This window comes from Kitasatospora sp. NPDC048545, from assembly GCF_040651155.1.
In the GTDB taxonomy this organism is placed as follows: domain Bacteria; phylum Actinomycetota; class Actinomycetes; order Streptomycetales; family Streptomycetaceae; genus Kitasatospora.
The window spans coordinates 1-57671 of sequence record NZ_JBEZIQ010000031.1; the positions used below are offsets into that span (position 1 = coordinate 1).

General features: G+C 72.6%; 41 protein-coding genes and 1 pseudogene (1 of these 42 running past the window's edge). 12 read left to right on the forward strand and 30 right to left on the reverse strand.

The genetic code is table 11. The annotated features are described in order from the left end of the window. The 3 genes and pseudogenes from AB0D10_RS26825 to AB0D10_RS26835 form a co-directional block, all read left to right on the forward strand. Positions 1 to 84, forward strand: a pseudogene (locus tag AB0D10_RS26825) (transposase); the annotation flags it as partial. Between the two features lie 77 nt (positions 85 to 161). Then, positions 162 to 785, forward strand: coding sequence for a DUF6000 family protein (locus tag AB0D10_RS26830; protein WP_360261070.1), 624 nt, complete (start codon positions 162 to 164; stop codon positions 783 to 785). Positions 786 to 844: 59 nt separating this feature from the next. Further along, positions 845 to 1120 carry a hypothetical protein gene (locus tag AB0D10_RS26835; RefSeq protein ID WP_030216444.1) on the forward strand — a complete coding sequence of 92 codons (276 nt, stop codon included), beginning with the start codon at positions 845 to 847 and terminating at the stop codon, positions 1118 to 1120. Positions 1121 to 1149: 29 nt separating this feature from the next. On the opposite strand, the gene AB0D10_RS26840 is transcribed toward AB0D10_RS26835, so the two are convergent. From AB0D10_RS26840 to AB0D10_RS26895, 12 genes are all read right to left on the reverse strand, one after another. Next, positions 1150 to 1371 (reverse strand): hypothetical protein, encoded by a 222-nt coding sequence (locus tag AB0D10_RS26840; protein ID WP_360261073.1) that lies wholly within the window; start codon positions 1369 to 1371, stop codon positions 1150 to 1152. Between the two features lie 215 nt (positions 1372 to 1586). After that, complete coding sequence (locus tag AB0D10_RS26845; protein WP_360261075.1) at positions 1587 to 2399, reverse strand: barstar family protein; 813 nt, start codon at positions 2397 to 2399, stop codon at positions 1587 to 1589. Positions 2400 to 2641: 242 nt separating this feature from the next. Then, positions 2642 to 4786: a site-specific integrase gene (locus tag AB0D10_RS26850; RefSeq protein ID WP_360261077.1), complete on the reverse strand. Its 2145-nt coding sequence runs from the start codon at positions 4784 to 4786 to the stop codon at positions 2642 to 2644. Positions 4787 to 5051: 265 nt separating this feature from the next. After that, a complete protein-coding gene (locus AB0D10_RS26855; protein WP_360261079.1) occupies positions 5052 to 6299 on the reverse strand; it encodes a tyrosine-type recombinase/integrase in 1248 nt (415 codons plus the stop codon). 149 nt (positions 6300 to 6448) lie between these two features. Next, positions 6449 to 8329, reverse strand: a complete 1881-nt coding sequence (locus AB0D10_RS26860) for a site-specific integrase (RefSeq protein WP_360261081.1) — start codon at positions 8327 to 8329, stop codon at positions 6449 to 6451. Positions 8330 to 8672: 343 nt separating this feature from the next. Beyond that, the gene (locus AB0D10_RS26865; protein WP_360261083.1) at positions 8673 to 9707 is read right to left on the reverse strand and encodes a site-specific integrase; all 1035 of its coding nucleotides are present in this window, start codon (positions 9705 to 9707) and stop codon (positions 8673 to 8675) included. Continuing rightward, positions 9605 to 12193: a site-specific integrase gene (locus AB0D10_RS26870; RefSeq protein WP_360261085.1), complete on the reverse strand. Its 2589-nt coding sequence runs from the start codon at positions 12191 to 12193 to the stop codon at positions 9605 to 9607. The genes AB0D10_RS26865 and AB0D10_RS26870 overlap by 103 nt, the downstream gene beginning before the upstream one ends. After that, positions 12180 to 12650, reverse strand: a complete 471-nt coding sequence (locus AB0D10_RS26875) for a site-specific integrase (RefSeq protein WP_360261087.1) — start codon at positions 12648 to 12650, stop codon at positions 12180 to 12182. The genes AB0D10_RS26870 and AB0D10_RS26875 overlap by 14 nt, the downstream gene beginning before the upstream one ends. Positions 12651 to 13462: 812 nt before the next feature. Next, on the reverse strand, positions 13463 to 14482 hold the full coding sequence (locus AB0D10_RS26880) for a S66 peptidase family protein (RefSeq protein ID WP_360261089.1): 1020 nt from the start codon (positions 14480 to 14482) through the stop codon (positions 13463 to 13465). A 385-nt stretch (positions 14483 to 14867) separates the two neighbouring features. Continuing rightward, positions 14868 to 16346, reverse strand: coding sequence for a SulP family inorganic anion transporter (locus AB0D10_RS26885; protein ID WP_360261259.1), 1479 nt, complete (start codon positions 16344 to 16346; stop codon positions 14868 to 14870). A gap of 62 nt (positions 16347 to 16408) precedes the next feature. Continuing rightward, positions 16409 to 17011, reverse strand: coding sequence for a carbonic anhydrase (locus tag AB0D10_RS26890; RefSeq protein ID WP_360261091.1), 603 nt, complete (start codon positions 17009 to 17011; stop codon positions 16409 to 16411). A 224-nt stretch (positions 17012 to 17235) separates the two neighbouring features. Further along, a complete protein-coding gene (locus tag AB0D10_RS26895; RefSeq protein ID WP_360261094.1) occupies positions 17236 to 17607 on the reverse strand; it encodes a hypothetical protein in 372 nt (123 codons plus the stop codon). Between the two features lie 422 nt (positions 17608 to 18029). Between AB0D10_RS26895 and AB0D10_RS26900 the strand changes: the two genes are divergently transcribed. After that, complete coding sequence (locus AB0D10_RS26900; protein WP_360261096.1) at positions 18030 to 19040, forward strand: beta-ketoacyl-ACP synthase 3; 1011 nt, start codon at positions 18030 to 18032, stop codon at positions 19038 to 19040. 19 nt (positions 19041 to 19059) lie between these two features. After that, positions 19060 to 19308: an acyl carrier protein gene (locus AB0D10_RS26905; RefSeq protein ID WP_360261098.1), complete on the forward strand. Its 249-nt coding sequence runs from the start codon at positions 19060 to 19062 to the stop codon at positions 19306 to 19308. A 7-nt stretch (positions 19309 to 19315) separates the two neighbouring features. Here the strand turns inward: AB0D10_RS26905 and AB0D10_RS26910 are convergent, their stop codons facing one another. From AB0D10_RS26910 to AB0D10_RS26935, 6 genes are all read right to left on the reverse strand, one after another. Next, the gene (locus tag AB0D10_RS26910) at positions 19316 to 20149 is read right to left on the reverse strand and encodes a methyltransferase (RefSeq protein WP_360261100.1); all 834 of its coding nucleotides are present in this window, start codon (positions 20147 to 20149) and stop codon (positions 19316 to 19318) included. Positions 20150 to 20202: 53 nt separating this feature from the next. Then, positions 20203 to 22746, reverse strand: coding sequence for an FAD-dependent monooxygenase (locus tag AB0D10_RS26915; RefSeq protein WP_360261102.1), 2544 nt, complete (start codon positions 22744 to 22746; stop codon positions 20203 to 20205). Position 22747: 1 nt separating this feature from the next. Next, positions 22748 to 29938: an amino acid adenylation domain-containing protein gene (locus AB0D10_RS26920; RefSeq protein WP_360261261.1), complete on the reverse strand. Its 7191-nt coding sequence runs from the start codon at positions 29936 to 29938 to the stop codon at positions 22748 to 22750. Between the two features lie 2 nt (positions 29939 to 29940). After that, complete coding sequence (locus AB0D10_RS26925; protein ID WP_360261104.1) at positions 29941 to 31221, reverse strand: cytochrome P450; 1281 nt, start codon at positions 31219 to 31221, stop codon at positions 29941 to 29943. Positions 31222 to 31252: 31 nt separating this feature from the next. Then, positions 31253 to 32077, reverse strand: coding sequence for a methyltransferase domain-containing protein (locus tag AB0D10_RS26930; RefSeq protein ID WP_360261107.1), 825 nt, complete (start codon positions 32075 to 32077; stop codon positions 31253 to 31255). Between the two features lie 404 nt (positions 32078 to 32481). Continuing rightward, positions 32482 to 33033: an EF-hand domain-containing protein gene (locus AB0D10_RS26935; protein ID WP_360261110.1), complete on the reverse strand. Its 552-nt coding sequence runs from the start codon at positions 33031 to 33033 to the stop codon at positions 32482 to 32484. 289 nt (positions 33034 to 33322) lie between these two features. Here AB0D10_RS26935 and AB0D10_RS26940 point away from each other — a divergent pair, with 289 nt between their 5' ends. Further along, positions 33323 to 34207, forward strand: a complete 885-nt coding sequence (locus AB0D10_RS26940) for an SDR family oxidoreductase (protein WP_360261113.1) — start codon at positions 33323 to 33325, stop codon at positions 34205 to 34207. Between the two features lie 46 nt (positions 34208 to 34253). Beyond that, positions 34254 to 34700 (forward strand): nuclear transport factor 2 family protein, encoded by a 447-nt coding sequence (locus AB0D10_RS26945; RefSeq protein ID WP_360261116.1) that lies wholly within the window; start codon positions 34254 to 34256, stop codon positions 34698 to 34700. A 7-nt stretch (positions 34701 to 34707) separates the two neighbouring features. Here AB0D10_RS26945 and aspA read toward each other — a convergent pair whose 3' ends face one another. After that, positions 34708 to 36135, reverse strand: a complete 1428-nt coding sequence (gene aspA, locus AB0D10_RS26950) for an aspartate ammonia-lyase (protein WP_360261119.1) — start codon at positions 36133 to 36135, stop codon at positions 34708 to 34710. Between the two features lie 138 nt (positions 36136 to 36273). On the opposite strand from aspA, the gene AB0D10_RS26955 reads away from it, so the two are divergent. Then, on the forward strand, positions 36274 to 36723 hold the full coding sequence (locus tag AB0D10_RS26955; protein ID WP_360261122.1) for an Lrp/AsnC family transcriptional regulator: 450 nt from the start codon (positions 36274 to 36276) through the stop codon (positions 36721 to 36723). 24 nt (positions 36724 to 36747) lie between these two features. Here the strand turns inward: AB0D10_RS26955 and AB0D10_RS26960 are convergent, their stop codons facing one another. From AB0D10_RS26960 to AB0D10_RS26970, 3 genes are all read right to left on the reverse strand, one after another. After that, on the reverse strand, positions 36748 to 39513 hold the full coding sequence (locus tag AB0D10_RS26960) for a SpoIIE family protein phosphatase (RefSeq protein WP_360261125.1): 2766 nt from the start codon (positions 39511 to 39513) through the stop codon (positions 36748 to 36750). A gap of 452 nt (positions 39514 to 39965) precedes the next feature. Next, positions 39966 to 40442 (reverse strand): hypothetical protein, encoded by a 477-nt coding sequence (locus AB0D10_RS26965; protein WP_360261128.1) that lies wholly within the window; start codon positions 40440 to 40442, stop codon positions 39966 to 39968. An 87-nt stretch (positions 40443 to 40529) separates the two neighbouring features. After that, on the reverse strand, positions 40530 to 41534 hold the full coding sequence (locus AB0D10_RS26970) for a LuxR C-terminal-related transcriptional regulator (protein WP_360261130.1): 1005 nt from the start codon (positions 41532 to 41534) through the stop codon (positions 40530 to 40532). Between the two features lie 162 nt (positions 41535 to 41696). On the opposite strand from AB0D10_RS26970, the gene AB0D10_RS26975 reads away from it, so the two are divergent. The 4 genes from AB0D10_RS26975 (at position 41697) to AB0D10_RS26990 (ending at position 43658) form a co-directional block, all read left to right on the forward strand. Continuing rightward, positions 41697 to 41864: a hypothetical protein gene (locus AB0D10_RS26975; RefSeq protein WP_360261133.1), complete on the forward strand. Its 168-nt coding sequence runs from the start codon at positions 41697 to 41699 to the stop codon at positions 41862 to 41864. 4 nt (positions 41865 to 41868) lie between these two features. Further along, on the forward strand, positions 41869 to 42081 hold the full coding sequence (locus AB0D10_RS26980; RefSeq protein ID WP_360261137.1) for a helix-turn-helix transcriptional regulator: 213 nt from the start codon (positions 41869 to 41871) through the stop codon (positions 42079 to 42081). Positions 42082 to 42222: 141 nt separating this feature from the next. After that, complete coding sequence (locus tag AB0D10_RS26985) at positions 42223 to 42867, forward strand: response regulator transcription factor (RefSeq protein ID WP_360261140.1); 645 nt, start codon at positions 42223 to 42225, stop codon at positions 42865 to 42867. Then, complete coding sequence (locus AB0D10_RS26990) at positions 42867 to 43658, forward strand: alpha/beta fold hydrolase (protein WP_360261142.1); 792 nt, start codon at positions 42867 to 42869, stop codon at positions 43656 to 43658. Before AB0D10_RS26985 ends, AB0D10_RS26990 begins: the two co-directional genes overlap by 1 nt. A gap of 74 nt (positions 43659 to 43732) precedes the next feature. Here the strand turns inward: AB0D10_RS26990 and AB0D10_RS26995 are convergent, their stop codons facing one another. The 8 genes in view from AB0D10_RS26995 to AB0D10_RS27030 are tightly spaced (at most 34 nt apart) and all read right to left on the reverse strand, a layout consistent with a single transcriptional unit that may run on beyond the window. Continuing rightward, positions 43733 to 45985 carry a pyridoxal-phosphate dependent enzyme gene (locus AB0D10_RS26995; protein WP_360261144.1) on the reverse strand — a complete coding sequence of 751 codons (2253 nt, stop codon included), beginning with the start codon at positions 45983 to 45985 and terminating at the stop codon, positions 43733 to 43735. 34 nt (positions 45986 to 46019) lie between these two features. Beyond that, complete coding sequence (locus AB0D10_RS27000) at positions 46020 to 46928, reverse strand: kinase (protein ID WP_360261147.1); 909 nt, start codon at positions 46926 to 46928, stop codon at positions 46020 to 46022. Further along, on the reverse strand, positions 46925 to 48496 hold the full coding sequence (locus AB0D10_RS27005; protein ID WP_360261150.1) for a lyase family protein: 1572 nt from the start codon (positions 48494 to 48496) through the stop codon (positions 46925 to 46927). Before AB0D10_RS27005 ends, AB0D10_RS27000 begins: the two co-directional genes overlap by 4 nt. Continuing rightward, positions 48487 to 50103: a condensation domain-containing protein gene (locus tag AB0D10_RS27010; RefSeq protein WP_360261153.1), complete on the reverse strand. Its 1617-nt coding sequence runs from the start codon at positions 50101 to 50103 to the stop codon at positions 48487 to 48489. The genes AB0D10_RS27005 and AB0D10_RS27010 overlap by 10 nt, the downstream gene beginning before the upstream one ends. Then, positions 50100 to 51092 (reverse strand): TauD/TfdA family dioxygenase, encoded by a 993-nt coding sequence (locus AB0D10_RS27015; protein WP_360261156.1) that lies wholly within the window; start codon positions 51090 to 51092, stop codon positions 50100 to 50102. The genes AB0D10_RS27010 and AB0D10_RS27015 overlap by 4 nt, the downstream gene beginning before the upstream one ends. Continuing rightward, positions 51089 to 53326 carry a non-ribosomal peptide synthetase gene (locus AB0D10_RS27020; protein ID WP_360261158.1) on the reverse strand — a complete coding sequence of 746 codons (2238 nt, stop codon included), beginning with the start codon at positions 53324 to 53326 and terminating at the stop codon, positions 51089 to 51091. Before AB0D10_RS27020 ends, AB0D10_RS27015 begins: the two co-directional genes overlap by 4 nt. Further along, complete coding sequence (locus AB0D10_RS27025; RefSeq protein WP_360261160.1) at positions 53323 to 55989, reverse strand: amino acid adenylation domain-containing protein; 2667 nt, start codon at positions 55987 to 55989, stop codon at positions 53323 to 53325. The genes AB0D10_RS27020 and AB0D10_RS27025 overlap by 4 nt, the downstream gene beginning before the upstream one ends. Further along, a protein-coding gene (locus tag AB0D10_RS27030) for a non-ribosomal peptide synthetase (protein WP_360261163.1) crosses the window boundary here: on the reverse strand, positions 55986 to 57671 show its 3' portion. The gene runs 51 nt beyond the window's last position; the window shows 1686 of its 1737 coding nt (coding positions 52–1737); its start codon lies beyond the right edge, outside the window; the stop codon is at positions 55986 to 55988. The genes AB0D10_RS27025 and AB0D10_RS27030 overlap by 4 nt, the downstream gene beginning before the upstream one ends.

The window sequence follows — 57671 nt, forward strand, 5'->3', positions numbered from 1 at the left end:
ATCCGCCGCTACATCATCTGGCGGAACAAGCACGCCGCCAACGAACGGCTACGCGAGGTCGTCACCAGGGCGAACGTTGCCTGATGCGGCACTAGCGATCGCTACTCGAGGCTCTGTGTAAATTGCTGGCAGCTGGGTCCTCGCCGGGCGAGGATGCAGCCATGCGCTATGCCAGCACCGACCCCGAGCTCATGGACCTGGTCCGACGATTCGTCACGCCCGGCCGGCGGTACCTGCGGCTGGGTGGAAGCTCGCTGCGGTTGAGCGGGCCTGAGCGCGACCTTTTCATGAGGGAGCTGGTCCAGGCTGCCGGGGAGATCACTCCCGCTGAGCTCGGCATCCTTTTCGAAGGCGGTTGGCGAGAGCGTAGGACTGCCTCCTGGCTGGTTGTTGTAGCTGGCAGGACCGAGTTCCGCAGCCGCATCGGTGAGCTCCTGCTGGCGAGCGGAGGCCCCTACGACGGGTCCTACTGCATCACTCTTGCCACTTTCGGCACCAGCGCGGACGCTGATCTGGTCTGCAGATACCTTGATCGCTACTTGCCTCAACCCGACCTCGTCTACGACCAGACCTTTGCTCTCAGCACACTGCTTCACCTCGATGCCGTCCTTGGGACCGAGCGAGCATCCCGATACCTTGCCGCCGGTGGCCTGTGGCAGCAGTGGACCGATGCCACGTCGAACATGGTGCGGGATCCGCAGGAGTACCGGCAGGTCGTGGACCAGCTCTGTTCCTTCGCCAGCGAGTGCGCTGAACTCTTCGCCAGAATGGAAACCAGGCGCTGATCCTCCCGGCCTGACCGCTGGATGCCGACTGCTTCGGACTCCTCGGTAGAGTCTGGGCAATGACAGGAAACCAGGGCCGCTGGCCAAAGTTCGACCAGGATGGTGGCATCGAGGACGTGACACTCCTCATCCTGGAATGGCTGGGTGGGCAGGGCGTGAATGCCATGATCAGGATTGATGCCGAGAGGGTGGCTGATAGCGCGCCAGCGTGGACGTTCGCAGCCAGCGGCGGTCCCTTGGAGCATGGCATGCGTGCTGATGGGAGGACTGTGCAGCAGTGCATGTCCACAGCCCTCTCCCAGCTGCGCGAGGCCGGGCTGTCGGTTCCGTTTTGATCCTCGTCTTCGCTCGCCTCTGGCTTCGATCATGACGTTGGTCGCGGCGTCCCAGCGGTTCCTCCGGCCCGGCTGAAGCCCGGCATGCCGAGCGGGACGGCAGCCGACTGTCTCTCGGCTAGTGCGTCGACCTGGGCGAGCTTGTCTTTGGCGCCGGTCAAGCTGACACGAAGCCCCTCAACCTCACCGAGCCAGCCTTCGCGCTCGGCCTCGGCGATGCGGGCAACGAGGTTGTCGCGGATCTCCTCCAACCGGCTGCGCTGGGCCGGGTCCGGCCGGAGGAGCGAGCAACGAACACAAGCTTATCCGAACTAGCCCAGGTGGCAGCCTGGCGGGGCGGATCGCAGTCGAGTTGCTCAAAGTAGTGGTTGGACATCTTGGCGCGAGGGAGTATTCGGGCGTGTCGCGCCGCCAACTGCTGGCCGGCCGACCGCCAGCGCGCGGAGCGCCACGGGCGGTCGCCGCCTCACTGCAGGACGACCTTGACCCCGTGGTCGGCGAAGATCTCAAGGAGAACCTCGAACAAGGTCTCAGTGCCCTGGTGCAGCGCACGCTGTCTCACGAGCCGTGTCCTGGCTACCTCCGAGTGCTGCCATTCCAACGTGAACGGAGGAGAAGCACCCCAGCCTCCTCCGAGACAGTCGTCCAAAGCGTCGAGGTTCCATCCGAAGTACCCGCCGGGCCCGTCGACCGCTTCGCCCAGCGCACAATAGAAGCTGTCGACGTCGACAACCTGACGGCCGTCCATCCTGAACACGTGCCCCGGTGCCCGGTCGCCGTTGTCGATCCGGTGCCGGTATCCCCGGGACAACATGGCCACGGACAACCATGCAAGGCGGCCCGCCGGGCCCATGGATCTCCACAGTCCATTTCGGTTCAACTGCCCGGTACGGATCAGTTCCCACACCCCGGCGGAGCCAGGAAGCGCATTTTGGCACCAGAGTCGGACCGTGACATCGAAGAGGTCCTTACTGAGAGCTGACGGCTTGACGGCGGTCACGGTGACGCCGCCGACGAAGTAAGACCCCATCGTGGCACCAGCGGCATCGAGCAGGGTCAGGTAGGCGTTCCCGGCGCAGGCGTCACGTCCACCGACACGGTCGAGAGCGGCTAGCAGCCCACCCTCCGGTGCGCATCCGCGCAAGTCGACCAACCGGTGGTCATCCTTGAGCGGCGTGAACAAGCCTGTGCAATCGTGAGCGAACCCCCAAGGGGTGTCCTCGTCGTCGTCGCCGGTCAGGGAGTACTTGAACTCTTCCCGTGCGCCTGTCGCTTCCATCTCACCCTCGTCATCTGCCGTTCCTGCAGGAGCTCAGGTGGGCCCTTCGAACGAGCTCGCCGTGCGTCCTGTCGGCATGGAGTATCGCCGAGTAGCGTGATCACGGCACAACTGATTACGGTTGCGCCGCCCGCGCCCAAGCCTGCGATTTCCTCCAAGATCTCTATCCGGGCATCCTGCCAGGCCCGGTTCTCCGTGAGAGCTCGGCATTTCGCGGGCGAAGATTGGGAACGCGCTGGCGCTCAGTCCTCGGACTCGGCGCTGCTTCGTCCGGCATCGCGGCGGAAGTCGGGCATGCCGAGGTGGACGGTGGACGGTTGCGCTGCCCGGTCGCGCATGGCCTCCAGCTTCTGCGCGGCGGCAGCCATGGTGGTCTCGATGGCGGCCACCTCGCCGAGCCATCCCTGCTCCCTGGCCTCTTGGAGCCGGTCGACGAGGTTGGCGTGGATCTCCTGGAGGCGTGGCATCTGGGCTGGGTCCACGAGCAGTAGGGGACATCTGACACAGGCGTTTTCATGCTGGCACGGGGTCGCGTAGTCACGGCCGCAGGTCCCCAGGGCGACCTTGCGGAGCTCGAAGTGGGAGAGGAACTCGTCCCGCTCGGTGGCGGTGAGCTCGCGGTACTCCTCGCTGGGCCGCTCGTTTCTGCGGCGGGCGATGAAGGCCCGGTGATGGGAGATCACATCTTCCGGGTAGATCGCGGCATAGCCCATGGTCGTGTCCAAAGCGGTGTGGCCGCAGATCTTCGCGGCGATGTGCGGGGGCAGTCCGGAGCGGATGGCGTCGGTCACGAAGATCCTTCTGAAGTCGTGGGGGCGCCATTCGAGCGGATCGCCGGCCACAGTGATCTGGGCGGACTGCGAGGTAGCGACCAGGCACTCGCGGATGTAACTGCGGGTCAGCGGCCGGTCCTCGGTGCCGTACCGGCGTTGGAACAGGAACGGCATGGGCGGGCTCCAGGTCTGCTCGAACACGTCGTAGGCCGACACCAGCGGCAGGGCGGCGTTCCCCGCCCGGACCCGGAAGATCACTGCGGTCAACACCTCCGCCAGCTCCGGGGAGACCAGCAACAGACGCTCCGCATCGGTCTTGGACGGGGCGACCTGCAGCATCGGGACCACCTCGCCGGTGGTGGGCAGCGTGTAGGCGATGAAGCTGTGGTGGGTGAGTTCCAGCATCTCCTCGATCCGGATGCCGGTGTGCCGCAGCACCTCCACCGTCGCCCAGGACCAGAACGCCGCCTCCTCCTCGTGGGTCAGGTTCCGCCGCCTGCCGGTGGCCACCTCGGTGACGTAGACGCGGCGGGCCTGCCCGGACCCGCAGCGCTCGAACTCCTCCCCGGAAACGAGGAACCGTCCACCCGTCGGCGTCGCGCGAGCCGCGGTGATGCGGGCCTCGGCGTCCTTGCGCTGCCGGTCGACGGCGCGAAGCAGGGCGGGCAGCAGCGGCAGCTGGGTCCGGGTCCGCTGGTCCATCCGGGACTTCACCCCGGACCTGGACTTCTTCGTCGCGCACTCGTTCGCCTTGATCGGACACGGCGCCACCCAGGGCGCCCACCGCGCCGGATCGTCGGCGGCCCAGCGGGCGATGTCCTGATAGAACGCCCGGACGAACACCAGCTCGCTGCGGAAGTTCACCCGCGGCCGCACCGGGTGGCCCTGGGCGTCACGGATGTAGGCCAGGCGTTCCTTCCACGCCTGCGCGACCTCGGGCGCCAGTCGCAGCGACTCGATGCCCGGATGGTGGATCTCCAGGTCGCGCCAGAACAACCGGCACAGGTTGCGGGCGATAGAACGCAGCGAGACGTGGTCGAGCTCGGGAGCCCGCTCGGTGAAGTACTCGACCAGCAGGTCACGGACGGCCCGGCACTCGATGCCGTACGCGTCGACGATCTGCTCGACGCTGCGGCGGCCCTCGATGCGAAGCGCCCGCAGCCGCAGCGGTGCGCTGGCCGGGAGCACGCCGGTCTCCTTGAGCAAGGCATAGAACAGTGGCCTGCCCGCGCTGCCACGGAAGTGGTGTTCCTCCAGTGCGGCGGTCAGCTCGATGCAGTCGCCGACGGTGATGTCGCTGACCAGGCCGCCCTTGCGGATCACGATCCAGGTGAGCTTGTTCAGGGCGTCGGACCTCGCTGTGGCTGTCGCGTGCTGGGCCAGTTGTTCGAGCCGCTGGAAGGCGTCGGGGTCGCTGGCGGCCCGGGACTCGGTGAGCATCACCGTCACGCGTTGCCGTAGCAGCCACGGGTAGCTGGGGCGGATGGCCTGCCCGGCGACCAGGAGGACCAGTCCCGTGGCCAGTTCATCGCGCCAGTGGCTCTTGGGTGTGCCGCGTCCCTGCAGGGGCAGATCGGTCCACTCGAAGCCGGCGTCGTCAGCCCCGCTGGCCATCCAGCGATCCTGCCAGGTCTCTCGACCTGGCCTTCGAGCCAGTCCAGCAGCTTGTCCAGGCCCCGCCGCCGGGTCTTGTCTCGGGTCAGGCCCGCACCGGGGTCGGTGAACAGTCCAAGCAGCCGCTCGACCAGGCTCTCCCGGCTCTGACGGGTCTGCCACCAGCTCGCTTCGCCGGCTCGCGGTTCCCACTCCAGCGCTCTGCCCGCCTCATGCGGTTCGACGGGCCTGGCGACGTCGGCGTTCACGGTCGGGTTCACCGGCTCTACCCGCCCACGGTCGATGTGCCGAACAGCGCTGCCAGGACCTCGGGGCGGTAGCCCGGCGCTGGCGGGGCTGGCGGTTTGGCCTGCTCGGTGCGCTGCCGCTCGTGGTGGGCCAGGACGTGGGCGACGACCTCGTCGGGAGTGGGAGCGATATAGATCTCCGTAGTGGTGATGTGGGCATGTCCCATGACCCACTGCACGTCGGCGAGGGTCAGGTTCGGATCGCGGACCATCCTCTTGGCCGCGCTGTGCCGCAGGTCGTGCAGGGTCCAGTTCGCGCCGAGCAGTTGGTTGGCACGGGTGAATACCATCCGGGCCGCGTCGTACTCCAGCGGGCGGAAGGGCCGTCGCAGCGTCCACCACAGCGGCTCTGACGGGTGCTTGGGGACCATGCCGCGCAGCTCTTGCTGGTAGAGCCGCAGCCACACGAACGCGTCGGCGGAGGCGGGAAGGTGCTGCAGGACCTGGCTGCCCTTGCGGACCACGCCGATCGTCTGGTCCCCGGGCGCGACCAGGCCCTGCAGGACGCCGAGCAGTTCAGAGGCGCGGGCGCCGGTGGAGATGTAGAACGCGATCAGGGCCCTGTCCCGGTTGTACTTCAACCCGGCGAACAGGTCGTTGAACGCCTGGTCAGGAATGATCCTCGGGGTTGGCTTGGGCTCCTTGGGCTGATAGGTGCCCCGGCGCGAGGGCCGCCGGAACGGCTGCATCGGGTTGTGATGCGCATTCGGACTCCCCTCGTCGGCAGCCCCGCCCTGCGGGAACGGGTTGATCAGCGGCCGGCCGTGGGTCTCTCGGTGGTACTCGTAGAACGAGCGGATCACCGCGCGAGCGTGCCGCCTGGTCCGCGTGGCATAGTTCTCGCCGGGCGCGGCCTTCCCCGTGACCGGGTTCACCGAGCCCGGGGCGGGTGCGTCGGGACGGCGCCGTCGGGGCGGCTTCTTCGTGGTCTTCAGCCACAGTGCGAAGTCACGGGCCTCGACGCGGCTCGCCAGATTCCAGGGAACGTCCACGGCGCGTAAGAACCGGACCCACGCCAACAGCTCATAGGCGTAGGACCGCAGCGACGTCGGACTCGCGTCGTCGGCGAGCATGTGGTGCAGGAATTCACTGACCGCCGCCACCTCGGTGCCATCGGCGTCTACGAGCCGGAACGGCTGCAGCGGGTCATCGCTCTTCTCGACGCGGCCGACCCGCGCCACCTTCAGTGCCGCCACGTCCCGGACCGTCGTGCTGCGCTCTGGCATCCGTACCTCCACGGGCCGACCTACTCGACGACACGCGATGAAACCAGATCCACCACCACACGCGCAGTCACGACGACCCGCCAGCGGTAGCCATAACCCCCATTGTCGTCACTATGAGTTGACCTGGAAGGGAGCCCAAACTAGTTCGGTCAACGGGACGTGTTCATGAATACATGGGCTGGAAAAGGCGCGAGCACAAGTGCCGATGGAGACCTTGCGCTTCTCAAAGTGTGCGAGGAATGCGTCCCATTCCTCCTCCGTGGGGTCCGATACTCATCGCCGGGTCGGGTGGCCCTGCGGCGGGCGATGAAGGCGCGATGGGCCTCGATGGTCTCGGCCGGGTAGATCGCCTTGTAGCCCATCGTCGTGTCCAGGCTCTTATGCCCGCAGATCACTTGGGCGATGTGCGGTGGCAGACCGTTAATGATGGCGTCGGTCACGAAGATCCTGCGGAAGTCGTGCGGGGAGAAGACGAGCGGTTCGCCGGCAGCGTCGGTCAGCCCGGTGGCGGACAGCGCATTGATCAGAAGCTTGCGGACCGCGGTCGGGGTGAAAGCGCGGTGTTCGGTGCCGATATCGCGCTGGAACAGCAGCGGCATCGGCGGGTTCCAGACCCGCTCGTGGACGTCGTAGGAGGTCACCAGCGGGATCGCGCCGCTGCCTCCTCGCAGACGACGGACGATGGTGGAAAGGACGTCCGCCAGTTCCGGGCTGACCAGCAGGAGTCGTTCGTTGTCGGTCTTGGATGGTGCGACCTGCAGCAGAGGCACGACTTCGCCGGTGCTGGGGAGCCGGTATTCGGTGATGCTGTGGTGGGTCAGCTCCAGGAGCTCCTCGTTGCGGATGCCGGTCAGACGCAGGACCTCGATCGCGGCGAAGGCCCAGAAGGCTTCGCTCTCCTCGTAGGTGAGGTTCCGCCGCCGCCCGGTCGAGGTCTCCTCGGCCCAGGTCAGGTGCCCGGCGGCCTTGGGCGCGACGGCTCTGGGCAAGGCTCCGGCGGTGTCGGGGATCAGATCCCCGGGTCGGGTGTGCTCGGCGGCAGTCAGTAGTTCGGCTGCGGCGCGTCGCCCGCGGTCGACGGTGTTGGTCAGCACCGGCAGGACGGGAAGCCGTTCGCGGGTGCGCTGATCCATCCGGACCTTGCGGTGTTTGCGGTCCTTGGCCTTGCTGATCTCTTCGTCGCTGATCGGGCAGGGCACCACCCACGGAGCCCAGCGGGCCGGCTCCTCCGCAGCCCAATGGGCGATGTCCAGATAGAAGGCGCGGACGCGGATGAGCTCGTCCTTGGCGTTCAGCCTGGGGCTGGCGACCTCGACGGCGGTGCCGTCCGGACCGATCGTGGTGCGCTTCTTGGTGGCGATGTCTGTCTTCCAGGCCCGGGCCAGTGCGGGTGGCAGCCGCAGGGAGTCGATGCCCGGTGAGAGCGCTTCGATCCGGGTCCAGAACAGCCCGGCCAGCGTCCGCGACACCGCGTCCACACTGGTGTAGTCCAACGACGGCTGCCGTTCGCGCAGGTAGTCCACGATCAGGTCGCGGACCGGGCGGCACCGGATCGGATAGCGATCCACGAGTTCTTCGATGCTCAGCTGGCCGGCGGCAAGCCCGAACGCCCGGATCGTGGCCGGGGCGTCCTCAGGGAAGACACCCAAGGCCCGCAGCCGAAGGTAGAAATCGACCTTGCGCTGACCTCCGCGGACATGAACACGGCGCAGAGTGTCGACCAGCTCCACGCAGTCGCCGACGGTGATATTCGCGATCGACCCGCCCTTGCAGGCCAGGAGCATCGCGATCCGGGTCGCCGCGATGGTGGCCTCGCCTCGGGCGCTGGCTGGCCCAGACTCGGCCAGCTGTGCCAGCCGTGCGAACCCCTCGGGGTCGCGGACCTCGGCCATGACCGGAGCCAGATGCTTGTGGGTGCGGGTGAGCATCCAGGCGAGGTCGGGACGGATGACGTCGCCGCAGACCAGCATCAGCAGCCCTGAGGTCAGGTCAACGCGCTCATACGACGGCGACAGCCCGCTCTGGCGCAAGAAACGCAGCGGGAGATCCGTCCAGTCCGCGCCGGGGATCTCCTCGGCGCAGCTGGCCTTCCACCGCTGCTGCCAGGTATCCCCAGGGAAGCTGGACAGCCAGCGCAGAAGCTTGGCGACCCCGCGCCTCCGCCCGGCTGGGTGGCGTTGGCCGCTGGCAAGTACGGTGGCGCCGTCAGCCGACGCAGTACCTCATCCGCCGACTGCGCTGTCGCCGGCCACCACGCCTCCGCGGTGCGGGGCGGGAAGCGTTCCCGCAGTACGTTGTTCCGCGCCCGGGCCTGTTCGGCTGTCGCATTCGTGGTCTGCAGTTGTCGGCGCGTCGAGTGTTTCGTGGTGATGGTCATGAAGACCGCCCGAACAGCACGTCCAAGGCATCCGGGTCGTAGCCGGGTGCCGGAGGCGGCGGCACCGGCTCGGCGCGCCGGGCGTGGTGGGCCAGCACCTCGGCCACGACCTCGTCCTCGCGCGGCGCGAGGTAGATCTCGGTCGTGGTCAGATGCGCGTGCCCGAGGACCCACTGGACGTCGGTCAGCGTCAGCGCCGGGTCGCGCACCATGCGGGCGGCGGCGCTGTGACGAAGGTCGTGAAGGGTCCAGTCGGCGCCGAAGGTGGCGTTTACCCGCTCGAACATGCGGTGGGCGCCGTGGTAGGTCAGCGGCTGAAACGGACGCCGCAGCGTCCACCACACCGGCTGCGTCCGGCCCCGCGGCACCAGCCCGTGCAGCTCCTGCTGGTAGAGCCGCAGCCACACGAACGCGTCCGCCGAGGCCGGCACCTGCTGCCGTGCTCGGGAGCCCTTCCGTACAACGCTGATCAGCTGCTGTCCCGGGTCGATGTCGCAATGCCGGACGCCGATCAGCTCCGAGGCCCGGACTCCGCTGGAGATCCAGAACGCGATCAGGGCCCGGTCCCGGTTCGACGGCAGCGCCGCGAACAGCGTGTTGAACCACTCGTCGGGGATCGAGCGCGGAATCCGGTGCGGGACCGTGGGTCGGTAGCGGCCTGTCCGCTTCGGCGCCCAGGCGTCCATCGGGTTGTGGTGTGCGTGCGCGCGGCCGGAGCGACGCGCCAGGTCGAGCGGGAACGGGTTGAGTAGCGGTCCGGATCCGGCATCACGGTGCAGGTCGTAGAACCTGCGCAGCACCGTCTCGCTGTGGGCGACGGTCGACGGGGCATAGCCGGGCCCTGGGGTGGTTTTCCCGGTCACCGGGTTCGGGGCGCCGACGGTGCGGGCTGGCCGCCGCTTGCCCGCGGTCGCTCGCGGCTTGACTGTCAGCTGGATCCAGCAGCTGAAATCCCGAGCGTCCACGAGTGTCGCTCGATCCCACGGCACTTCGACCGCGTGCAGGAACCGCCACCATCGCAGCAGGTCCATCCCGTAGGAGCGGACCGGTCGCCGCCGCCTTCCCGGCAGCGAGCAGTTCCTGGAAGAACACCGCGACCGGCGCCACGGCCGCGCCGTTGCCGTCGACGAGCCGGTAGGGCTCGTACCGGTCGCCGGTCTCCATCAGCCGACCCCACCGAGGAACGGCCAACCTCGACAGATCCCGCTCGGGCACACGATCGTCCATCACGACCGCAGACCGTACTGGGCCGCAACGTCACCTGTGCCCTGAACTGCACAATCAACCTGGTTCGTTCAGTCAACGGGGCGTGCTCGTGCGCGCAGGGCGTTCCGTAGGGTCGGCCGCAGGATCCGAGTTCGACCCGCCGCTTGTCGAAGTGCTCCTCGAATTCGGTCCATTCCTCGGGGCTGGGCCGGCGGTATTCCTCCTCGGGTCGCTCGGCGCGGCACCGGGCCAGGAACTGTTGGTAGTGGCTGATGACGTCCTCGTCGAAGACCGCGACGTAGCCGCGGGTGGTGCGGATATCGAGGTGGCCGAGCAGGGCCGCGCCGATGTGGATGGGCAGGCCGTTGTTGATCAGCTCGGTGGCAAACAACCTGCGGAAATCGTGCGGGGCGAACTTCACGCCGACGAACTCCGGGTGGGTGGCCTCCAGCTCCTGGCAGGCGCGGCGGATCATGCGCCAGGCCGTGGTGCTGGACATGCACCGCTGGGTGCCGCCGTGCAGGGTCTGGAACAGGTAGGGCAGTTCGTCGCTCCAGACCTTCTCGTGCAGGTCATAGCGCGCGCAGACCTGGACCGTGCCGTGCAGCTTGCGGTGGCGCCGGATGATCTGGGCGATGACGTGGAACAGCTCGGCGGACATCGGGATCACCCGTTCCCGGTCGCTCTTGGACGGGGTGATGACCAGGAGGGCGACGACCTCTCCGTTGGGTCGCTGGTATTGCCGGACGCTCAGGTGGCTCAGTTCCACCAGTTCCTCAGCCCGCAGGCCCGCCAGGCGCAGGGTCTCGACGACTGCCCACTGCCAGAACGCCTGGTTCTCCTCGAACGACAGTCGCACCAGCTCGCCGCTCCCGCGGTTGATCACGCGGACCGGCGGGCGGTTGTGGTTGATGTCGTCCCGGCTCAACGTTCGCAGCCATGTGGCGCCGTCGAACTGGAACTCCTCGCCCGGGGCGACGCTCTCGGCGGCATCCAGCAGCGCGCGCAGCCGGCTCCACGTGTCGTTGACGTGCTTGGACAGGATCGGCAGCAGGGGCTGGCGTTCGCGTGTCCGGTTGGCCATCCGCTCTTGCAGCCTGTGTCTGCGCCGGTGGAACCAGCGCAGATCGGCGTCGCTCACCGGGCAGGGTGCGACCCATGTTGCCCAGTGCTCCGGCTCGGCGACCGCCCAGGTGTGCAGGTCGAGGTAGAGGGCGCGGACCGCCATCAGCGGTCCGTCAACGTCCAGCCTCGGCTTCCCGCTCGGGAGCGTGACCAGGCGTTCCTTCCACTTGGTGGAGACCTCTTCGGACAGGCGAAGGTCCTTCTGTTCCGGGTTGATCTCCTCGATGGTCTTCCAGAACACCTTGGCCAGCAGGTGCGTGAGCTGGCGCTGGGTGGAGTAGTCCAGGCTGGCCGAGCGCCGGGTGATGTAGTCGACCAGCAGGTCGCGGACGGCGGGGTTGTCCAGCTTGTGGCGGTCGACGGCTTCTTCGACGGGCAGCTGGCCGCGGGTCACAGCGGCCCGCAGGGTGCGCGGGGCCGAGGCCGGGAACTGCCCCATGTCGTGGAGAACGGGCCAGGCCAGCGTGCCAGCGAAGGTGCCCGAACGCAGGGTCTCTCCGGACAGCCCGTGCTTGCGGCATTCGACGGCGTAGTGCAGCAGGGCCTCCGGCGTCAGACCGTCCAAATCGATACCGAACACCGTCAACGCGCAGCAGATGTCCCGCATCGTCCGTGTCCGACGCGGCTCCGAGACGGGCAACTGCCCGACGCGCAGGCAGAAGTCCTCAAGCAGCGGATCGCTCGCGACGCTTCGAAACCAGCGGGTGTAGACGGAGAACCGGTTAGCGTGGAAGGAGTGCAGGGTAGGGCGGATGAGCCTGATGGCGAAGGCATGGCCTGCCCCGCTGAACAGCCGGTAGCGCAGCTTCGTGTCGTCGCCCGCGAGGTCACCGACCGGCCTGTTCAGTTCGTTCAGGCCAGACGCCTCCCAACGCTCCTGCCAAGTCGCGCCCGGGAACGGCGCGATGCGCTGAAGGAACTCCCGGACATCGCGGCCCCGTCGCCACTCCTCGTTCGGGGAGGTCGCAAAGTGGCGCCCGACGGCCGCAGCCACTTCCTCAAGAGGGGCACGGCTGAAATCGCCGAGAGAACGGGGCGGCCGCGTCGGGGCCGGCGGCGGCGCCGGGACGATGGCGGTCGGCGCAAAGTTGCCGACGGGCGCTTCGGCGCCGGCCTCATGACGTCGGACCCGGTTGGTCGTGGGGCCCTTCACGCGCGCGCTGTCGCCGACCTTACTGCCCGGCACCGAACACCGCCTCGATGTCATCCGCCGCGTACTGCGTCGGCCAGGACGTCGGCTGCGCCGGCCGGGCGTAGTGCTCGGCGAGCTTGTCCACCAGGTCGTCCAGCCCGACCACGGTGTAGAGGGCGGTGGTGGTGATATGTGCGTGCCGCAAGATGGTCTGCACCTCCACCAGCGTCAGCTCCGGGTCCCGGGCCAGGCGGGTCGCGGCAGTGTGCCGCAGGTCGTGCAGGGTCCAGTTCGCGCCGATCGCCTCGTCCGCGCGCTGGATGATGCGGCGGGCCGCCCAGTAGGTGAGCGGCCGGCTCTCGCCCCGGCGAGTGCGCCAGACCGGCATCCCGTCCGGCGGCAGTCCGGCTTCTTCCAGGTAGGCCGCAAGGTAGGCCAGAGCCTGCGGGGAGGCCGGAACCGGCTGCCGGGGCCCGGGTGCCGGGCCCGCGTGCCCTTGGAGATCACCCACAACTGGCCCTTGGTCCAGTCGACGTCGCCCAGGCCAATGCCCAGCAGTTCCGAGGCACGGGCCCCGGAGGAGACGTAGCAGGACAGCAGGGCCTGATCCCTTGCGCAGCCCATCTGCGCGAAGAGCGCGTCCCACTGCTGGTCCGGCATCGCCCGCGGCTGCCGTACCGACGCCTTCGGCCGGAGCCGGCCCCGCCTGTGCTGGACGCGGGCCTCGATCGGGGAGCGGTGGGCCAGAGCTGTGCGGCGGGCCCGGTTCTCCGGGACCGGGTTGAGCAGCGGGCCGCGGCCGAAGTGCATGTGGAAGGCATAGAAGCCGTGCACGGCCGAGAGGTTGTGGGCGATGGTCGCCGGCGCGTACCCAGCCCGAAGCAGCGGCTTGCCGGTCGTCGGATTCACCGAACCCGGTTGGAAGCCGCCCTGCTTGCGTTGCCGCTGCGGGTTGCGGGCCGAGCGGAGCCAACCCACCAGCGCGGCGGCCTCCGCTTCTGTCGCCTGTTCCCAGCCCACGTCCAGGGCCCACAGCACCCGGTACCACCGCAGCAGGTCGAAGCCGTAGCTGCGGCAGGTCAGCGGGCTGACACCGCCCAGCATCCGGTCTCGCAGGTAGCTGCTGACAGGGGCGACCTCCCGATCGGCCGCATCCACCACCAGCCACGGAAGCGACGGCGCGGGGCCCGCAACCACAGCCCCCACCCGAGGCAGCCGTGCTCGTCCGTCAATCAGATCTCGATGAAGTGAAGGAGTGTCATGCACGTCCGCATGCTCTTGGACCACCGCCGCCCCGTCGAGCTGGGGCCCGAGTCAGTGCAGTCAACTGACCGGCCCCGTCGACGCGTGCGGCCCTACCGCCGGTTCGAGCAGCGACAACGTCCGCTGCTGCGCATCGAGGCCGACGCGGATGCCGACCGGCATCGGCAGATTCGGGCCGGCATGCCCGAACTCGACGTTGCCCAGGACCGGGATGTCACGGTCGCCGAGGACGTCGAGGACGATCTCGGGCAGGGTCGGGGACGCGCCGGGTTCCAGCCCACTGATCTCGCGCGGAACGCCCACGACCATGCCGGAGATCCGATCGAGGATGCCGCAGTGCCGCATCACCTGCAGATAGCTCCAGACGTACGATGCGTGGCCGCCCATCTCCTCCCAGAACAGCACCGCGCCGTCGAACCGTTCGAGCGGAAGGGCGAAGGGCGTCGCCTGCGCCAGCACGATTCGGTTGATCACCCCGCCGATCAGCCGGCCTTCGGCACGACCGGGACGCCAGCATTCCCACGACGGGCTCGCAGGCAGCGCACCGATCGCCTCGGTGCCGGTCAGCAACCTGGCGTAGAGCTCTTCGAGTTCCGCCCGGCGCGCCACGGGCGCGGACTGCCAGTGCCCGCCGAAGCCGGGGACGGCCATGTCGGCGTGGAAGCCGACCAGGCCCGTGCGCGCATGGAGCACGAGGTGCAGCAGTGAGATGTCGCTGTAGCCGAGGATCGGCTTGGGATCGGCCCTGATCGCCTCGATGTCGATCAGGTCGAGGTAGCCGAGCGCCGTCTGGCCTCCGTCGCTCGCGATGATCGCGCGCACCTCGGGATCACGCAGAAGGCCGTTGAACTCCCCGGCGATCTCCGCCGGGGTGGCGGCGCTCCACCAGTGGCGGCGTCCTGCTTCGAGCAGCGGGGCCCGACGCACGCGGAATCCCATCCGTTCCAGCACCACCACCGTCCGTTCGACGTTGGGCTCGTGAGCGGCCGGCAGCGCACCGGACAGCGAGGCGATGACGACGAGGTCTCCGGGCCTCAGGGCGCGCGGTCGAAGCAGTTGGGGCAGTGCAGGACCAGTCATGGCGTCAGTGTGCCGGTGCCACTCGGCAGGATCACACGAATTTCGGCGGCCGTCCGCCCCTGCGCAAGCCCTTCTCGCCGTGGATGCCGGCTCGTTCGCGGCGCCGGGCCGCGAGGACGTCCGGATGGCGGGCGTTGGTGCTGCGCCGGCGCAGGTGGGCGGGCGGGGCGCGAGTCCGGACGGTGTGGTCGGCGTTGGTGGGAGCCGGCGACGAGGTCCGGACAGGGCCTACGTCGTGCGGCAGGCCCCCGCCCGGGCGGGGTTCGGGCTGCTGCGCCACCGGTGACGGCGGACGCCTGGCGGGGCGTGCCCCGTCGGCTCGGGCCGGTGCGTGTGGGCGGGCGCCCCGTCGGAGCGGCCCGCCCACACGCCGGCGGTCAGGACGTCAGGCGCTCACCGCCAGGGGTGGCCGCAGCCGGACGTCGGCGCTGCCCCGTGCGGCGTGCTGGTCGGCCCAGGTGAGGAGGGCGGTGCGGCAGGCGTGGTCGAGGTGTCGCAGGTCGCTCCAGTCGAGGTCGACCGCGCGGTCGGTCGGCAGGGATTCCAGGGTGTCCAGCAGCCGGGGCAGCCGCAGGAAGGTCGCGTTGCCGCTCAGCCGGACGTGCAGCGGGCCATCGTCCCCGGCGTCGGTGAGGTCGATGTGCAGTTGGGAGGTCTGCCAGGCGCTCTTGGCGACGGCGAGGGCCACCCCCAGCAGGACGCCCTCGAAGAGGTTGGTGACGACGATCGCCCCCGCGGTGGCGGTGAGCACGACGACCTCGCTGCGGTGCGCCCGCCACAGGGCGGCGCCCTGCCGCAGCGGGATCAGTTTGCCGCCGGCGTGGATCAGCACGCCGCCGAGGACGGCCAGCGGTACCAGCCCCAGGGCCGCCGGTACGAGTGCGGCGAACAGCAGCAGCCACACGCCGTGCAGGACGCGGGAGGCCTTGGTCCGGGCCCCGGCCTGGACGTTGGCGGCGCTGCGGACGATCACGGCGGTCATCGGCAGGGCGCCGAGCAGCCCGCACAGGGTGTTGCCGATGCCCTGGGAGGTGAGCTCCTTGTCGTAGTCGGTGCGGCGGCCGTCGTGCATCTGGTCGACCGCGGCGGCGCTGAACAGGCTTTCGGCGGAGGCGATGACGGCGAACGCGAGGACGGTGCCCAGGCCCGCCGCGCTCGCGACGGCGCCGAGGCCGTCGGCGGTCGGGACGGCGACGGCGCCGAGCAGGCCGTCCACCCGGACCCGGGGGACGTCCAGGTCGAAGAGCGCGGTCGCGCCCGCGGCGAGGGCGACCGCCGCCAGCGGGGCCGGCACCGCCCGGACGGGGGCGGGCAGTTTCTTCCAGCACATCAGCAGGGCCACGGTGGCGGCGGTCATGGCGACTGCGGTCATCGCGGCCCGGCCGGTCAGCCAGTCGCCGAGCAGGGCCGGGATCCCGGCGACCTTCGCGGTGCCGGAGCCCGGCGCCGACCGCCCCGAGACGGCGTAGAGCTGCCCGAGGATCAGGATCAGCCCGATCCCGGCGAGCATGCCGTGGACGACCGACAGGGAGATCGCGCGGAACCAGCGGCCCATGCGCAGCAGGCCCATCGCGACCTGGAGGAGTCCGGCTGCGAGAACGACGGCTCCCAGCGAGGGGAGCCCGAACTTCTGGACGGCGTCGTAGACGAGGACGGTCAGGCCGGCGGCCGGCCCGCTGACCTGCAGGCTGCTGCCGGGGAGCAGGCCGACGACGAGTCCGCCGACGATGCCGGTGATCAGGCCGCGTTCGGCGGGCACGCCGGAGGCGACGGCGACGCCGACGCACAGCGGGACGGCCACCAGGAAGACGACCAGGGAGGCGGGCAGGTCCCGGCGCCAGTGCGCCAACGGGGCGCGCAGCAGGGAGCGGCCGGACCGGCCGGAGGCGTCGGGGCGGTCGGAGCCGTGGGAGCGGTGGGGAGTGTTCACAGCGGCAGGAACCCCCGGTCGGAGCCGGCGAGGACGGTGCCGGTGTGCACCTCGTAGTACCAGCCGTGCAGTCGCAGGGTGCCCTCCGCCAGTCGGCGGGTCACGCCCGGGTAGGTGCGCAGCCGGTCGAGCTGGGCGTGGACGTTGCGCTGCACCGGGCGCGCGACGTCCTCGTCCTGGTCGTGGGCCGCGACGGGCGCGAGGTGGCGGGTGGGCGGGGCGGCGTGTTCGAGCCAGGTCCGGACGGCGGGCACGGGGTCCAGGTCCTCGGCCCGGACCAGGGCCCCGATGGCCCCGCAGTGGGAGTGTCCGCAGACGATGATGTCCGGGACCTGCAGGATGTCGACGGCGTACTCGATGGTGGCGGCCTCACCGCTGGGGGCGGCCGTGTCGTAGGCGGGCACGATGTTCCCGGCGGTGCGCAGCTCGAAGAGCTGGCCGGGGCGGGAGCCGGTGATCAGGGCCGGGACCACGCGGGAGTCGGAGCAGGTGATGAACAGGGCTTCGGGTGCCTGCCCGGCGGAGAGCCCGCCGAGGTCGTGGCCGCTGGTGGCGAGCCGGTGCGGGAAGACGCGGGCGTGCGTCACGAGGGACTGCATGAGGGGTCTCCTTCTTCCCGCCCGGGTGGTGCCGGGCGGGGAGCTGCTGTCGTGGGGCAGCGGAGCGGGCTGACGCGCGGACGGCCGCGGGGCCGTGGGTCCGATGGCCGGACGAGGCCCGGAGGTTCCGGGCGGTCGCCGCCCGAGGGCATGGCGAGGCCGCACGCGCCCGTCGCGGGCGCGTGCCGGAACCCGTGCGCGGTGCGGTCAGCGCGCGGGAGCCGTCAGCAGCGGAACACCTGGAGGCGCGACAGTGCGGCCGGTCTCGACCCGTTGGCGTCGGGCACGGGCCCCCTGGGCACCGGGCCGGGCGCGGGCGCGGGCGCCGCGCCGGTGCCGGTGTCGGCCGCCGCGCCGACGGCCGTCCGCGCGGCCGTGCCGCCGCTCGTACGGTGGTGGGCGGTGACGCGCGTGGTCGGTGCTTCGGTGAGGTGGTGGACCTTCCAGGCGGGGTGTCCGTCGGCGGCCGTGGACTGCGGCAGCGGCTCGGCGGCGAACGCCTGCGAGCCGGACCCGAGCGCGGCGAGCACGGCCGAGACGACCGCGGCCAGCAGGAGGGCGAGGCGCTTGCCGCGCGAGATCCGCCGTACCGTCACTGCCGCCTCCCCTCGGTCCGTCGCCGATCACCGTGGTGTCCAGCGTACCGACCGTGTGTAACCGGCACGTTGGCTCCGGACGTCGTCGAGATGAGATTTCCGCTACACGCGTGAGGGTTCTGTGCGCGTCAATCAGGCTTTGGGCACAGCGATGTGAGGAAATGTCACCTCACTACGAGGCGACCGCACATTCCGGGCGGGCGGGGCGGCCCCGCTCCTCCACGCGGCCGCCCCGGGGCTGCGAGTCGCTGGCCCCGCCGGGCTGTCGGGCGTGATACGACTGAGCCGCGCGGGACACCGCGTGTGCGTGCGACCACGCTGAGTGTTGTCGCCTTCAGTGTCCGTACGTGCCCCGCTCGTCCTGTGCCGGCGTTCCGGACGGCGGGACGTCGAACGCGGGCCGTACCGTCGAGGGTGGAGAAGTGAGGGATCAACGAGCCCCGGCGGCCGTCCTGGTGGGGGTCGGTTCGTGTCTGCCGCCGCGTCGGGTGGCCAACGGCGAGCTGGCCGAACGCCTGGGCCGAGCACCGGAGTGGATGTTCCGGCGCTCCGGCATCCGGTTCCGGCACGTCGTCGAGTCGGGAACCACCAGTGGGGACCTGGCGGTCGCGGCCGGTCGTGAGGCGCTGGCCGGGTCGGCGGTCGGCGACGTCGCAGCCGTGGTCGTCGCGACGACGTCACCGGACAGGCCGTGTCCCGGTACCGCTCCGAGCGTCGCCGCGCGGCTGGGAATGGCCGGTGCGGCCGCGTTGGACGTCCAGGCCGTGTGCGCGGGCTTCCTCTACGCCCTGGGTGTCGCACAGGGCCTGATCGCTGCGGGCACGGCCGACACCGTTCTGGCGATCGGTACCGATGTGCTGTCGTTGAGCGTCGCCCCCGACGACCCCACGAGCATGCTCTTCGGCGACGGCGCCGGCGCCGTCGTGCTCCGTTCCGGCCACCGCGACGAACCCGGCGCCCTGGGGCCGTGCGTGCTGGGCAGCGACGGCGGCGGCCTCGACCTGATCACGGTGCGCGGCGGCGGATCCGAGGAGCGATCGGCGGCACGCGGCGCCCCGGCCGATCCGTATCTGCGGCTGGAGGGCCAGGAGGTGTTCCGGCGGGCCGTGCAGCACATGGCCTCCGCCTCCCGCGCGGCGCTGGACGCCGCGGGGTGGAAGCCGCAGGAGGTGGACCGGATCGTTCCCCATCAGGCGAACGCACGGATCACCGCCATGCTCGCCGAACGGTTGGGGCTGACGGCGGACCGTGCGCTGTCCAACATCGAGCAGGTCGGCAACACGTCGGCCGCGTCGATCCCGGTGCTGCTCGATCACGCTCACCGCGCGGGGGACCTCGCGCCCGGACACCGCGTCCTGCTCACCGCCTTCGGAGGCGGACTGACCTGGGGCGCCACCACCCTGGTGTGGCCCCGCCTCACCCACCCGCACTGACCCGTTTGGGAGAAACGACGTGTACGACATCCTGATCAACGTCCTGGTCGACAGGTTCCAGGTGGAGCCCGAGCTGGTCTCCCCCGGAGCCACGCCGACGGCGCTCGGCCTGGACTCGCTGTTCGTGGTGGAGCTCTCCCTGGTGCTGGAGCAGGAGCCCGGACTGGTGATCGACCACGACGAGCTGGCGGACGCCGCCACCCTGGCCGACATCGCGCGGTTGATGCAGGACAGGGCCGACGCGTCGTCCGGGGCCGCTCGGTCGTGAGGAGGTGTCAGCGGCGGCCGTCGTCCGGGGGGCGCCGGAACGTCAGGACGTGCACGGTGAAGCGCGACCCGTCGAACTCCGCCAGGCCCGCGGCCCGCCGTTCCCTCAGGAGCCTCAGCATGGTGTCCTTGTGCTCGGCGTACGTCAGGAGCGGGATGTCCATCTCGAAGATTTCGAGCGTGCCGCTCTCGTAGCCCCGCGCGGTGAGCTCCCTGACGGTCCGGGGGACGTCGGCCAGCGAGGAGTGCGCCATCAGGAGGGTGCCGCCCGGCACGAGCAGCGCGTCGATGCGCTCGACGACGTCCTCGTACACCGCACGGCCGCCGCTGCGGGCGACGAGCGCGGTCTCCAGCCCGTCACCCCGCGCATAGCTCGGGTCGTAGGGGAGGTGCGGCGGGTTGGTGATCACGAGATCGAACCGCTCGTCGGGGCTGTACTCCCCCAGCGGCGAGGTGACGCAGGTCAGCCGGGTGGTGTCCAGGCCGTTGGCCACCACGTTGGCGGCGGTCTGGGCGGCGGAGGCGGGGTTGATGTCCAGAGCGGTCACCCGCCCGGCCCCGGCGGCGAGGAGGGCCACGCTGTAGAGGCCGGAACCCGCCCCGATGTCCAGGGCGCTGACACCCTCCAGGTCGGGGCCTCCACCGCCGTCGAGTGCGGCGATCAGGCTCAGCCCGCAGTCGGTCGGGAACAGGATCTCGGTGGGGTCCTCCACCGCGATCCGCAGCCGCGTGCCACGGAACTCGAAGATCCCGCACGAGGGCCGGGCCTCCCACAGCGAGCCGTTCTGGCCGACGGGCAGGGCACGGCGTCGGGTCAGCGCTTGGATCGGGGCGACGGTCATCGGAGCTGTGGACCTCTCGACGGTGGGTGGTGGTGCGGGACGGGTCCGACCGGTCATTCGACGAGTGCGGACAGCACGGTGCGAACGGATTCGTCGGCGATGCGCCGGGCGCGCGGCTCCGGAACGACGTGTTCGACGTAGCCGAAGTTCCAGGCGAGCCGGCCGTGGCTGGTGGTGGCCGTCGCCACGATGGTGCCCATGACCGAGATGCCCGTGACGAACTGGGCGTCGCGGACCCGCCACGGGCCCACCCGGTCGGGGAACTCGTAGCGGCCGACGTTGGACAGGCAGAGGTTGATCGGCCCCTCCTCGTCCATGAACCGCATGAACGGCCCGCTGTCGGCCGGCGACTTCGGCCCTGCCCAGCGCGGCAGGCTGAGCATGGCCAGGTGGTCCTGACGTCGGCGGCGGCGCCCGAGGTCCTGGCTGATCTCCCTGGCCATGGTCCACAGTGGCAGGCCGGGCTCGTAGCGGACCCGGGAGGGAACGGTGGCCACATAGGTGCCGACCTCGTCCGGGGCGACGGCCGGCCGGAGATCACCGCGGAAGTCGACCGGCGAGCCGATCGAGAAGTGTGCGCTCCCCCGGGTTCCCGCGTCCCGGGCGAGCGCCGTCACCATCGCGGCGGCCAGCACTCCGTGGACCGTGGTGCCGTGTCGTCCGGCCGCCCGCACCAGTTGGTCCAGCCGGTCGGCGTCGAGGAACCTGTGCACCATCCGGGTCCGCCGCTGCTCGAACGGGACCGGGTGGCTGGGGACGACCCGCTGTGCGGGCTGCCGCCGGTCGGCCTGCCGGTCCCGGAGCAGCATGGCCCTGAGCCCCGCGACCCCTGCCGCGCCCCGGTGGCGGCGAGGGAGCAGGTCCTCCGTCGCGGGTCGCGCCCGGAGCGGGGTGACCCGGAGCGGCGTGCCGGATCCGGACTGCGCAGCGAGTTCGATCCACTCCCGGAGCAGCGAGAGGCACGTCTTGCCGTCGGCGATGGTGTGCGACGCCGTCAGCACCAGGTCCTGGAAACCGCCTTCGTCCTCGCCGTCCTTCCCTCCCGAGGTGATCACCACCGCGCGCAGCAGCGGCCCGGTGCGCCAGTCGATGCCGTCCGCCAGTTCGCGGTCGTTGACCTCGCGCTCCCAGCGCGTGTCGGCCGCGGCATCGTCCGGCGGCACGCAGACGTGCCGCAGCGGGATCGGCCGCCCGTCCAGCGGGGCGAAGGCGGGGTGCGTTCCGGCGCCGCCGTCGGTGATCGCGACCCGCAGCAGGGGGTGCCGGACCTGGAGCGCGTCCAGGGCGCGGCGGTGCAGCGACGCGGGTACGTGCCCCAGGACGCGGGCCCGGGCGATGACGTTGAGGGGTGAGGTCCGGTCGACGATCCAGTACAGCCGCTCCAGGGGGCTGAGTGCGCGCTGGACGCTGCCCGGTCCGGCGGCCGGCCCGGCCGGGAAGGTGAGGGCTTGCGTGGTCTGCCGGACGAGCACCGGGCGGGGCACCAGCCGGAAGTAGCCGTCCCGGAGCAGCCTCCGCCGGGGGCGCGCGCCGTGCGTCAGGTCGCTCATCGCGCGGGATGCGGCCACCATCGCCCTGGTGCGGTCGCGGCGTCGGTCCTCGTAGGTGCGCAGGGCCGGCCCGAGGTCGTCGCCCTTCGCCGATCCGGTGAGCGTGCGGGCCAGTACGATGGCGTCCTCGATGGCCGTGCCCGCGCCCTGGGCGAGCGTGGTCAGCATGGGGTGGGCGGCGTCACCGAGGAGGGTGACGGGGCCCTCCCCCCACCGTTCCAGGAAGTCCCGGTCACGGGAGGGCACGGTGAGGATGTCCGCCGGCGGCGTGGCCTCGATCACCGCCCGCACCTCCTCGGCCCAGCCCGCGTACGCCCGCCCGAGGGTGTGCTTGACACGGTCCGGGTCGGATGCCACGGCGGACAGGCTCGTGGTCGCCCACCAGTAGCAGCGGCCGTGGCCGATGTCGATGAGGCCGAAGCGCTGTCCGTGGCCCCAGTAGTGGCGGACCCCGCCGGTGCTGAGGCGGGGGTGCCGGAAGGGGACGATGGCGAGCCCGAAACCGTAGCCGCTGTTGCGTGACTCCTCGGGGCCGACGAGGTGGCGCCGTACGGCCGAGTTGAAGCCGTCGGCGCCGATCAGGACGTCCCCGGTGGCCGAACTGCCGTCCGCGAAGCGGACGGTGACGCCCGCGCCGGCCGGCTCGAAGCCGACCGCGGTCGCTCCCAGCCGGATCGGGGTGTCCGCGGCCTCCGCCAGCAGGGCTTCCTGGAGGTCGGCGCGGCTCAGGCAGAAGCTCGGCGCGCCCACCCGGGCGCAGGCGTCCTTGAACGGCAGGTCCCTGATCAGCCGGCCGCGCCGGTCCGTGATCCGGAACGACTCCACGGCCTGGCCGCGCTTGTCCAGACCGAGGTCGATGCCGAAGGAGCTCAGGGCGGCGACGGCGTTGCTCATGACCGCCAGCCCGGATCCGGCCTCGCGCAGCCCGGTGGCGCGTTCGTACACCTCGACGTCGATGCCGACCCGCCTGAGCGCGACCGCACAGGTCAGGCCGCCGATTCCGGCCCCGATCACAAGAGCCCTGGCCTGCAGTGGAGATGATGACACGTCAGTGCTCCCGGGCGGCTGGGGCGACATCGGTCCTGACGAGATCCGCGACAGTCGCGGCCACCTGTGTCACGTACGGCTCCTCCATGATCGTCAAGTGGTCGCCGGGGACGCGGACGATGTGGATCCGGCCGCCGGTCATGCCGCTCCAGCCGTTGCAGGGGTCCTGGTGACGGGTTCCGGCCGCCCGGTGCATGGCGGACAGGACGGCGGGCAGCGGCTCCTCGGCCCGGATCAGTGTGAGGTCCTGGTCCTCGCGCGGGGGCCGGTAGGCCAACGTCGCCTGCCAGTTCCCCCGGTAGACGTCGAACAGGCGGCGGATGACGGCCCCGGAGCTGCCGGTCGGCAGGATGCCCCGTTCGCTCGCGAGGCGGGCCACGAACGCGAACTTCTCCTGCCGTGACCCGAGTTCCTCCGGGATGAGGCGTGCGGGTGACGCGGCGCCGCCCCTCGGCCAGAGCAGCTCGTGGAGGAACCACTCCAGCAGGGCGTCGTCGTCGTACCGGGCCCGCGGTCCCTCGTCCAGGGCCGTGGTGTCGAGGACCAGCAGGGTCACCTGCTCACCCGCCGCCCGCAGCCGACGGGTGATCTCGAAGGCGACGAAGCCGCCGAAGGACCACCCGCCGACGGCGTACGGGCCGTGCGGCTGCACCCTGCGCAGCGCGGCGAGGTAGCTGTCCGCGAGGTCCTCGACGCTGCGCAGCGCCGTGGTGCCGGGCTCCGCACCGGCGGCCTGGAGCGCGTACAGCGGCTGGTCGTCCGGGAGGTGCCGGGCGAAGCCGACGTAGCACAGCACGTTGCCACCCATCGGGTGCACCATGAACAGCGGCCGGCGGGTGCCGTGCGGGCGGATCGGCACCAGGGGGTCGAAGGCGGCTGCCGCCCCGCCTTCGCGCAGCCGCGCCGCGAGCCCGGCGGGGGTGGGTGTCGCGATGAACTCCGCCAGGGGGATGTGGACCCGGTAGCGCTGTTCGATCCTGACCACCAGCCGCATCGCGGCCAGGGAGGTGCCGCCGAGGTGGAAGAGACTGTCGTGCACCCCCACCGCGTCCGCGGACAGGACGTCCGCCATCATCTCGGTCAGCACCTGTTCGTACGCGTCGCGCGGACCGACGGTGGGGGTCCGGCCGGGGGTGGTCAGCCGGGCGCGGCGCAGTGCGGCGTCGTCGCGTTTGCCGCTCGGGGTCAGCGGCCACGCGGGAAGCCATTGCAGGTGTGCGGGGACCATGTAGTCGGGCAGGGTCGCGCACAGCCGCTCGCGGACGCCGGCCAGGTCCCCGTCCGTGCCCTCGCCGAGGAGGAAGGCGGCGAGGAAGGTCTCGCCGTCCTCGCGCCAACGGGCCACCACCGCGGCGTCCCGCAGGCCGGGGTACTGCTCCGCCAGGGCGGTGACGGCCAGTTCCACCTCGGCCGGCTCCACGCGGAAGCCGCGCACCTTGACCTGGGCGTCGTCGCGCCCCAGGAAGACGACGTTTCCGTCGGGGAGCACCATGCCCAGGTCGCCCGTGCAGTACAGCCGGTGGCCCCCGTCCGCGAAGGGATGCGGGAGGAACCGTTCCCCGGTCAGGTCCGGGCGGCCCTCGTAGCCGTCGGCCAGGCAGCCGCCGCCGAGGTGGATGCCGCCGCGCACCCCGACCGGGACCGGGCGCAGCCGCTCGTCCAGGACGTGTACCTCGGCCCCGTCGATGGCGCGGCCGATCGGGGGCAGTGCGGGGAAGTCCTCCGGGTCCCCGGCCATGGTGAACGCGGTGACCACGTGTGTCTCGGTCGGACCGTACTGGTTCTCCAGGACGGCTCCGGGGAGCCGGGCGCACAGCTCGCGGATCTCCTGGGTGACGCGCAGTTGCTCGCCGCAGATGATCAGGCGCCGCAGGGCCCGCGGGACGATGCCCAGGGTCCCGGCGGCTTCGGCCAGTTGCTGGAGGGCCACGGGTGGGAGGAAGACCTGCTCGACCCGCTCGCGGTCGAGCAGCCGCAGCAGGGCGGGCATGTCGCGCCGCTCGGCGTCGCGGGCCAGGCAGAGGGTGCCGCCGGAGCAGAGCGTGGAGAAGATCTCCTGGAAGGAGACGTCGAAGCTCAACGGTGCGAACTGCAGCGTCGTCGCGCCCGCGGCCCCTCCGGGCGCTCCGGTCTGCCAGGCCACCAGGCCGGCCAGGGTGCGGTGCGGCATGGCGACGCCCTTGGGCGTCCCGGTGGAGCCGGAGGTGAACAGGACGTATGCGGTGCTCCCGGCGTCAATTCCGCCCTGGGCCGGGCGCTCCGGCGTCGGTTCGGCCACCGACTCGGCGGGCAGCAGGAGGGCGGGATCACCGACGAGGTGCGCGTACGCGGACTCGGCCACCACCCGGAAGGGCCTGGACCGTTCCAGCATCGCGGCCAGTCGTGGAGCCGGGTAGCCGACGTCCAGGGGGACGACCGCGCAGTCGGCCCGCAGGACTCCCAGGAGCACGGCCATGGTCAGCGGGGAGCGGTTCATGGCGATCCCGATCCGGGCGTTCGCCGGGGCGCCCAGGGCGCTCAGTCGCCCGGCCACGTTCCCGGCGGCCTCGGCCAGCCGGGCGTAGCTCCACCGCTCGTCGCCCATCACCAGGGCGGTCGCGTCCGGGGTGCGTGCGGCCTGGTCGGCGAAGCGCGCCACGACGGTGGGGTGATCGGCGGGGGAGGCCTGGGCGGGCCGGGGGGCGAGGAAGGCGAAGTCCGGTTCCTCGTACGGCCGTTCCACCATGCGCCGCAGGATCCTGAGGTACCCGGCCGCGAAGAGGTCTCCCTGCTCGGCGGAGAACGTCGTGCCGTCGCAGTCGATCCGCAGCCACATCCGTGCGCCGTCCGGTTCGGTGACGGCGTTCACCAGGAACCGGAAGTCGTTCTCCTCCCAGCTGCGGAACTCCCTGAGCCGTAGACCGGGCAGGCCGAGGACGTGGGAGAGCTGGTGGAAGTGCACGTAGTTGAAGGCGGTGTCCAGGACGGGCCCGCCGTGGTCCTCCTGGATGGCGCTCAGCGGGTAGTGGCGGTGGGGGTGGCCTTCCTGCTCCTGGCGGAAGCCCTCGCGCGCCACGTGCAGCCAGCTGTCCAGTGCGGTGTCCAGGCGGACCGGCACGGTGTTCAGGAACAGTCCGGCGATCCGCTCGGCACCGGCCAGTTCGGGCCGGCCGTGGGTGATCAGGCCGGTGGTCACCTCCCGGGTGCCGGCGAGCACGGCGAGCGTCAGGCCGTGCGCCGCGAAGAGTACGGACTTCAGGGGCAGGGCGTGTTCCGTCGCGAAGTGCCGCACCCGCTCGACGAGGGCGTCGGGCAGGTCGACCCGCCGCGAGGCCGGCTGCCGGACGGGGCCGGGCAGGTGGGGCGCGAACGCCTCGATCGGCAGGGGGCCGCAGCCGGTCAGCTTCGTCCGCCAGTAGCGCCGTGCCTCCTCCGAGCGCAGGGCGGCCTGCTCCAGCCGTACGTGGGCCGCCGGCGACGGAAGCACCGCGTCGTCGACGGGGGCGGTTCCCAGGCCCAGACCGTGGGCGTAGTCCTGGAGCAGTTCCCGGACCAGCGTGGCGACGCTGCCGCCGTCGAGGAGCGCGTGGTGGAAGCTGAGGACCAGGTCGACGGCGGCCGCGCGCACGTGGGCGCGGAACAGGTAGAGCGGCGCCCGGTCGAAGGCGTAGGGATGGCGGCGCCTCTCCTCCACGTGCGCGCACACCTGGGCCTCGGCTGCCGCGGTGTCGAGCGGGCGCAGGTCGGCGATCTCCAGACCGCCGTGCACCCGGGGGTGGACGACCTGCAGCGGTTCGGCGCCGGACAGGTCGAAGGCCGAGCGCAGCGCCGGGTGCCGTCGCGTCAGCCGGTCGAACGAGCGGCGGAACTCCACCTCGTTCCACGGCATTTCGAGGGTGTACCGGAACACGTCGCGGTACCTGGCCGAGGCCTCGCGGCGGCGGCTGTGGTACAGCAGGCCGAGCTGGAGCCGGGTCAGTGGATGGGCGTCCTCGGCGTCGCGCAGGCGGGCCCGGTCGATGTCGGCCACCAGGGCGAACGGAGCCGGGAGAGCCTCGGCTTCGCCTGCGTCGCAGTGCTCGACGTGCGGGGCGAGGCCGGCCACCGTCGGGTTGCGGAGCAGGTCGGTGAGCGAGAAGCGCAGGCCCCGGGCCTCCGCTTCGGCGCGCACCTTGAGCATCAGGATCGAGTCGCCGCCGAGGGCGGAGTAGTCGTCGTGGATCCCCACGGCCCGATGGCCCAGGACTGCGGCCCAGACCTCGGCCAGGACCGTCTCGGTGCGGTTGCGCGGCTGCCCGCCCGCGGTGGGTTCCGCGAGGTCGTGCGGCGGGGGCAGCGCGGTGCGGTCGGCCTTGCCGCTGGGAGTGAGCGGAATGCCGTCGATCCGGGTGAAGGACGCCGGGACCATGAACGACGGCAGCGTCCGGCCGAGCCGTTCGCGCAGCACCCCCGGCTCGATCGGGGACCCGGCGACGTAGTAGCCGGCCAGGACGGTTCCCCGGTCGGCGGTGGTGCGGCCCACCACGACGGCGTCCCGTACGCCGGGGACGGCGCGCAGCGCGGCCGCGACTTCGTCGGGCTCGACCCGGTGGCCCCGGATCTTGACCTGGTCGTCGATCCGTCCGAGGTACTCCAGGGTGCCGTCCGCGAGCCACCTGGCCTGGTCGCCGCTGCGGTAGAGGCGGCCACCGGGCACGAACGGGTCCTCGCCGAAGCGTTCGGCGGTCAGCTCCGGGCGGTCGAGGTACCCGCGGGCGACTCCGGCTCCGCCGATGCACAGCTCACCCGCGGCTCCGACCGGTTGCGGCAGGTCGTCGGCGCCCAGCACGTACAGGGCGGTGTTGTCGATCGGACGGCCGATGGGCACCCGCGTGATGCCGCGGGTGGGGTCGTCGGGACAGTCGTAGGACGCGACGTCGACCGTGGCCTCGGTCGGGCCGTACAGGTTCACCAGGCGGACGGGCCACTCGCCGGCGTCCTCGCGGCGCCGCCGGGCGGCCACCCGGTTGAACTGCTCGACCCGGGCGCCGGGCAGCGCCTCACCGCTGCAGAAGACGTACCGCAGGGTCCGGACGTCCTCCCGTGAAGCCGCCGACTCCTCCAGCAGGTCGAGGAACGGGCCGAGCATCGAGGGCACGAAGTGCACGGCGGTGACCCGGTGTTCACGGATCGCCCGGACGATCTCACGCGGGTCCTTCTGGCCACCGGGCGGCAGCAGGGCCACGGCCGCGCCCTCGGCGGCCCACCAGAACAGCTCCCACACCGAGACGTCGAAGGAGGCCGGTGTCTTCTGCAGGAGGACGTCCTGGCGCCCGAGCGGGTAGCGGCGCTGCATCCACGCCAGGCGGTTGACCACGCTGTGGTGCTCGACCATGACGCCCTTGGGCCGGCCGGTCGAGCCGGAGGTGTAGATGACGTAGGCGAGGTCGTCGGCGGTGGCGACCGGCTCGACCGGGTCCGCGCCGCCGTCCAGCAGGTCCTTGACGCGTCGCACCACCGTGTCCCCGGGCAGGCCGTCGGGCGCCTCGTCGTCGACGATCACCATCGCGGCGCGGCTGTCGCGCAACAGGAGGTCCACCCGGTCGGCCGGGTAGCCGGGGTCCACCGGTACGTAGGCGCCGCCCGACTTCAGGACGCCGAGGAGCGCGACCAGCAGGTGCGGCCCGCGCTCCGTCATCACCGCGACCCGGTCCTCCGGGCCGACTCCCCCGGCGCGCAGGGACCGCGCGACGCGGTTGGCCAGTGTGTCGAGTTCGGAGTAGGTCAGCGTCTCCCCGGACGCCGCGACGACCGCGGTCCGGTCCGGCAGCCGGGCGGCCTGGGCCTCGAACAGCCCGTGCACGGTGGCCCGTTCCGCACGGGGCACCCGCCGGCCGCGGGCGCGCCCGGCGGTGAGGTCCCGGTACTCGGCCGGCGACAGCATGGGCACCTCGGCGAGCGGCCGGTCCAGCGCCTCCAGGCCGTGTTCCAGGAGCGTCGACAGGTGGCCCGCGACCGAGGCGACGGGAAGGTCCTCGTCGAAGACGTCGCAGGCGTGGTCGAGGTCGATGCGGAGGTCGGCCGTGTCGTCGAAGGCCGACACCAGGATGCCCAGCGCGTCCTGGTCGTGGGAGGGCGCCATCAGGGCCGTCCGCCGCACGATTCCGGGGACCCGGTCCCGCCGGGACCAGTTCACGGCGGAGAGCGTCACGTCGAAGAGCTGCCGCGGACCCCGGGCCGCCGCGGGCACTTCGCGCAGGATGTCACCGAGCGAGAGCCGCTCGTGCCGCCGGAGCACACGGGTCGCGTCCTGGACCTCGGCGAGCAGGTCCCCGACCGTACGGCTGCCGGGCGCCGCGACCCGCAGCGGCAGGGTGTTGGCGAACTGGCCGAGGACGTTGCGGTGATGCCCCGTCGTACGGTTGAGGAAGGGGACGCCGATGACCACCTCCTCGGTGCGGTGCAGGCGCGCCAGGTACGTCCCGACCATGGCCGCGACGTACGTGAACGGCCAGAACCCGGCCGCGCGGACCCGCCCGACGAGGGCGCCGTCGATCACGAACGAGTGCCGGCCCCGGCCGTGCGGGCCGTCGCCCCTCGCCCGCGTGAAGAGCGCGGGTGTCACGCCGTCGAGGTACTCCCGGTAGAAGGCGCGGTCACGGTCGCCGTCCGCACCGGCGCGATAGACGGCGTCCGCCTCGACGACGGCCAGGCAGGAGGACGCCGTACGGCTGCTCTGCCGCGCACCGCCGTGCGGCACCTGCCCGTAGTCCTGAAGGATCTCGTGGCCGAGCCGGTCGAGGGTCCAGCCGTCGGCGACGATGTGATGGGCCTTGACGTGCAGGTGCGTGACGTCCGGGCCCTCCAGGAGAAGAGCGGCTTCGACCAGGGCGCCGCCGGTGAGCGGCAGGGCGCCGGCCATCGACCTGCGCATCCACGCGGCACAGGCGGCACCCGGCTCGGGTTCACCCGAGAGATCGACCACGGTGACCGGGACACGCTCCTGCGCCACCCGTTGGAAGGGAACGCCGGAGCTGTCGGCGAACCTCAGCCGGAACGTCTCGTGGCGGTGCAGGGCCCGCTCCGCGCAGGCGGCGAGCCTGTCACGGTCGACACTGCCGTGCAGGCGTTCGTGGAGGACGCAGTTGAACTGCGGTGACTCCGGCGCCCGGGAGCCGACCGCCCACACGTCCTGCTGGTACGCCGTCAACCGGTGCGAGGTCTGCTGGTTCATGCTCACCTGGGGGGATTTCCTTCGTGGGGATCTCCTCCTTCGATCCGCACCGGGATCTCCTGATGCCCGTTGAAGATGAGGGAGGGCAGCGGAGCCAGAGTGCCTGCTCCGACCGCGAGTTCGAGGGCGGGGAACCGGGAGAAGAGCGCGGGCAGCGCGGTGCGCGCTTCGAGGCGGGCGAGTTCGGCGCCCAGGCAGTAGTTGGGGCCGTGGCTGAAGGCCAGGTGCTCGCGGGCGGTGGCGCGGGTGACGTCGAAGTGGTCGGCGTCGGCGCCGTGCACCCCGGGATCACGGCCGACCGCGGCGTAGTTGATGACGATGGCCTCACCCCGGGAGAAGGTCAGCCCGGTGGCCTCGTCGTACAGGTCCTCGGTGGGGAAGCGCATCATGAAACTGGCCACCGGCGCCTGGTGGCGCAGGGTCTCCTCGACGACCTGGTCCCAGCCGACCCGGCCCGAGACGGCCGGCCCGAGCTGCTCCGGGTGGGTGAGCAGGTTGACCACGGCGTGGCCCAGCAGGCTCGCCGTGGTCCCGTAGCCGGCGCCGAGCACCATCCAGATGCTGTCGGCCAGCTCACGTTCGTCGAGCAGTCCCTCGCGGTGGGCGGCGACGAGGACGCTGGCGACGTCGTCGCCGGGGTCGTCGGCCTTGAGCGCGAGCAGATCCCCGAGAAGACCCGCGGCCTCGGCGGCGGTGGCGGCCGCCTGCTCCGCGGTCAGGTTCGTGGTGAAGACGGTGTCGTTGACGGCCTGGAAGCCGTCGAGCATGGCCTCCGGCAGACCCACCAGCGCGGTGACCGTCAGCCACGGCAGCCGCGAGGCGAAGAGCGTCCGCAGGTCCACGACTCCGTCGGGGGCGGCGGCGGCCGCCCCCGCGAGGTCGTCCAGCAGAGCGGCGGTGATCTCCTCGATCCGCGGTGCGAGGGACCGCACCCGGCGAGCGGCGAACGCGGGAACCAGGAGACGCCGCAGCCGGGTGTGGTCGCGCCCGTAGGCGGTCTGGACCGTTCGGATGTCCACCCAGATGCGCAGCGGCCAGCCGGCCGGCAGGTCGCCGTCGAGGAAGGCCGGCCAGTGCTGGTGCGCGTCCTTGGACACCCTGGGGTGGACCAGCAACCGCCGGACGAGCCCCGGGTCGGTCACCGACCACGCCGGCACACCGCCGGGCAGCTCCACCCGGGCTGCCGGCCCCAGCGCACGAAGCGCCGCGGCTTCACCGTGGACGTCCGCTGCGCTGCCGTCCAGCAGGTACGGACAGTGGTTCCGGGCGGGCGGGGAGGACATGGCTCACGACCTCGCGGCGACTAGTCGGGACTCAGGGGCGAACGGCGGTCAGGAGTCCGTAGCGCAGCTGGGGCACCGCGAAGAACCACCCGCCCAGGTCGGCCGCCGTCTGCCACTCGCGCGCCGTCTCGCCGTCGGTCTCGCCGTGGGCGGCGTCCCGCCAGGCGTTGGTCATGCTGTCGTAGGAGCGCCGGACGTTCTCGGTGATGTCCGTGTGGTCCACCACCCTCAGCCCGGCTTCTCCCAGCAGCTGCCGGTACAGGTCGGTGGTCAGCGAGAACTTGAAGAACCCGTGGGCCTCGGCCATGCGGGCGGCGTCCGGGCGGTCGAGTTCGCCGTCGAGGTGGTGCTCGGCGATGACCAGCCGCGCGCCGGGGCGCAGGACCCGTGCGATGTGGCCGAGGGCCGCTTCCTTGTCCTTCATGTGCATCAGGGACTCGATGGCGTAGGCGCCGTCGAAGGACTCGTCCGGGAAGGGGAGTTCCATGGCGTCGGCCAGCCGGAACGTGGCACGGCCGGGAAGGTCCGCGGGCTGCGGGCGGCCGTTGGCCACCTCGACCTGGTAGTCGCTGACGCTGACACCGGTGATCCGCACGGCGTGGTGGGCGATGATGCGGGCCGCCGTGCTCCCGTGGCCGCACCCCACGTCGATCAGGTGTTGTCCCTCGGTCGGGGCGACGCGTTCGGCGACGAGGTCCGTCAGCCGGTCGGTCGCGGCCCGCATGGGGCTGCCGTCCGACTCGTCGTCCCAGTAGCCGACGTGGATGTTGCCGCCGAGCGCACTGTCGTACACGTCCGTGTGACGGTTGTAGAAGGTCCCCACTTCGCCGGACGTGTGGGGGTGCTGCGTCAGCATCAGATGGCCTTTCACGGTTCGTCGAGCCCGCCTGCCGGGATCCGCAGGGCTGGGCTGCCCGTCGCCGTGGGGTACGGCGACGGGCGGGGCGGAAGCTGTGTCGATGGTGACAAAGGACCTGAACAGGTCGAAACGGGCGGACCGGGCTTCACCGCATCGGGGCACGAACGTCACCCGCCCGCCGGAACGGACGTGCCGTAACCGACGGGCGGGTGGGTCGCGGCCGGGGGCCGGGGCGGAGCGGATGCGAGGCGCACGGGCCCACGGGGGAGGAGCGTCGGGGAGTGCCGGTTCCCCGGTCGCGATCGTCACGACGGGTCAGGCACCCTCACCGCACTCCGCCGTCATCCGCGCCGGCTGGTGCCCCGTGGAGCAGCAGCCGTGCCCTCCTCGCGCGGATCCGCTCAGACGTGCCCGAAGAACAGGCTGCCCGGCGCGTCCGGGTCGTTCGAGAGGAAGTGCTCGCGCACCGCGCGGATGAACTCGTGGCGCGAGATGGCGCCGTCCCCGTCGGTGTCCAGCTTGGCGAACATGTCCATCGCGTCGGGCGCGTCGCTCTTCCACACGTCCCTCAGGAAGCGGGCGAACTCGTCCTTGCTGATCTCGTTGTCGCCGTCGACGTCGATGACGTCGAAGATCGCGTGCCCGCCGCCCTCGGTCACGTTGAGCCGGCTGGTGTCGATGACCGCGAGACGGTTGGCGGTGACGAACTGGTCCTTGGTGAGCCGGTCCGCGTCCACGCCGGCGTGACGCAGCAGCTCCAGCCAGTAGATCTGGCAGAAGGTCTGGAGCGCCCTGGCCCGGCGGTCGGCCTTGTCGAGCTTGTAGGCCTGGATGTAGCGGTCGGCGAGCTTCTGGTAGTCCGACCAGTCCACGTAGCCGTCGTTGTTGGCGTCCATGGTCTGGAACGTGCGCTCCAGCTTGGCGGTGATGATGTCCGGTGTCGCAGTTGCCATGTCTCCTCCTCGGGGACAAAGGGGGCACTGGAAGCAACCATCGCGAGCCAGTCGTTGGTGCACAATCCGACAAGCCCGACCGGTCGCGCCGTTCACCTCATTGGTCGCTCCGATGCCCTCCGCTCGCCGGCTGCGGCCCGACCGGACCCGGACACGGGCGTTCCGGGCGAGTTCGTCCCGGGCTATCCCCTCGGCGCCCTCTACGGTGGGACCCGGCCGGGATCGGCCGTGGACGGACGGACCCGGCGCTTCACCGTTCGCCGCCATGTCCTGAACCCGGAGGAAGCACGTGTCGAAGTCGTCGGGTCCGGTGTCACCCTCGGGCCGCGCCGTGGTCGTCACCGGAGCCTCCTCGGGCCTCGGCGAGGCCTGTGCGCTCCAGCTGTCGCGGGTGGGCTTCCACGTCTTCGCCGGCGTCCGCCGCCCCGAGGACGGCGAACGGCTGCACGCGGCCGCGCCCGGACGGCTGACCCCGGTGGTCGTCGACGTGACGGACGAGAAGTCGGTCCAGGCCGCCGTGTACGAGGTCACCGAGTCGGCCGACGAGGCCGGGCTGTGGGGCCTGGTCAACAACGCGGGCATCGCCGTCACGGCTCCGCTGGAATGCGTGCCGAGCGAGCTCATGCGCCGCCAGCTGGACACCAACGTCACCGGTCAGCTGATCGTGATCCAGGGGTTCCTGCCGCTGCTGCGGGCCGGCACCGGGCGGATCGTCAACGTGACCTCGGGCCTCGGGAACATCGCGATCCCCTACCTCGGCGCCTACGCCGCGGCCCAGTTCGCCAAGGAGGCGCTCAGCGACGCGCTGCGACGCGAGCTCTCCCCGCAGCGGATCCCCGTGTCGGTGGTCCAGCCGGGCGCCGTCCTGACGCCGCTCTGGTCCAAGATGCGCGAAGCGGGCGACCGGGCGCTGGAGAGTGCCCCCGGGCCGGTCCGGGAGCTCTACCGCGACACCTTCCCGCCCTTCATGGAAGCCAACGAGACCCTGGCCAGGACCAGCCGCACCACTCCCGACGACGTCGCCCGGGTCGTCTTCCGGGCACTGGTCGCCGAGCGGCCGAGGACCCGCTACGGCGTCGGCCGGGATGCGATCGGCAGCCGCGTGCTGGCCAGGCTGCTGCCCGACCGGGCGATCGACCGGATCCTCGGGGACGTCGTCACGCCCGCCCGCTGACCGCCGTCCGCACGACCGACACCACGACACCGAGAGAAGGAACCGCATGACCACGCCGCAGGAGCTGAAGGACCTGTTCACGCAAGGCCTGGAGCAGCTGGCGGAAGGGAGGATCGAGGAGTGGATCGACGGCTTCACCGAGGACGGCGTCCTCGAATTCCCGTACCCGGCCTGGGGCCTTCCCACCCGGATGCAGGGCCGGGAGGCGCTGCTCGCCCAGATGACGATGTTCCGTGAGCAGCTGAAGGTCGAGTTCTCCGAGCCGGAGTTCTACACCGCCACCGAGGACGGCCTGGTCGTCGCGGGCTTCACCGGCGAGTGCACCCTGATCGCCACCGGGGGCCAGTACCACCAGGTCTACCTGTCGGTGGTGCGGTACGAGCACGGCCGCATCGCCCACTTCCGTGACTTCTGGAACCCCTGGTCGGTGATGGAGGCCGCCGGCGGCGAACTCGCCTGGAAGCGGATCCTGCCGACGATGGCACGAGGCTGACGGTCCGTCAGTTGACGTGGGGGCGGGCGAGGTTGCCGGGGCTGAGGATCTCGCCGAGTTCCGACGGGGTCAGCAGGCCCCTGCGGAGCACCAGGTCGCGGACGGAGGCGCCGGTGGTCAGGGCCTCCTGCGCGATGCCGGTGGCGTTCTCGTAGCCGATGTGCGGGTTGAGGGCGGTGACCAGGCCGATGGAGTGCGCCACCAGGTGGGCGAGGTGGTCGTGGTTGGCGGTGATCCCGACGACGCAGCGCTTGGCGAGGGTCCGGCAGCCGGCCTGCAGGTGGGTGAGGCTCTTCAGCAGGCTGTGGGCGATGACCGGTTCGAAGGCGTTGAGCTGGAGCTGGCCCGCTTCCGCCGCGAAGGTGACCGTCAGATCGTTGCCGATGACCTCGAAGGCGATCTGGTTGACCACCTCGGGGATCACCGGGTTGACCTTGCCCGGCATGATGCTCGAACCCGCCTGCACCGCGGGCAGGTTGATCTCCCCGAGGCCCGTGCGCGGGCCCGAGGAGAGCAGCCGCAGGTCGTTGCAGGTCTTGGAGAGCTTGACGGCGATCCGCTTGAGCACACCGGACAGCTGGACGAACGCGCCGGCGTCCTGGGTCGCCTCGACCAGGTCGCCGGCGAGCTCCAGGGGCATGCCGGTGAGGGCGCCGAGATGGGCGCAGGCGGTGGCCGGGTAGGCGGGGTGCGCGTTGAGGCCGGTGCCGATGGCGGTGCCGCCGAGGTTGATCTCGCGGATCAGCGCACAGGCTTCGGCCAGCCGGGCGCGGTCCTCCTCCAGCATGACCGCGAACGCGGCGAACTCCTGGCCGAGCGTCATGGGCACGGCGTCCTGGAGCTGGGTGCGCCCCATCTTCAGGACGTCGGCGAACTCGGCGGCCTTGGCGGTGAAGGCGTCCCGCAGCTCGGCCATGGCCTCCAACAGGCCCTGGGCCGCGAGGTGGAGAGCGATCTTGACCGCGGTCGGGTACACGTCGTTGGTGCTCTGCCCCGCGTTGACGTCCTCCAGCGGGTGGATCACCGCGTACTCGCCCTTGGCGTGCCCGAGGAGCTCCAGGGCGCGGTTGGCGACCACCTCGTTGGCGTTCATGTTGGTGGACGTGCCCGCTCCGCCCTGGATCACGTCGACGACGAACTGGTCGTGCAGCCGTCCGGCGCGGACCTCTTCACAGGCCGCCACGATCGCCGCCGCCTTGCCGTCCTCCAGCAGGGCGAGGTCGCGGTTGGCCATCGCCGCCGCCTGCTTGACGCAGGCCAGCGCGGTCACCAGGTCCGGGTAGACGGAGATCCGGGTGCCGGTGATCGGGAAGTTCTCCACCGCCCGCAGGGTGTGGATGCCGTAGTACGCGTCGGCCGGCACGTCCCGCTCGCCGAGCAGGTCGTGCTCGGTCCGGGTCCCGTAGCCGTTCGGCGTCCGAAGGGCAGGCTGCATGGAGGTGTCCGTTTCCGAAGGGGGTGGTGGGTGGCGGGAAGCGAGGGCTCGCGCCATCCGCAAGATTACGGCGAAATCACCGCAATCGGTTTGCCGATCTCCGCCCGTCCGACGACTTTCGTGGTGGACAATCGCGCCATGGACCAGATCGACAGGGCAATCTTGCGCGAGCTCCAGAAGGACGGACGGCTGAGCAACCAGGAGCTCGCCCAACGGGTGGGCCTCACGGCGTCGCCGTGCATGCGACGCGTGCGGCAGCTGGAGCAGGACGGCGTGATCGAGGGCTACCGCGCGGTCGTCAACCCGCAGGCGGTCGGCCGGAGCTTCGAGGTGCTCGTCTCGATCGAGCGGGACACCCGATCGGTCGAGGCCTTCGAGGAGGAGCTGCTGGCCATCCCCGACGTGATCGAGGCGTACCGGCTGATGGGCAGCCCCGGGTGCCTGCTCCGGGTCGCCGTCGCCGACCTGCCCGCCTACGAGAAGCTGTGGATCGAACGGCTGACCACCCTGCCCGGCGCCACCGCCGTCAACTCCCAGATCATCATGAAGCCGATCAAGCAGCAGGGCGGCCTCCCCGTGGACCACTGACACCGGTCCCGTGCGGCCACCCGTTCACGCCAGCAGCGCCTCGAACCGGTACTCGGGGGCGGTCAGTGGCTGCTCGGACCAGATGACCTTGCCCCGGGCCGTGTACCTGGTGCCCCACCGCTCGGCCAGCTGCGCCACCAGGAACAGGCCCCGGCCGCCCTCGTCCGTGGTGGCGGCGTAGCGCAGGTGCGGGGCGGTGCTGCTGCCGTCGGAGACCTCGCAGACCAGGGAGCTGTCCTTCAGCAGGCGCACCCGGATCGGCTCGGCGCCGTAGCGGATGGCATTGGTGATCAGCTCGCTGAGGATCAGCTCGGCCGTGAAGGTCAGCTCCTCCAGGCCCCAGGCCGTCAGCCGGTCGGTGCACTCCCTGCGGACGCGTGACACGGCGGCGAAGTCGAACGGCACGTCCCAGTCGGCCACCTGCCCGGGGTCGAGCAGCCGGGTGCGCGCGACGAGGAGCGCGATGTCGTCGCTGCGCCGCGGTGGGACCAAGGCGTCGAACACGGCCCGGCAGGTGTCCTCCGGGGACCGGTGGTCCCGGACGTCCGCCAGCGAACGGCGCAGTTCGGCGAGTCCGGTGCCCAGGTCGCGCTCGCGGTTCTCGACCAGCCCGTCGGTGTAGAGGACCAGTTCGGTGCCGGGTTCCAGCCGTAGCTCGGCGGTTTCGAAGGGTAGTCCGCCCACGCCGAGCGGCGGGCCGGCCGGCAGGTCGGCGAAGTCCACGCCGCCGTCGGGGCGGACCAGTGCGGGCGGCGGGTGCCCCGCCCGGGCCATGCTGCAGTGCCCGGAGACCGGGTCGTAGATCGCGTACAGGCAGGTGGCCCCGGTGACGGGCGCGCTCCTGCCGTCGTCCGCCGCGCCGGCCGCGCCGTCCTGGTCGAGTCGGGTGATCAACTCGTCGAGGCGGGCGATCAGCTCGTCGGGGGGCAGGTCGAGGGCGGAGAAGTTGAGCACGGCGGTTCGCAGCCGGCCCATGGTGGCGGCGGCGTGCAGGCCGTGGCCGACGACGTCGCCGACGACGAGGGCGACCCGGAAACCGGGCAGCGGGATGACGTCGAACCAGTCCCCGCCGACCCCGCGCAGCGCGGGCAGGTAGCGGTAGGCCACCTCCAGGGCGCTCTGCTCGGGCAGTCCCCGGGGCAGCAGGCTGCGCTGGAGCGTCTCGGCCATCCGGTACTCACGGGTGTAGCGGCGGGCGTTGTCCACGCTGATCGCCGTGCGGGCCACCAGTTCCTCGACGAAGGAGAGGTCCTCGTCGTCGAACGGCGCGGATTCGCCCGCCCGCCAGAAGTGGACCGTGCCCAGGGTCAGGCCGCGCGCCCGCAGCGGCGCGGTGATCAGCGCGTGCACCCCGTGCGCAAGCACGCGGTCGGCGGCCTCCGGGGCGCGTGCCCGCCAGGCCCGTTCACGGCGCAGATCGTTGGTGAGCACCGGGTGGCCGGCCCTCAGCGCGCTCTCCTGCGGAGTGCCGGGGAGCGGGCTGATCTCCGTGCCCACGGGCAGGAACGGCCAGTCGTCGCCGCTGCCGCTGGTGGCCGTGCGGTGGATCCGCAGGCCCTGCTCGACGCCGGGGCCCGGGACCAGCTCCTCGCCGCGCAGCACGGGGTCGGCCAGCTCGACCGTGGCGTGGTCGGCGAAGCGGGGAACCGTCACGTCGACCAGCTCCTGCGCGGTCCGCGCCGCGTCCAGGGTGGTACCGATCCGCAGCCCCGCGTCGTACAGCAGCTGGAGCCGGGCCCGGGCCGCCTCGGCCTGCCCGGCCAGCGCCCGCAGCTCCGTGGTGTCCCGGATGGTCGCGACACTGCCGGCCCCGCCACCGAACGGTGCGGTGGGGCGGTTGTTGACGGCGAGCAGCCGGTCCCCGGCCCGGTGCACCTCGTCGGTCGCGGTGCGCTCGGAGGCCAGCAGCCCGGCCAGCCCGGGATCGAGCCCGAGCTCGGCGACCGGCTGCCCCTCCACCCGGGGCGGCAGTTCCAGCAGGCGGCGGGCCTCGTCGTTCACCAGCAGCACCCGCCCGTCCCCGCCGACGATCAGCACGCCCTCGCGGACCGCGTGCAGCACCGCGTCGTGGTGCTCGTACATCCGCGTCATCTCGGCCGCCCCCAGGCCGTGCGTCTGGCGCCGCAGCCGCCGGCGCACCAGCGCGGCCCCGCCCAGGCCCACGAGCAGCGCGGCCGCCGCGCCACCGAACAGGACCGGCAGCTGCCGGCTCACCGCGCTGCCCACGTGCGCCACGGTGATGCCGACCCCGACCGCTCCGGAGACCGAACCGTCCGGTCGGACGACCGGCGCGCCGGACTCCACGACCCGCCCGAGGGGCGTCGGGAAGCTGTCGGTGGTCGGCCCGGTGAGGGCGCGCTCGAACGGGCCGATGACGTGTTTCCCGATCAGTTCGGGCTTCTCGGCCGTGTAGCGGATCCCCTCCGGGCTGGCGAAGACGACGTAGTCGAAACCGCCCGCCTTCACGACCTTGTCGGCCAGCGGCTGCAGCACCGCGGTCGGATCGGGGCTGTCCATCGCGCTGACCACGCCGGGGTCCTGCGCCAGGGCGACGGCCGCGGCACGGGTGCGGCCCGCCGCCACGCTGGTGGCGTAGCTCCGGGCCTGCAGGACGAGCGTCGTCAGCGCCGCACCGACCAGCAGCACCACGACGACCAGCAGGCACAGGAACACCTGCCCGGCGAGGCTGTGCACCCGCAGCCGCGAGCGCAGCCCGCCCAGGACCGGCCGATCCGGCCCGGGCCCGCCCGGGTCCGCGCCCGCGGCGTCACGGCCGTCCGCTCCGTACATCGGCCCGGATCAGCTTTCGACGCGGTCGTTCATGCGGGTCTCCCGTCGTCCGACGGCTGAGCGGAGTCCCGAGGCAGTGGCATCGTCCGTGGCCGGACGTCGCCTCGGCTTTCAGGGTAGTACCGGGCACCCGGCCGTGCCCCCACGTCGGGGCGGCCGGGCCGGGCGGCCCGGAGCGCCTCCGGGAGGCGGGCGACCTCGGCGGTGACGGCGGTGCGGCCGGCGGCGGGTGCCTGTGGTGATCTCGGTCATGCCGCGCCGGACGGTGACGGCGAGGTGGCCGTCGGCCACGCCCGAGGAACCGTGCGGGACCAGGGGGCCGGAACGGCGCGCGCGATCGCGGGGACGAGGCCAGGTCGTGACCCCGGCGGCCGGATCGGCCGTCGCCACCGGGACGGAGGGCGAGGCTCGGCGGAACGACCGGGCCCGGATCCGTCCGGAGTCCGGCGGGTTCAGTCCTGCACGCCGTCGGCCGCCAGTGCGGCGGTCGGCGCCGACGGCGCTTCCTGCGGATCGGTGACGGTGAGGACGACGTGCCGCGCGTCCTCGCTGTGGAGGGCGCTGCAGCGGTAGCCGGGCGGGAGGTACAGGGCCTCGCCGCTGAGGGTGGAGACCTCGGCGGCGGGGTCGCCCGGCGACCGGAGCGTCCAGCGGCTCGATCCGGCGGACTGGATCACCAGGACGTGGCCGCCGGGCGGGAGGGCGCCGACGGCGTCCTCGACCTGCCAGCCCAGCAGGGCCGTCAGGCCCGCGGCGACGTACCCGGCCAGCGCCGCGTCGGGCGGTCCGCCGGCGCTGCGGGGGACGGCGGGGTCGTTCTCGGGCCAGAGCAGCCCGAAGGTGCGGGCGAAGTGGGTGTCCAGGAAGAGCGCCAGCTCCTGGAGGTAGGGATCCAGCCCGGGGCGCTCGCTCAGGCGTTCCCAGTCCACGTGTTGTCTCCTTCGGTGGTGCCATCCGCCACAGTGGTGTCGGAGTGTCAGCATGGTGCATCTGCGGCTCGGACGGCATCACGGTTTTCAGGTATCCAGGAGGCCCGCCCGGCTGGCGGCGACGCCCGCCTGGAAGCGGCTGTCGGCGCCGAGCCGCTCCAGGATCTCGGCGATGTGACGGCGCGCGGTGCGCAGCGACATTCCCAGGCGGCGGGCGATCGCCTCGTCCTTGAGCCCGTCGGCGAGCAGGCGCAGGATCGTGCGGTGGAGTTCCCGGGCGACGGCCTCCATCTCGCGTCCGGTGGACTCCTGGAAGGGGGTGGCCTGACCCCAGGTGAGTTCGAACATCTCGTAGAGGTAGGCGACGGTCGACGGTTCGCGGATGACCACGGCTCCCAGCTCCGGGCCCGCGGCGGAGAGGAAGGCGGTCTCGCGGTCCATGATGATGATCCGCCCGGCCAGTTCGTGGGTGGTGCGGTACTCGGCGCCCAGGGCGGAGGCGGCGGCGACGTAGGCCTGGCTGGGGCCGTTGAAGCGGGCGGTGTGGTGGTAGATGGTGCGGATGCGCACGCCGCGCTCCAGCATCGCCCGGTCGCGCACCAGGGCCTCGGACATCGCCTCGGGGAGCCGGGCGCCCCCGCCGGGCTGGCAGGAGACCACCTCGGTGGTGCACTGTTCGCCCAACCGGTTGAGCAGGAGCCGGACTTCCGCCAGGGTGGGGATCACCTCGATGCCCTCGCCGGACTCCCGGCTGTCCGGGAAGAGGGGGGAGAAGTCGTCGAACCGGCTGCGCATCCGGGCGATGTCGTCCTGTCGCCGGCGGATCTCCGCCTCGACGGGGGCGGCGCGGCGGAAGTAGGCCGAGTCGGGGGAGACCACCCGCAGGGTCTCCTGCCTGGCACCGGCGGGCGCCAGCAGTCCGGTGTCGAGCAGCCGCTCGATCGCCGCCGTCACCCCGGCGGGGGGCAGTCCCGTCGCCTGTGCGACGACCGCCGGATCGTGGGCGCCGGGGTAGCGGTTCTCCGCAAACCATGCGTAGACGGACAGGTCGGATTCATGCCCCTGACCTGCCCCGGTCCGACGCTCTGTCACATTTTGATCGCTTTTTTCCATATTTACCCCCACACCCCTTTGCTGTCAGGCAAGTTGATGAACGGTTCCAAGCATGTCGGCGATCTTCGATGCCCGCCAGAGTGAAGCCATGGCCCCTTCGACCAAGGGGGCGGATACCACATAGACCCACGGGAGATCCCCATGAAGCGGTTCATCACCACCACCGTGGCGCTGCTCGGCGCCGCAGCCCTCTGGCTGGCCCCGACCGTCTCCGCCACCGCGGCGGCGGCCCACGACGGCCCCACCGCGTCCTCCGTCCTCACCTGCCCGACCAACGCCCTCTGTGACGACACCTCCTGGGGAGGCTGACCCTTTGTTCACCACACGGGAGAGGGAGATCCTCGACCACCTCGCGCAGGGCCGCACCTCCCGGGCCACCGCCCGCCTGCTGCACCTGAGCCACCACACCGTCGAGACCCACATCCGCAACATGCGGGGCAAGAGCGGGGCCAGCAGCCGTACCCAGTTGCTCGCCATCGCCCTCGGGTTCGACACCGTCGGGCCCGCCGGGCCCGGCAGGGGCTGATCAAGTCCGAATCCGAGCAGCACTCCCCGACGGGGGTCGGACATGTCCGGCCGGCCGCAGGCGCGCCCCTGGCGACGCCTGACCGGCGGGAACCGGGCGTGCTGGGCGGGCCACTCCGGAGAAGGGGGATGTCACAAACCGATGGAAATACCGATTCTGATATGTGCGGGCCAGTCGCTGATGCGCAGCGGACTGTCCTCGGCCCTCGTGGCCGAGCCGGACATCCGAGTGGTCGGTGAGACCGCGGACGGGAGCACCGCCCGCGCGCTGGCCCGGGAGCTGAACCCCGCCGTCGTCGTGGCCGACTTCGAACTCGCGGACATGACGGGCATCGACCTCGTCCGCGAACTCCCGGGGCCGAGCCGGGAGGCCCCCCGTACGCTGCTGATGGCCCCGGCCGAGGACGACGCCGTGCTGGAGTCCATCCTGGCGGGCGCCACCGGGATCGTCACCCGGAACACCCTGGTCGAGGACTTCCCCCAGGCGATAAGAGCCACGGCCACCGGCCATTCCTTCCTGTCCCCCGACATCGCGGCCCTGCTGCTGGGCTGGGTCCGCGACAAACAGCCCGCGCTGCTCCCGGCGCTGAGCCTCAACCTGCTCACCTTCCGCGAGCGCGAGATCCTGGCACTCCTGGCGAACGGGATGTCCAACGCCGAGATCTCCAAGCGGCTCTGCATCGTGCAGTCGACGGTCAAGTTCCACATCTCCCAGCTGCTCAGGAAACTCGGACTCAGGGACCGCCTGCAGGCCGCCGTGTTCGCCCACCAGAACGGTGTCATCTGATGTTGCGACAGAACCAGGACAGCGCTGCCCGCTGGCTGCCGTGGACCACGGGGACGACCGGACTGCCCCGCGTCTACTGCCTGCCCTTCGCCGGCGGGTCGTCGCACTTCTTCCGCTCGTGGACGGAGCCGGCCCGGGACCTCGACGTCGAGGTCGTCCCGGTCGAACTGCCGGGCCACGGGACCCGCTTGCGCGATCCCCTGCTGACCGGCATGGCCGCCATGGTCGACGCGCTGTGCGAGGAGGTCCTGCGGCGGGAGAGCGGGCCCTTCGCGATCCTCGGGCACAGCATGGGCGCGAAGATCGCGTACGCGGTGACCGAGGAGCTGGAGCGCCGGCCCGGGGCCACGCCGCCGGTCCGGCTCTTCGTGTCCGGGTCGTTCCCGGCTTCGGCCGTCGAGCCGAAGCCGCTGCACGACCTGCCGGACGCCGAGCTGACGGCCGAGCTGACCGCGATGGGCGGCACGCCTCCGGAGATCCTCGCCAACACCGAGCTGATGGAGTTCATGCTGCCGGTGATCCGGGCCGACCTGACCCTGCTCGAACAGTGGCACGCGTCGGCCGGGAGCCGGGTCTCCTGCCCCATCACGGCGTTCGCGGGCCGGGACGACCGGGTCGTCCCGGCGGAGCTGACCGCGGGCTGGGCCGACCACACGACGGCGTCCTTCGCCCTCCGGGTCCACCCCGGGGACCACTTCTTCCTCCGGGAGGAGAGGGACGGGATGCTCGGCCGGATCGCGGCCGAGCTCCACGGGCACCCGGTCGACCTGCCGGCCCCGGACGAAGCGTGACGATCCGTCGCCGTCCGGGGTCGACGTGATGGTCCGTCACACGGGGACAAGAATGACGGTCCGTCACTCCAGCGTCACTCCCCCTCGACGCCGACCTCGATCAGTCCGGTCGCCTCGGCCAGCGCCCGCCCGACCTCCTGCGGCCACGCGCCCACGGCGATGACGTGGCCCAGCCGGTCGTAGGCGCTCCGCGGCGGCCGGACCTCGCGGCCCGGCGTCCCGCTCACCAGGACCCGCTCCACGCCGGGCACCCGCTCGGCCTGCCCGACCCCGGTCACGCCGGTCAGCCGGCCCGGCCGCGGCGCGGTCAGGAACCGCAGGCCGGCCCGGCGGTCGTGCGCGGCCGAGAGGTCGAGCGGCAGGCCGGCGGCGGCGCGGATCTGCTGCTCCAGCAGGTCGATCCCGGTGGCCGGGCGGATCAGTTCCGGGATCATGCCGCCGGCCAGCCGTCCGTTGATCTCGATGACGGCCGGGCCGTCGGCGGTCAGCCGGAGCTCGACGTGCGCCGGGCCGCGCTCGAAGCCGACGGCCTTCAGCGCCTGCCGGGCCGTGTCGGCGATCCGTTCGGCCAGCGCGTCGTCGATGTCGGCGGGGAAGAGGTGACCGGTCTCGACGAAGTGCGGCAGCGGGCTGACGGTGCGCTGGGTGACGCCGACGCACCGGGCCTCGCCGTCCACGCCGAACATCTCCGCACTGAACTCGGGCCCGTCCACGTACTGCTCGACCAGCACCGCGCCCGGGGTCCGCTGGCCGCGCACGTTGTGGGTGACGGCGAGCAGGTCGAGGGCGTGCGCGGTGGCCGTCCCGGCGTCCTCGCACCACAGCACGGACTGCGAACCGGACTCCCCGACCGGCTTGACCACGCAGGGCAGGCCCACCGCGGCGACGGCGGCCGCGACCGCGTCCCGGTCCGGGTCCGTGACGACCGCGAACCGGGGCTGGGTCACCCCGGCCTCGTGCAGCGCGGTCCGGGTCAGCGCCTTGTTGCGGCAACGGGTCATCGCCTCCACCGGGTTGCCGGGCGTGCCCAGCGCCGCGGCCGCCCGCGCGACGTGCTCCAGGTAGAACTCGCTGGTCGTCGTGACGCCCGCCACCCGGCGGCCGGCGCTCACCTCGGCGACGGCCGCGGTCAGCGCGGCCTCGTCGTCGGTGTCGCACACCACGACGCGGCAGCCGGTGCCGGGCAGTTCCGGGTAGCGCGCCGCGTCCTTGGTGAACAGCACCGGCTCCAGGGCGAGGCGCACGGCGGTCCGCAGCGCGATCATTCCGGTGCCGGTGGTGTTGGACTCGACGAACAGCAGCAGCTTCCGGTCCCGGCGGGGTATCCGGGCGAACGACCAGCTGGAGACGGTGGCGCCGTACTCGACCTCCTCCGGGGCGGCGGCGAGGGTGCCGGCTTCGGCCGCGCCCGCCTCGGCGTCGGCGTAGACGGTGTCCACGTAGCGGTCGCCGCGGTCCGGCATGATGCCGACCAGCCGGGTGCCGGGCTCGGCCCGGGCCGCGAGGTGGGTGAGGATCCGGTAGACCGAGCCGGAGGTGTTCCCGCCGAAGATCTTCTGCTCCCGGGCGAGCCGGCGGGTGGCGTCGAAGGCCTCGTCGTCGGACAGCCAGTGCACCTCGTCGAAGAGGCGGTAGTCGATGTTCTCCGGGATGAGGCTGTTGCCGAGCCCGCTCTGCCTGCGGGTCGGCCGGTCCGGCTGGCCGAAGAGCACGCTGCCCACGCAGTCCACGCCCACCACCGAGACGTCCGGCAGGCGTTCCAGCAGCGCCCTCGACGTCCCGCAGAGCGAGCCGCCGCTGCCCACCGCCCCGACCACGACGTCCACCGACCCCAGGTCGGCGACCAGCTCGGCGGCCAGGCTCCGGTACGCGGCGGGGTTCTGCGGGTTGCTGTACTGCTGCGGCCAGAACGCGCCGGGCAGACCGGCCATCAGCTCGGCCAGCCGCTCCAGCCGGGCGCTCTGCCACCCCTGCCCGGTCATCGCCGCCACCACGTGGACCTCACAGCCCAGGGTGCGCAGCTTGGCCAGGGTGACGGGATCGATCCGCGGGTCGGTGACGATGTGCACCGGGTGGCCGAGGTAGGTGCCGACCAGGGCGACCCCGAGCGCCATCGTGCCCGAGGAGCTCTCCACGATCGGCGCGCCCTCGGCCAGCGCGCCGGTGCGCCGGGCGTCGAGGATCACCTGCCGGGCCACCCGGTCCTTCATCGCGAAGAGGTTCTGCATCTCCAGTTTGGCGAAGACCTCGACGCCTTCGGGGGCGTCGACCCTCAGCCGCACCGCCGGGGTGTGGCCGATGCCGTCGATGACCGATTCCTGCCGCATGTGAGTACGTCCTTAAGAGGTGTGGGAAGTGCCCCTACGGGGAGGGCTGGGTGAGGGTCCGGAACAGGAGGGTGTCGTCGCCCAGGGCCTCGCAGGCCGCGTGCGCCTCGGCGACCTTGCGGGTGCGGTCCGGATCCGCGTCGTCGAACAGCAGGCCCAGCATGGTGCCGCTGTGCGCGCACACCAGGCCGAGCGCCCCGGTCCGCTCCGCGATGGCCAGCATCGCGTCCAGGTGCCGCTTGGGGGCGAAACGCTGGTTGAGGACGGCGCTGCGGGTGGTCACCCGGCCCACGGCGGCCGGGTCCCCGGCGCGCACGGCCGCGGTCAGGGCGTCCAGCAGCGCGGTGAACTCGGCCGTCTCGGCCGGGGAGTAGAGCTTGGGACGCTTGTTGAAGGCGACGGTGTCCAGGTGGCCGCCCTCGTCCACGGCGACCACGGTGGCCGGCGCCAGGGCGCCGAGCGCCTCGCGCAGCCGCACCTCGCGGTGCTCGAAGACCACGACGCCCGGGTGCATCACCCCGTCGGTCGGCTCGATCGGGCGCAGCCAGTGCTCCACCGCCGCCGGGCCGGTGTCCATGCCCAGCGCGCCGCCGACCGCGCGCGCGGTGGCGACCAGGTCGGCGGAGGAGCTGGCCAGTCCCTTGCCGATCAGCAGGTCGCTGTCCAGGATCAGCGTCCCGCCGCCACCGGGCCGGTGGGCCGCCAGCATGGCCTCGGCCAGCCGCAGGGACTTCGTCTTGTGGGCGGGGAAGACCCGCAGCGGGCCGGCCGGGTCGAAGCGGAACCAGGCCCGGGAGCGGAGCGTGATCGGCAGCGTGACGAGGAAGTCGGTGCCGTCGGGCAGCCGGCCCTGGAGCAGTTCGCCGAAGGTGCCGGAGGCTTCGGCGCGGCCGCTGCGCAGGTCCGCGCCGGGGCGGCGGGTGATGAGGCTGGGCCCGGTCACGGGGTGACCGTCGCGGTCTCCCCGGCGGTGTCCCCGGCGGCGGTGTCGACGGTGGCGGTGTCCCCGGCGGCGGTGTCCCCGGCGGCGGTGTCGACGGTGGCCAGCAGGGCGTCCACGCGCGCCGCGGCGACGCTCGCCGCCTCGTCGCGCAGCCGCCACTGCCCGGCCAGCTCCCGGTACCCGTCCTCCTGCGCGGCGAGCATGACGCGGACGGCGTCGGGGTGCGTCGAGCCCGCGGAGTGCTTGATCCGGACGGCCCGGTCGGAGTCGAAGGAGCGGGACAGCAGCTCGGCGGGCTCGGGCACCCGGTGGCCGTGCTCCTCGGCGATCGCCGCGAGCAGCGGACCGTCGGGGGTGGCCGCGGTCAGGCCGCCGGCGATGGCGGCCCTGACGTACGCTCCGGCGATCACCTGCGCCGTCCGCCAGGGGACCCCGGCCTCCAGGGTGAGCAGGTTGGCGAGGGTGAAGGCGCCGAGGAAGTCCCCCTCGCAGGCCTCGCGCATCCGGTCGGTCCGGAAGGTCGCGGTGGCGAGGGTGGTGTGGGCCAGCCGCAGGGCCGAGCGCAGCGCGGCGAACTGGGCCCGGAGGTGCTGCCCGGCTTCCTTGGAAACCTCGACGCTGTTGGCGTACGGGGTGCCGTGCTGGGCGAAGGCGAGCTGGGTCGCGCAGCCGACGACGTGCGAGCAGCGGCCGCGGATCCGTTCCAGGACGGGGAAGTTGCGCTTCTGCGGCATCGCGGCGGAGATCCCGGCCAGCGCGTCGGGGAAGTCCACGAACCCGAACCCGGCGCCGCTCCAGGTCATCAGGTCGGTGGTGAACCGGCTGAGGGCCACCGCGAAGTTCGACAGCTCGGACGCGACCGCGAGGGCCCAGGACCGGGAGGCCACCGAGACCAGGGCGTGCGCCTGCGGCTCCCGGAAGCCCAGCAGTGCGGCCATCCGCTCGCGGTCCCAGGGCAGTTCCTGGCCGGCCATGCTGCCCGCGCCCAGCGGCGAGCGGTCGATCTCGTCGTAGGTGGCCAGCAGCCGCCGGGCCGCGCCGAGGGTCTCCTCGGAGAGCGCCGAGAGGTAGAACGCGGGCGTGATGGTCTGCGCGGCCTGCGCATGGGTGTAGCCCGGCATCGGGCTGTCCGGCAGTTCGGCGGCGCGCGCCGCGGCCGTGCGCCCGAGGGCGACCAGGTCCGCGGCGAGGGCACGGATGTTCTCCCGGCAGGACAGCAGCTGGCCGCAGGCCTGGAAGTCGTTGCGGCTGCGGTCGACGTGCCAGGCCGCGAAGGGGGCGGTGGCGCCGCGGGCCACGTGGCGTTCCATGGCGAAGAAGATGTCCGACATGTTGTCCCGCGGGTCCGCCCGGATCAGCTCGGGGGTCAGGCCGTCGAGCCGGCCGGCGAGCGCGGCCGCCCCCTGCGGGTCGACCAGGCCCATCCTGCGGTACTCCAGCAGCAGCACCTTCTCGATGGACACGTAGTGCGGCAGCAGGGCTTCGGCCTCGTAGCCGAACTGCGGGGCCAGCACCTCCTCGTTCCACACCTCGCTGGGCACGCCGTCGATCCGGCCGGTCACTGCCATGTCTCTCCCTCGGGGTCGGTCCGGTGCTCCCGGCGCGTTGCGGTGTGCCGCTCCAGCTCGGCGGCCAGCCGTGCGACGGTCGGGTTCGAGAAGAAGGCGTCGACGGTGGTCTCGACGCGGTGGTCGGACGACAGCCGGGCGAGCAGGCGCAGCGCCTGCAGCGAGTGGCCGCCGATGGCGAAGAAGTCGTCGTGCACGCCGACCCGGTCGATTCCGAGGACGTCGGCCCAGGCGCGGGCCACCACCTCCTCGGCGGCGGTGCGCGGCGGGACGTGGCCGGGGGGCGGGCCCGGCACGGCGCCCGACGCGGGCACCGGGCCGGCCGCACCGGCCCGGCGCGGCGGTCTCACCGGGAGCCGGGACAGCGGTGTCGACTGGTCGGCGAGGGCCGCCGTGAGCACCGCCGCGTAGTCGGCGAGCAGCCCTTCGGCGGTCTCCCGGCGGAACAGGGCGGTGTTGTACTCCAGCCGGGCCGTCGTGCCGGACACCTCCAGCAGCAGGTCGTCCTCGGCGGTGGTGGACGGCGGCCCGAAGCCCTCGGCCGCGGTGGTGTTGAAGGCCAGCTGGTAGAGCGGGGGCAGGCCGGGGCCGCGCTGCGGCGCGAGGTGCTCGACCACCGTCTGGAACGGCGTCTCCTGGTGGTCGCGGGCCGCCCGCCACACCGCCCGGACGCGTTCGACGAGCCCGGCGTACGAGGGGTCGCCCGAGGCGTCCACCCGGAGCACCACCATGTTGACGAAGGTGCCGACGAGGGGCAGCAGTTCGGGGCGGTCCCGGCCGGACAGCGGCACCCCGAGGACGACGTCGTCCCGGCCGGAGCGCCGGTGGAGCAGGGCCGCGTACCCGGCGAGCAGCAGCTCGAACGGCGTGACCCCGTGCCGGTCGGCGGCCCGCGCGAGCGCGGGCGCCGTGCCGGCCGGGAGTTCGGCCCGCAGCTCCGCGCCGGCGAAGGACCGCCGGGCCGGCCGCGGCAGGTCCAGCGGAAGGCCGTGCTCGGCCGGCAGGCCGGCGAGCTGCGCCCGCCAGTAGCCGGCCGACTCGGTGGTCCCGGCACCGCCGAGCCGCTCGCGCTGCTGCCGCGCGTGCTCGCCGTAGGAGAGGGCGAGCGGGGGGACGCGCGGCGGCCGGTCCTGTTCGAGCGCCGCACAGAACTCGGTGATCTCGGCGTGGAGGTTGAAGAGGGACGGGGCGTCGCAGACCGCGTGGTGGGCGACGAACAGCAACCGCCAGCGCCCGGCGCCGAGTTTGACCAGGCCCGCGCGCCACAGCGGTGCGCGGGCGAGGTCGAAGGGGGTGTGCTTCAGCCGGTCGGCGAGGACCCCGCGCTCCCGGCGCTGCTCCTCCTCGGTGCGCCCGGAGAGGTCGACGACCTCCGGTGCGGAGTCGACCCGGTCGTGGACGACGGCGGTCAGCGTGCCGTCCACGACCCGGAATCCGGTGCGCAGGGCCTCGTGCCGCTCCACCACGGCGGCCAGGGCCGCCCGGATCCGGGCCTCGGAGAGGTCCCCGTGCAGCGGCCACTGGTCCGCGACGTGGTACAGCGCCGTGTCGGCGGCGAACCGGCTGGCGAGCCAGGCGCGTTCCTGCGCGAAGGAGGCGGCGGTCATCCGGCCTCACCGCCGGGCAGGACGTGTCCGTCGGTCAGGACGTGTCCGTCGAGCCGGACCGGGTCGCCGAGGACGACGGCGACCTCCCGGGATCCCTCGTACGGCTCCCGGCTGTGGGCCATCCGGATGTTGTCGACGACCAGGACGTCGCCGTCCCGCCAGGACTCGCCGAAGGTGGCCGCCTCGTAGAACGCGTTGACGGTCTCCACGGTGTCGGCGTCGACCGGGGTGCTGTCGCCGTGGGCCGTGGTGAACGGCAGGCCGGTCGGCCCGTACTGGTCGAGCAGGTACTCGCGGATCACCGGGTCCATGGTCAGTTCGTTGAGGAAGGCGATCTGGTTGAACCAGCCGGGCGCGCCGGTGCGGGGGTGGGCGACGACGGCGGCGCGGCGCTGCACGGTGCGCAGCCGGCCGTCGTCGAACCACTCGTGCCGGATGCCCTCGGCCGCGCAGTAGGCGTCGACCCGGGCCCGGTCGTCGGTGCCGAAGGCGTCGGTCCACGGCACGCCGACGTCCTGGTAGCTCCGCAGCAGCAGCCAGCCGTCCCGGCGGAACGGCTCGACCAGGTCCGGGGGGAGGTCGCGCAGCACCTGCTGGGAGTCGGCGAGCATGGTCCGGCCGCCGCGCTCCGGGGCGGTCAGGCAGCCGAACAGCAGCAGGCCGGGGACCTCGGCGGCGTAACTCTGCTCGTGGTGCATGCACATCGGGGCGTCCGCGGGCCAGTGCGAGGCCGAGTAGACCGTCCCGCCGTGGTGCTCGCGGGGCGCGAACCCCTCCCGTTCGGCCATCGGCTCGATCCCGAGGGCGGCGGTGACGGCGGCGAGGTCCGCGGCCGAGGCGACGCCGAGTCCGCGCAGGAGGACGGCCCCGGACGCCTCGACCTCGGCGAGGACCTCCGCCCGGTGCGCGGCGGGCCACTCCGGGCCGGGGGCGGCGTCCAGCACGCGCAGGCGCGGGACGGTGCGGGCGGCGGGGGTGGCGGGGCTCATCGCCGCGCCTCCGCGGTCCGGCCGGCCGCCTTGCGGTCGAGGAGTCCGGCGACCTCGGCGACGGTCGGGGTGGCCTTCAGCTCGCCCACCGTCACGGCGCGGTCCAGGGCGATCGCCAGCCGGATCGCGGCCAGCGAGGTGCCGCCGAGCTCGACGAAGCGGGAGCCGCGGCCGATCCGGTCGAGCGGGACGTCGAGCAGTTCGGCCCACAGCCGGGCGACCCGGCGCTCGGTGTCGGTCTCCGGGAGTGCCACGCCGCCGCCGGCGGCCGGACGGCCCTGCTCCCGGGCCGCGGCGGTCAGCGCCTTCTTGTCGATCTTGCCGTTCGCGGACAGCGGCAGCCGGTCGAGGCGGAGCAGGCGGCCGGGCACCATGTAGTGCGGCAGGACGGCGGCCAGGGCCCGCTCCACGTCCCCGGGCTCGGGGGCGGCGCCGCCGCTGTAGTAGCCGACCAGCTGGGGGTCCTCGGCCGAACCGGCGATCACCACGGCGCCGTCCCGGACGCCGGGGACCTGCAGCAGCCGGTTCTCGATCTCGCCGATCTCGATCCGGAACCCGCTCACCTTCACCTGCGAGTCCCGGCGGCCGAGGTACTCGAACTCGCCGGAGGGCAGTCGGCGGCCGAAGTCCCCGGAGTGGTAGAGCCGTTCCCCCGGCCGGTACGGGTCCGCCCGGTACGCGGCGTCCGTCCGGGCGGCGTCGTTGACGTACCCCCGGCCGACGCACACCCCGGCGAAGACGATCTCCCCGGGCGCCCCGTCCGGGACCATGCGCAGCCGCTCGTCCACCACGTACACGCGGACGTTGCGGGTCGGCGGCCCGAGCGGGACGGACCGGCCGGCCGGCGGGCCGTGCATCACGCCGTGGTTGGTGTCGTCCGAGACCTCGGTCGTGCCGTAGCAGTTGACCAGGGGGATGCCGGGGAAGGCGGCGAACCAGCGGTGCACCAGTTCGGCCTTGAGGGCCTCGCCGGTCACCGCGAGGCAGCGCAGCGACGGCAGGCCGAGGCGCTCGCCCTGGAGGGTCTCCAGCACCAGGTCCAGGTAGGAGGGCACCAGTTGGGCCACCTGGACGCCGGCCACGGTGACGGTCTCGACGAACCGGCGGACGTCGGTGATGGTGTCCTGTCCGATGATCTCCGTCCGGCCGCCGACCAGCAGCGCGGCGACCAGCTGCCACAGCGAGATGTCGAAGCACTGCGGGGCGGTCTGGGCGATGACGTCGCCCTCGCGGACGCCCAGGTCCTCGATCTTGGAGTAGAGGTGGTTGAGGAAGCCGGCGTGCTCGCACATCGCGCCCTTGGGCTCGCCGGTGGAGCCCGAGGTGAAGTAGATGTACGCCAACTGTTCGGCACCGACGGGCAGGTGGAGGTCGTCCTCGGGGCCGGACCCGGCCGTCTCCGCCGAAGGAACCTCCGCCGGCACCTCCGCCGGCACCTCGGCAGACAGCTCGGCAGGCACAGACGCCGGCACCTCGGTCAGCACCGAGACGGTCACCCCGCGGCCCCGCACCGCCTCGTCGACCTGGTTCAGCCCCGGGTCCGCCAGCACCCGGCGGCAGCCGCTGCGCTCCAGCACCACGGCGATCCGCTCGGCCGGGAAGGCCGGGTCCAGCGGGAGGTAGCAGCCGCCCGCCTTGAAGATCGCGATCACCGCGGCCATCCACTCCAGCGAGCGCTCGGCGACCACGGCGACCACGTCCTCGTCGGCCAGCCCCTGCTGCCGCAGCGACCGGGCGATCCGGTTGGCGCGGCCGTTCAGCTCCGCGTACGTCCAGCTCCGCCCGGCCTGCACCGCGGCCACCGCGTCGGGGTGCCGGCGCACCCGCTCCTCGAACAGCTCGTGGAACCGGCGGTCCGGCAGCTCCCGGACCGGACCGGCGGAGAGCTCCAGCGTGGCCGCGAGCTCCTCCCCGTCGACCAGGCCGTGCTCGTCGTGCGCCTCGTCCGGGGCGCCGGCCATCCGCTCCAGGACCGCCCGGACGTAGCCCTCCGTGCGGTCGGGCCCGACGTGCCCCTGGGCGGCGGCCTCCTCCCGGACCCGCTCGGCCTCGGCCCGCCCCTGCGGGGTGGCCACCCGGGCGACCAGCTCGCGCCAGCTCCGCCCGTCGTCGCCGAGCGCGTCGGAGCCGGTGAGCACCGCCGCCACCTTGAACGAGGCGGCCAGCCGCACCGTCTCCGGGCCGACCCCGGTCTCGGCGGCCAGGGCCGCGATCGCCGCTTCGGCGTTCTTCATCGTTCGTCACCTTCCGGTTCGCTCCGTCGTGCCGGCAGGGGCCAGGGCAGCCGCGCACGATCACGTTTGTTGGTGGCGGTGCGCGGCAGGTCGGCCAGCACCGCGATCAGGTCGGGCACCGCGGGGGCGGGCAGCCGCGCCGCGACGAGCCGACGCAGCGCCTCCCCGGAGACCCCGGGGTCGGCCACCACGTAGCCCACCAGGCAGGGGTCGCCGGACGCGGTGGTGCGGACCGCCGCGGCGGCCTCCCGCACCCCGGACTGCTGCTCCAGCACCGCCTCGACCTCGTCCAGTTCGATCCGGTTCCCGCGGATCTTCACCTGGTTGCCGGTCCGGCCGGTGAACGCCAGCGTGCCGTCGGCCCGCAGGTGGCCGCGGTCGCCGGTGCGGTACAGCGTCCGGCCGGGCCGCCACGGGTCGGGCAGGTACGCCGAGGCGGTCTCGGCGGGCCGGCGGTGGTAGGAACCGGCCAGGAACGCGCTGCGCAGGTGGATCTCGCCGGGCACCCCGACCGGGCAGGGCCGGCCGAGGCCGTCGAGGACGAGCGCCTCCCGGCCCGGGATCGGCACGCCGATCGGCACACCGGCCGGGAACTCCCCGCCGGGGGGCAGTTCGTGGTGGGTGGCGAGGATGCACTCGGTGGGCCCGTACAGGTTGTGCAGCCGCGGACGCACCGCCCGGTGCGCCCAGGCCTCGGCGAGGTCCACCGGGAACACCTCGCCGGCGACCAGGACGTGCCGCAGGTCGGGCAGTTCGCCGCCCTGCGCGTCCAGCGCCTCGGTGAGCAGCCGGAAGAACGACGGCACGGTCTGGATCTGCCCGATCCGCTCCCGCCGCAGCCAGCGCACCACCGAGACCGGGTCGCGCCGGGCCGCTTCGGGCGGCAGGCAGAGCGCGGCGCCGGCGGTGAGCGCCGCGAGGATCTCGGTGTACGCGGCGTCGTAGGTGAGCGGCGCCCACTGGGCGACCCGGCTGTCCGGCCCTATCCCGAACCGCTCCCGCTGCCACTCGGCGAACTGCGCGAACGCGGCCCGCGACAGCGCGATGCCCTTGGGCGTCCCGGTGCTCCCCGAGGTGTGCACGATGCACAGCGGGCGGTCGGCGGCCGGCGGGGCCGGGAAGCAGACGTGCTCGCCCTGCGGCTCGTCCCCCGGGCCGTCCCCCGGTGCGTCCCCCGGGGCGGGCACCGGCGCCGCCACCGGCAGGCCGGCGAACCTGCCGTCCGGTCCGAGCAGCGCCGGGTGCGCCGCGACGGCGGCCTCGTCGGCGAGCACGCAGACCGCCCCGGTGCCGGCCAGGATGTCGCGGAGGCGGGCGTCCGGGTCGGCGGGGTTGAGACAGGTGAAGGTCGCACCGGTGCGCATCGCCCCGAGGACGGCCGCGATCCGGCCGGCCCCGCCGGTCAACAGGAGCGCCACCACCCGCCCGGGGCCGACGCCGTGACGGTCCAGGACGTGGGCCGTCCGGCAGCTCCACCGGTCCAGCCCGCCGTAGTCGAGCGTGCCCTCCTCGGAGCGCACCGCGACCGCCCCCGGGGCCTCCCGTACCCGCGCCGCGAACTCCTCGTCCAGGAAGGCCAGGTAGTCGCGGTACGGCCGGGTGGTGGCGGGGCCGGGTGCCGGGTGGGGCGCGGGGCGGCCGGAGAGGTCGAGTTCGGCCAGCGGCCGGTCGGGGTCGTCGAGCCCGAACCGGACCGCCAGGGCGAGGTGGTCGGCGAAGCCCTCGGCCGTCACCCGGCCCGGCAGCGCGCCGGTGAGGGCGACGGTGAACTCCGCCGGCCCGGTCACGGCCAGGGTCAGCCGGCCCTCGGGGTCGGGCGGGGAGTCGACGCTCACCTGTTCCGCGACGCCCGGCAGTTCCAGGGCCGCGGCCGGCAGGTCGTGCCCGGCGAAGACGGCGCGGATCGGGAAGGCCGGTGTGTCCGGGCCGGCGTCCGGCGCCGTGCGCACCGCGGCGGCCAGCCGGGCGGAGGTCGGGGCGCCGGCGAGGTCCACGCGGATCGTCCGGTGTACCGGGCCGTCCGGCACGGTCAGCACGGCCTCGTCCGTCCCGGCGTAGCGGCCGAGCACTGCGGCGAAGGCGGCGAGCACCCGCTCGGCCACGGCGGCGGTCTTCGCAGTCTCCGCGGTCTCCCCGCTCTCCGCGGTCTCCCCGGTCTCCCCCGGCAGCGTGCGGAACGCCCGCTCGCCCGGGAGCCAGGCGCCCGGCACCGGTCCGGTCCCGGGCGCCGGTCCCGTCGCGGGCCGCGCCGCCACCGCGTCCGGGACCCGCGCACGGTAGGCGGCACCGAGGTCCCGGGTCAGCCCGGCGACCGACCACGTGTCGACCTGCTCCCGGTCCACCGCGAGCAGGAGTTCGTGCGCCCCGGCGCCCAGCCCGGCGAGGCAGGCCCGTAGCCGGGGGCGGCCGGCCGCGCCGACCGGCCGGGCCGCCTCGTCGGCCGCCAGCTCGGCGAGGACGCTCCGCTGCTGTTCCCCGGCGGACCGGGAGAGGTCGATGACCCTCAGCCGGACCCGGCCGGGCCGCGCTCCCGCCGCTGCGAGTTCCGGACGCGCCGTCACCAGGTCGTCGACGGCCGCCGACAGCGCGGTGACGTCCAGCTCCCCGGTCAGGCGGGCGCGGAGCACCGTGTTGGCGGGCAGGGCCGGCGCGGGGGCGCTCACGATCCGCTCCGCGCCGTGCGGTCCGTCACGGCCGAGGCGAGCCCGGTGACGGTGGGGTCCTGGAGGAACGCGCGCAGCGGCAGGTCGACCCGGTACTCGTGGCGGACCCGGTCCATGAGCCGCGCGATCGCCAGGGAGTCGCCGCCGAGCAGGGTGAAGTCGTCGTCGCGGTTGATGCCGGCCAGGCCGAGGATCTCGCTCCAGATCGCGGCGATCCGGGTCTCGGCCGGCCCCTGCGGCGCCCGGGTGGCGTCGGCGGCGCGCTGCAGCCGGACCCGGGGCAGGGAGCGGCGCTCCACCTTGCCGTTGAGCGTCCGGGGGATCGCCGCCATGCGGACGAACACCGAGGGCACCAGGCCGGGTGCGAGCAGCTGCGCGGCGTGCGCGCGCAGCTCGGCGTCGGGGACGTCGGGGGCCACCACGTAGGCGACCAGGGCGGTCGACACGTCCTCCGTGACCGCCGCCGCGCAGACGTCCTCCACCCCGGGGTGGCCGCGCAGGGCGTTCTCGACCTCGCCGAGGTCGATGCGCACGCCGTGCACCTTGACCTGCTGGTCGCGGCGGCCGAACAGCTCCAGTGTCCCGTCGGGCCGGAACCTGCCGAGGTCGCCGGTGCGGTAGGTGGTGGCGGTGCCGCGCCACTCGTCCTCACCGAGGTAGCCGAGCAGCGGGAACGGGACCTCCAGCTCCACCTCGCCGAGCGCGTCCTGCGGGTCGCCGGGCCCGGTCAGCACCCGGGCCGCCACGCCCGGCAACGGCCGGCCGACCGGCACCAGCCGGGCGTGGGCGTCCTCCTCCGTCGTCCGGTGGAAGAGCTTCGTCATGGTGGTCTCGGACGGCCCGTACAGGTTGACCAGTTCCTTGTCGCCGCCGAACAGGCCGCGCCACCAGGCGACGTCGGAGGGGTGCAGCTGCTCGCCGGCGAGCAGCACGGCGCGCAGGGCGGGGAAGGAGTCGGGGGTCAGGGCGGCGGAGCGCAGGGTGCGGAAGAGGGTCGGCACGCAGTGCAGGACCTCGACCTCGTTCTCGGTGAGCCAGCGCGCCAGGCCCTCGCCGACCGGCGTCCCGTCGTCCGGGCGCACGCAGACGGTGCCGCCCGCGCACAGCGGGGCGAAGGCGTCGCGCAGGAACGCGTCGAAGCCCGGGGAGGTCAGCTGGGACACCGTGGTGCCCTCGCCGATGCCGAACTCGGCGATCTCCCAGTCGACGAAGTGGTGGACGGCCTCCAGGCTGCCGCGGATGCCCTTCGGGCGCCCGGTCGTGCCCGAGGTGAAGTAGACGTAGCCGCGGTCCTCCGGGGCGGCCCCCGGCCGGTCCTCGGCGGACCACGCGCGGGGCTCCAGCGTCTCGGGGTGGACGATCCCGGCGCCGTCGGGCAGGCGCCGCCCGGCGAGCGCCTCGCGGCCGACGGCGTCGGCGACGACCGTGCCCGGGCGGAGGGCGGCGAGCACGCCGTCCAGTACGGCGGCGGGCAGCCGGGGGTCGACCGGTGCGAAGGTGCGGCCGGCGGCCGCGCAGCCGAGGACGGCCGCGATCACCTCGACCGGGTCGGCGGTGGCGATCAGGACCGGGTCGGTGGGCCGGCCGGCGCCCTCGAACGCGGCCCGGTAGCCGGCCGCCCGGCCCGCGAGCTCGCCGTAACTCACCTTCCGGGGACCGGACTTGATGGCGCAGCGGGCGCC

Excerpts from the sequence above, each read along its gene's own strand:
- AB0D10_RS26830 (WP_360261070.1), top strand. The coding sequence starts at position 162 with ATGCGCTATGCCAGCACCGACCCCGAGCTCATGGACCTGGTCCGACGA.
- AB0D10_RS26835 (WP_030216444.1), top strand. The coding sequence starts at position 845 with ATGACAGGAAACCAGGGCCGCTGGCCAAAGTTCGACCAGGATGGTGGC.
- AB0D10_RS26845 (WP_360261075.1), bottom strand. The coding sequence starts at position 2,399 with ATGGAAGCGACAGGCGCACGGGAAGAGTTCAAGTACTCCCTGACCGGC.
- AB0D10_RS26850 (WP_360261077.1), bottom strand. The coding sequence starts at position 4,786 with ATGGCCAGCGGGGCTGACGACGCCGGCTTCGAGTGGACCGATCTGCCC.
- AB0D10_RS26855 (WP_360261079.1), bottom strand. The coding sequence starts at position 6,299 with ATGCCAGAGCGCAGCACGACGGTCCGGGACGTGGCGGCACTGAAGGTG.
- AB0D10_RS26865 (WP_360261083.1), bottom strand. The coding sequence starts at position 9,707 with ATGGACCTGCTGCGATGGTGGCGGTTCCTGCACGCGGTCGAAGTGCCG.
- AB0D10_RS26880 (WP_360261089.1), bottom strand. The coding sequence starts at position 14,482 with ATGACTGGTCCTGCACTGCCCCAACTGCTTCGACCGCGCGCCCTGAGG.
- AB0D10_RS26890 (WP_360261091.1), bottom strand. The coding sequence starts at position 17,011 with ATGCAGTCCCTCGTGACGCACGCCCGCGTCTTCCCGCACCGGCTCGCC.
- AB0D10_RS26910 (WP_360261100.1), bottom strand. The coding sequence starts at position 20,149 with ATGACCGTCGCCCCGATCCAAGCGCTGACCCGACGCCGTGCCCTGCCC.
- AB0D10_RS26920 (WP_360261261.1), bottom strand. The coding sequence starts at position 29,938 with ATGAACCAGCAGACCTCGCACCGGTTGACGGCGTACCAGCAGGACGTG.
- AB0D10_RS26925 (WP_360261104.1), bottom strand. The coding sequence starts at position 31,221 with ATGTCCTCCCCGCCCGCCCGGAACCACTGTCCGTACCTGCTGGACGGC.
- AB0D10_RS26930 (WP_360261107.1), bottom strand. The coding sequence starts at position 32,077 with ATGCTGACGCAGCACCCCCACACGTCCGGCGAAGTGGGGACCTTCTAC.
- AB0D10_RS26935 (WP_360261110.1), bottom strand. The coding sequence starts at position 33,033 with ATGGCAACTGCGACACCGGACATCATCACCGCCAAGCTGGAGCGCACG.
- AB0D10_RS26945 (WP_360261116.1), top strand. The coding sequence starts at position 34,254 with ATGACCACGCCGCAGGAGCTGAAGGACCTGTTCACGCAAGGCCTGGAG.
- aspA (WP_360261119.1), bottom strand. The coding sequence starts at position 36,135 with ATGCAGCCTGCCCTTCGGACGCCGAACGGCTACGGGACCCGGACCGAG.
- AB0D10_RS26955 (WP_360261122.1), top strand. The coding sequence starts at position 36,274 with ATGGACCAGATCGACAGGGCAATCTTGCGCGAGCTCCAGAAGGACGGA.
- AB0D10_RS26960 (WP_360261125.1), bottom strand. The coding sequence starts at position 39,513 with ATGTACGGAGCGGACGGCCGTGACGCCGCGGGCGCGGACCCGGGCGGG.
- AB0D10_RS26975 (WP_360261133.1), top strand. The coding sequence starts at position 41,697 with ATGAAGCGGTTCATCACCACCACCGTGGCGCTGCTCGGCGCCGCAGCC.
- AB0D10_RS26985 (WP_360261140.1), top strand. The coding sequence starts at position 42,223 with ATGGAAATACCGATTCTGATATGTGCGGGCCAGTCGCTGATGCGCAGC.
- AB0D10_RS26990 (WP_360261142.1), top strand. The coding sequence starts at position 42,867 with ATGTTGCGACAGAACCAGGACAGCGCTGCCCGCTGGCTGCCGTGGACC.
- AB0D10_RS26995 (WP_360261144.1), bottom strand. The coding sequence starts at position 45,985 with ATGCGGCAGGAATCGGTCATCGACGGCATCGGCCACACCCCGGCGGTG.
- AB0D10_RS27005 (WP_360261150.1), bottom strand. The coding sequence starts at position 48,496 with ATGGCAGTGACCGGCCGGATCGACGGCGTGCCCAGCGAGGTGTGGAAC.
- AB0D10_RS27010 (WP_360261153.1), bottom strand. The coding sequence starts at position 50,103 with ATGACCGCCGCCTCCTTCGCGCAGGAACGCGCCTGGCTCGCCAGCCGG.
- AB0D10_RS27015 (WP_360261156.1), bottom strand. The coding sequence starts at position 51,092 with ATGAGCCCCGCCACCCCCGCCGCCCGCACCGTCCCGCGCCTGCGCGTG.
- AB0D10_RS27020 (WP_360261158.1), bottom strand. The coding sequence starts at position 53,326 with ATGAAGAACGCCGAAGCGGCGATCGCGGCCCTGGCCGCCGAGACCGGG.